Genomic DNA, 56,487 nt, shown 5'->3' on the forward strand with positions numbered 1-56,487 from the left:
TCGGGGCCCGGGGTGTGTTTGGTAGTGCATGGCCCGCATTGTTCGGAATTATTTTTCGGTTGGGGGGGCCGCCCTCGACGGGTGGGTGGAGGGCGGCCCGGCACCGTCGGCCGCTCACGCCGCTGGATGGTCGCCGCCCGCCGCGGAGGGGGTCGCGGTCGCGGTCGGCGCCGTCGCCGCGGTCAGCCCAGCAGCCGCGACCAGAACCGCGCCCACCGGCCCTGCGGGCGGACGGTGTCGGTGGCCGCCGGGGCCCCGGCCGGCTCGGCGTGCGCGGGGTAGCCGGGGGCGTGCTGCCAGTGCCGTTCGGCGCTGGCCACCCGGCCCTCGCGCATGATCCGGACGGTGTGGCCACCACAGCCCGGGCAGGTCGGCTTGAGCAGCGGGGACGGCACCCGGACACCGTTGGCGTGGTACTCGAACACGACGTGCCCGTCCCGGGCGGGGTGGTGCTCGATGTCGTACGCCTGCTCCCAGCCGTACCCGCAGCTCAGGCACGCGAAGGAGTAGGCCTCCCGAACGGTCTCCACGGGAGTGTGCGGCCGGCCCGCCGGGCCGGGGTCGCTCAGCGCGTTACCACCGAGGGGGCTACCGATCGTCTCGCTCATAGCCGTCTCCCAGCGCCCGCCGGGCGCTCGCCCGGCTGGGTCTTTCCTTCCCAGGAAATGCCCGGACCGCCCCGGCCGATACCCGTCTTGTGAAGACTTGGACGCTGGTTGGGAATCCCTATACGAAAGGAGGGATCCTGTACGAAAAGCGCGCCCAAAGCTTCAGCTCAACGAGTGTTTACCGGGGCCTTCTCTCCAAGGTACGCGCCCTCCCGGCCCCGGGCACTCCCGGTTTCCACCCGTTTTCCGGGGCCCGCTCCGGGCCCCGTTCCCGGCGTTCCCGGCGCGGGTTCCGGCCCGGCTACCCGGCCTTCCCGGCCGGCTTCCCCGCCTCGTTCTTGGCGGCGACCACCGCGTCGAACACCTCCCGCTTGGGCAGCGCGAGCTCCGCCGCGACCGCCGCGATGGCCTCCTTGCGGCGCTCCCCCGCCTCCTCCCGGACGGCCACCCGGCGGGCCAGTTCGGCCGGGCCCAGCTCCTGCGGCGCGGCCGGCGGGGCGCCCGAGACCACCACGGTGATCTCGCCCCTGACGCCCTCGGCGGCCCAGGCCGCCAGCTCGCCGAGCGGTCCTCGCCTGACCTCCTCGTAGGTCTTGGTCAGCTCGCGGCAGACCGCGGCCGGCCGCTCGGCCCCGAACGCCTCGGCCATCGCGGCCAGCGCCTCGGCGATCCGGTGCGGGGCCTCGAAGAAGACCATGGTGCGCGGCTCGGCGGCGACCGAGGCGAGCTGGCGGGCCCGGTCCCCGGTCTTGCGCGGCAGGAAGCCCTCGAAGGTGAAGCGGTCCACCGGGAGGCCGGACAGCGCCAGTGCGGTGAGCACCGCGGACGGCCCGGGCACCGCGGTCACCTTCACGTCGGCGGCCACGGCGGCGGCCACCAGCCGGTAGCCGGGGTCGGAGACGGACGGCATCCCGGCGTCGGTCACCAGCAGCACCCGGGCGCCGCCGAGCAGCGCCTCGACCAGTTCGGGGGTCCGCCCGACCTCGTTGCCCTCGAAGTAGGAGACCACCCGCCCGGCCGGGGTCACCCCGAGCGCCTGGGTGAGCCGGCGCAGCCGCCGGGTGTCCTCGGCCGCGATCACATCCGCGGCGGCCAGCTCGGTGAGCAGCCGGGGCGGGGCGTCCGAGACGTCGCCGATGGGGGTGCCTGCGAGAACGAGTACTCCTGTCACGCCCCCATCCTTTCAGCTTCCGGCCGCCGGGCGCTTTTGGTGACGATTCGGGCAGCTTCGGAGGGAGCCGTTCCCCGGCCGGCGACCGCCCCTACGATGTGGCGGATGAACGGCGACACGGCGGCGCAGACGCCTACTGGTACAGACCACACCGCGCAGGGTGGCGTTGGCGTGCCGGTCCTGACGGACCAGCCGTCCCCCGCCGTCCCCGGCCCCCGCGAGCCCGGACCGGAGCAGCCCGGACCGGACCGGCCCGGTCCACCGCGCCCGGCCTGGCTGCGCGGCCTGGTCCGGCACGGCTACACGCCCGCGCCCGCGGTCCCGCTGGCCGAGCGGCTGGTGCCGCCGATGCCGGACGGCCCGGGGGTGACGCCCGACCGGGTCGCGCCCTCCCCGCTGCTGCTGCGGCTCGGGATAGCCCTGCCGGACCGGCTCTGGTCCTGGCTCTGCCGCTGGGCGGGCTGGCTGGGCCCGCTGGCGGTGGCGCTGTTCGGCGGGCTGCTGCGGTTCACCGGCCTCGGCCAGCCGCACGCGATCATCTTCGACGAGACGTACTACGCCAAGGACGCCTACGCGCTCTGGCACGGCGGCTACGAGATCAGCTGGCCGGAGGGCGCCAACGAACAGATCATGACGCCGGGGGCGGCGGTGCCGTACCAGGCCGTCGCCAGCTATGTGGTCCATCCGCCGGTCGGCAAGTGGATCATCGGCGCGGGCGAGCAGCTCTTCGGGATGAACCCGTTCGGCTGGCGGTTCTCGGTGGCGTTGCTGGGCACGCTCTCCATCCTGATGGTGGCCCGGATCGCCCGCCGGCTGTTCCGTTCGACCCTGCTGGGCTGCGTGGCCGGGCTGCTGCTGGCGGTGGACGGTCTGCACTTCGTGCTCAGCCGGGCGGCGCTGCTGGACCTGATCGTGATGTTCTGGATCCTCGCCGCGTTCGGCTTCCTGCTGCTGGACCGCGACCGCACCCGGGCCCGGATCGCCGAGCGCCTCGGCGGCGTGGCGGACCCGGCGCTGGCCGGGCGGCTGAACCTGGGCTGGCGGCCGTACCGGATCGCGGCCGGCGTCTGTGTGGGGCTGACCTGCGCCACCAAGTGGAGCGGCCTCTACGTGGCGGCCGCGTTCGGCGTGCTGACGGTGCTCTGGGACGTGGGCGCGCGCCGGCTGGCCGGGGCGGGCCGGCCGCACCTGGCGACGCTGGTCCGGGACGTGGTGCCGGCCTTCGTCTCGGTGGTCGTGGTCTCGGTGGTCGTCTACATCACCTCCTGGTGGGGCTGGTTCGCCAGCAGCAACGCACCCGGCAAGGGCGGCTGGGGCCGGGACTGGGCGGTCGGCCGGGACGGTGCGACCTGGATCCCGGAGGGCCTGCGCGCGCTGTGGCACTACCACTCCACGGTGTACGAGTTCCACACCCACCTGAGCGACCCGCACACCTACCAGTCCAACCCGTGGAGCTGGCTGGTGCTGGGCCGGCCGGTCTCCTTCTTCTACGAGTCCCCGAAGCAGGGCCAGAGCGGCTGCACCGCGAGCGAGTGCGCCCGCGAGGTGCTGGGCATCGGCACCCCGCTGCTCTGGTGGGCGGGCGTGGTGGCCCTGGTCTACTGTCTGTGGCGCTGGGCGGCCCGCCGGGACTGGCGGGCCGGCGCGGTGCTCTGCGGCCTGGCCGCGGGCTATCTGCCCTGGTTCGCCTACCAGCAGCGGACGATCTTCCTGTTCTACGCGGTGGCCTTCGTGCCGTTCCTGGTGCTCGCGGTGACCATGATGGTCGGCGCGCTGATCGGGCCCCCCGGCGCCTCCCGGGACCGCCGGGTCATCGGCTCCGCGGCGGCCGGCCTGCTGGTCCTGCTGATCATGTGGAACTTCCTCTTCTTCTACCCCCTCTACACGGGGCAGGCGATCCCGATGGAGGACTGGCGCCGGCGGATGTGGTTCACCAGCTGGATCTGAGCGCGGGACCGGTACCGGCGTGGTACGCGACACGTACCAGATCCGTCACAAGACCCGGTCATTTCGTCGGCGTACGGAGTCCGTCTGCCTACGCTGAACCCGGAACCCGTATCCGGCCACCGTCGGCTGCGACCTGTCGCCAGACCCCAGGGGGATCAGCACCATGCGCAGAGGCGCGAAGATCGGCATCATCACCGGCGTGTCCGTCGCCATGCTGGCGGGCGGCGGCTACGGGGCGTACAGCCTCATCGGCGGCTCCGACGACGCCGACGCGCCGAAGGCCAAGAAGGCCCGCACCGTGGTCGCCGAGCCGCCCACGGCGGAGCAGGCCTCGGCCGGTGCCAAGGACTTCCTGGACGCCTGGGCCGCCGGTGACATCTCCAAGGCGGCCGGGCTGACCGACGACCCGGCGGCCGCGACCACCGCGCTGAACTCCTTCAAGGACCAGGTCAAGCCGAGCGGGCTGACCCTGACCCCGGCCGGTCCGGCCACCCCGGCCGCCTTCGCGTCCGCCACCGGCACCCCCGCGCCGACCGCCGCCAAGCCCTCCGCCTCCGGCACGCCCTCGGCGACCGGCACCGCGGCGGGCACCGAGTCGCCGTCCGCCGCCGCGGGCCCCGCCGGTGTGCTGATGGGCTTCAAGGCCCGGGCCGAGTTCGAGGGCACCAGCCGGGCCTGGGACTACAACGGCTTCCTCAGTGTCGTGAAAATGAGCGACAACACCCCGGCCGTGCACTGGGCGCCGACGGTGATCCACCCGCACCTGGGCCCGGGCGAGGTGATCGCCACCCAGCCGGTCTTCGCCCCGCCGTCCACCGTGGTGGACCGCAACGGCAAGGCGCTCCAGGGCGCCTCGATCACCCCGGCGCTGCTGAGCGCCCTGCAGGACAGCGCCCGCAAGATCCTCCAGGCCGACCCGACCAAGGACCAGAGCGACGCGGGCAGCGGCGTGGTGATCACCGACGCGGCCGGCAAGGGCGCCTCGGACAAGCTGTTCACCATCGTCGAGCCCAAGCCCGCCAAGCCGTTCAAGGTGACCATCGACAACGCGGCGCAGGCCGCGGCCGAGAAGGCGATGAGCGACCTCGCCGGCAAGTCGGGCTCGATCGTCGCGATCGAGCCGAGCACCGGTCAGGTGCTGGCCTTCGCCAACGCGCCCGCCAGCGGCCAGAACCGGGCCTTCACCGGCCTGCTGGCCCCCGGCTCCACGATGAAGATCCTCACCTCGGCCGCCCTGCTGGAGGCCGGCGTCAACCCCGACACCGTGGTGCCCTGCCCGGCGAAGAGCAGCAACCCGCAGGCGATCCCGAACTCCTTCGAGGACGTCTACCCGAACAACACCCTCAAGCAGGACTTCATGATCTCCTGCAACACCGCCTTCATCAATCAGGGCCTGACCAGCCTCAAGCCGGGCGCCCTCACCTCCACCGCCAAGGACGTCTTCGGCATCGGCCTGGAGTGGAAGACCGGCCTGCCCAACACCGACGGCCGGGTGCCGGACGCGGGCGGCAACAAGGACGAGCAGGCCATGCAGTACATCGGCCAGGGCAAGGTCCAGATGAACCCGCTGGCCATCGCCTCGGTCACGGCCACCGTGCAGAGCGGCGAGTTCAGGCAGCCGATCCTGGTCGCCGACCTGCCCCAGCAGAAGGCCGCCCGCAACCTCTCCCCCGACGCCGCCGGCAAGCTGCGCGACATGATGGCCGCCACCGCCAAGGACGGCACCGCCAAGGCCGCCATGGCCGGGATCTCGGACAACGCGGGCGCCAAGACCGGCTCCGCCGAGGTGGCCGGCATGGCCACCACCAACAGCTGGTTCACCGCCTACCGGGGCAACATCGCCGTCGCCGCCGAGGTCCAGGGCGGCGGCCACGGTGTCGACGCGGCCGGGCCGGCCGTGGCCGCCGTGATCAAGGCGGCCGGCAACCGCTGACGCGGCCCACGGGCCCGTCCGGTCCCCGTCCCGGTCCCGGTGTGCTCAGCTCCGGGGCAGGACGGGATCCGGGCGGGCCAGCAGACAGTTCACCGGGACGGGTCTGCGCCCGCTCAGCCGCCGGGCCGCCAGCCGGGGCCAGATCAGCAGCACCACCGGCAGCGCCAGGTACCCGAAGCGCCCGGCCGGCGCCAGCATGAAGGCGATCGCCAGCCCGCCCGCCAGCAGGTCGGCGGCGGCGATCGCGGAGACCGGCGGCCGGGCCAGCAGCCAGATCGTCACCCCGGCCCCGCCCACCGTCATCAGCGCCAGCGAGACGGTGTGCCCGGTCGGCCCCAGCCCGGCGAGCACCTTGCCGGGCAGCGGGCTGCCCGCCGGGGTGTGGATCGCGGTCAGCCCCAGCGGGAACCGCACCACCTGCTCGCGCAGCGCGTCCGCCCTGGCCAGGACGGACGGGAGGATCACCACCAGGCCCGCGCCGAGCGCGGTGAGCCCGGCCCGGGCGGCCGGCCGCCGCCCGTACAGCCGCCAGAGCAGCAGGACGGCCACCGGCAGCGCCGGCCACGCCGTCCACTTCAGGGTGCAGGCCAGGGCGAGCACCAGCCCGGCGGCGATGGTGCGGTCCCGCTCGGCCAGCGCCATGGCGAGGCAGCAGACCCCGATCAGCGGCAGGTCCACCCCGCCGACCACCAGCGCCAGCGCGATCAGCGGTGAGGCGGTGAGCGCGGCCAGCGGCAGCAGTGGGGCGCGGTCCCGGGACGGCCGCAGCAGCCGCCAGCTGGCCAGCAGGCAGCCCAGGAAGGCCAGCGCGAACCAGATCCGGGCGTCCCCGGCCAGCCGCGCCGCCGGACTGCCGTTGCCGAACAGGGCGCGGGGCATCCCGAACAGCGTCATCGCGGGCAGGTACGGGTCGTAGTCGGTGACCACCGCCGGGTGCGGCAGGTACGGGCTGCCGGTGGTGAGCAGCAGGTGCGCGGAGCGTTCGACCACCATCACCTCGGACTGGTGGCGGCCCTGGAGGGCCAGCAGCACCAGCGGCACCAGGACCGCCCCCAGCAGGGCGGCCACGGCGGCGGCACGGGCGGCGAACCGCCGGGGCAGGACCAGGCAGAACAGCCCGGCGACCGCGTACGCGGGGGCCGCGACGGTGCCCCAGAGCCGCTGGTTGGGCAGGTTCGAGACGAGGGGGAAGGCGGCGGCCCACCCCGCGGCGATCGCGCAGCCGAGCACCTGGACGCGGCGCAGGGAGGCGAGCCGGGCCGGGTTCAGCCGATCGGGCGGCGGGGCGGGGGCGCTCCCGCCGCGCTGGCGGGGGAACGGTCCGGGGGCCAGGCCGCGGCGCAGGCGTCCGTACCTGACCGACGGTCCGGCCGGTGCGGGCGGGGCCGGCGTGCCGCTACGGCCGGTGAAGCGGCCGCGCGGGCGGGAGGTGCCGGGCGTGCGGGTGCTCACCATGGTGGAAGGTTATGGGTGGGGGTGGCACCCTGTCGCCATGTCGGCGCGGGGTGTGTCCACCGGGACGAAAGGGACCGCCGGGGTGTCATGGCGTCCGGCGGTCCCCTCCTCGTGCCCCTACTCGTGGTTCTGCGGCCTCAGCCGGTCGCGCGGTCGGCGAGGGCGGTCTGCTCCGGCCGGTTCAGCCTGGAGTGCTTGACGCTGTACCCGAAGTACACGACCAGGGCGACGGCCAGGGCGATCGCACCGGCCCGGTAGGTGTCGGCGTGCAGGCCGGTGATCAGGTAGACGCAGAAGCCGACGCTGAGCAGCGGGACAACCGGGTAGCCGGGGACCTTGAAGCCACGCGGCAGGTCCGGCTGGGTACGGCGCAGGATGATCACGCCGATCGAGACGACCGAGAAGGCGATCAGCGTGCCCAGGCTGGTGATGTCGGCCAGGACGCGCAGCGGCACGAAGGCGGCGAGCGCGCCGACGCCGAGGCCGACCACGAGGGTGTTCCAGACCGGGGTGCCGGTGCGCGGGGAGAGCTGGGCGAAGCGCTTCGGCAGCATGCCGTCGCGGCCCATCGAGTACAGGATGCGGGTCTGGCCGTAGATCACCACCAGGGTGATGCTGAAGATCGAGACGATCGCGCCGATCGCGAAGACCACCGCGGGCCAGCTCTGGCCGGTGATGTCCTGCAGGATCTGGGCGAGGCCGGCCTCCTGGCCCTCGAACTTCTGCCAGGGCTGGGCGCCGATGCCGGCCAGGGCGACCAGGATGTACAGCAGGGTGACCACGACCAGCGAGATGATGATCGCCAACGGCAGGGTGCGGCGCGGGTTCTTGACCTCCTCACCGGCGGTGGACACGGCGTCCAGGCCGATGAACGAGAAGAAGATGCTGGAGGCCGCGACCTGGACGCCGCCGATGCCCAGCGGCATGAACGGGGTCAGGTTGCCGGAGTGGAAGCCGGTCAGGCCGATCCCGACGAAGAGCAGCAGGATGAGGATCTTGATGCCCACCATGGCCGCGTTGACCTTCACCGACTCGCTGACGCCGCGCACCAGCAGGAGGCAGACCATCGCGACCAGGATGAGCGCCGGCAGGTTGAACCAGTGGCCGCCGCCGGGCGCGCCGGACAACTGGGCGGGGATCTGCCAGCCGACGGTCAGGTCGAGGAACTTGTTCAGGTACTCGGCCCAGCTCACCGCGATGGCGGAGGCGGAGACGCCGTACTCCATCAGCAGGCAGATGCCGACGCCGAACGCGACGCCCTCGCCGAGAGTGGCGTAGGCGTACGAGTACGAGGAGCCGGAGACCGGGATCGCGGAGGCCATCTCGGCGTAGCAGAGCGCGGTCAGGCCCGCGGTGACCGCGGCGATCACGAAGGACAGGATGACGGCCGGGCCGGCCGACGGAACGGCCGTGCTGAGCACGAAGAAGATGCCGGTGCCGATGGTGGCGCCGATGCCGATCGAGGACAGCTGCCAGAGGCCGATGGAACGCCGCAGGTGGATGCCGGAGCGTCCGCCCTCCTCGGGCGCACCGGCGGGGAGGGCGTCCCGGCCCTCGCTCTCGGCGATCAGGGTGGCGACGGGCTTGCGTCGCAGAAGACGCGCGCCAAGGGTGTTGCTGGTCAAAACGCGGATCCTTCTAGGCGGGGGAGGGTGTCCTAGGAGCCGGTCACTCGATCTGCCGTGGGGTGACATCAGGGACCAACCGAACAAAGATGGGACAGTACCCCCCGAAAGCACCAGTGTCGCAAACGAACAGTCTCGTCGCGCGCATTGGACGAATCGTCGTGCCAGACTGTACAAACCGGACACTTCGCAGACGGCGGATCTGCCACCGAGCAGCTAAGCGGCAGGTCGGCCGGGGTGCGAAGGCCCTCAGCCGGCCAGGACGGCCTGCATCACCGAGCGGGCGATCGGCGCCGCGAGTCCGCCGCCGGTGACATCGGTGGCGTCACTGTCCGCGATCACCACGGCGACCGCCACCGGCGCCACCTGGTCCGAGCCGGCCGGCCTGGCCCAGGAGATGAACCAGGCGTACGGCGTCCCGCTGTTGTCCACCCCGTGCTGGGCGGTACCGGTCTTGCCGCCGACCACCGCCCCGGCGATCCGGGCGTTGCGCCCGGTGCCGTTCTCCACCACGTCGGTCATCAGCCGCTGCACCTGCGCGGCCACCGCCGGGCTCATCGCCTGCTTGTACCGGGTGGGCCGGCTCAGCCGCACCGTGGTGCCGTCGCTCCTGGTCAGTTTCTCCACAAGCTGTGGACGCATCACCGTGCCGTTGTCGGCGACCCCGGCCGCGACCATCGCCATCACCAGCGGGGTGGCCGCGGTGTCGAACTGGCCGATGGCGGAGAGCGCGACCTGGGACTGGTCCATCTCGGTGTCGAAGTTGGAGCGGGCCGACCGGACCGGGATGTCCAGCCTGGGGTCGTTGAAGCCGAAGTTCTCGGCCATCGCCGTCATCCGGTCCAGGCCGGTCGACACCCCGAGGTGGCCCAGCACGCTGTTGCAGCTGTAGACCATCGCGGCGTCCAGCGACAGCCCGGCCCGGTCGCACGCCGAGGTGTCGTTGACCAGCGGGGTGGTGGTGCCCGGCAGGACGTACGGGTAGGGCGTGTCGGTCGGCGCGTCGATGTCGGTGACCACCCCGTTCGCCAGCGCGGCCGCCGCCGTGACCACCTTGAAGGTCGACCCGGGCGGGTAGGTCTGGCGCAGCGCCCGGTTGAGCATCGGCTGGTCGGTGTCGGCCTGGAGCCGGTTCCAGGCCACCTGGTCGGCGGCGGTGGAGCCGGCGAAGCTCCCCGGGTCGTACGAGGGGGTGCTGGCCAGGGCCAGGATCCGGCCGGTGGCGGGCTCGATCGCGGCGACCGCGCCCTTCTGGCTGCCGAGGCCGCGCATCGCGGCCTCCTGGGCGGCCCGGTTGATGGTCGTGTAGACGTCCCCGCCCGGGTTCTGCCGGCGCGCGACGGCGTCCCAGACCGCCCAGCTCGCCAGCCGGCCGTCGGTGCCGGAGAGCAGGTCGTCCTCGGTCCCCTCGAGCTGGGTGTTGCCGTACGCCTGCGAGGAGTACCCGGTGACGGCCGCGTACAGCGGGCCGTCGGTGTAGGTGCGCTTGTAGTCGTAGCGGCCGCCGGTGGGCGTGGAGCCGGTGACGGTGTCGGAGCCGACCAGGATGTTGCCGCGCGGCTGGGAGTAGCGCTCGATGGTGAGCCGCTGGTTGGCGGCGTTGTGGTCGAGTTCGTCGGCCCGGAACACCTGGATCCGGGTGGCCTGGGCGCAGAGCGCCACGATCAGCAGCAGGCAGAAGGTGCCCGCCCGGCGGCCGGTGACGGAGATCCCCGGCAGGCCCTGGGGCCCGTTCCCGGCGCTCTTCGGACGGGTGCGACCGGACATCAGACCTCCTCCGGGGCCGGGCGGCGGGCGATGTCGCTCATCCGCACCAGCAGGGCGACGATGATCCAGTTGGTGACCACCGAGGAACCGCCCTGGGCGACGAACGGCAGGGTCATCCCGGTCAGCGGGATGAGGTCGAGCACCCCGCCGGCCACCACGAACACCTGGAGGCCGACGATCGCGGCCAGCCCGATCGCCAGCAGCCGCCCGAACGGGTCGCGCAGCGCGATGCCGGTGCGGAAGCCCCGGGAGACCAGCAGCGCGTACAGCAGGAACACCGCGATCAGACCGGTCAGCCCCAGTTCCTCGCCGATGGTGGCGAGGATGAAGTCGGACTTGGCGGCGAAGCCGATCAGGACGGAGTGCCCGTTGCCGAGGCCGGTGCCCAGTTCGCCGCCCCAGGCGAACGCGAACAGCGACTGGGCGATCTGGTTGGCGCCCCGCCCCGCGGTGATCGAGCCGAGCGGGTCCAGCCAGTCGGCGACCCGGCTGTGCACGTGTGGCGAGAGCCAGCCGACCCCGACCGCCGCCACCGCGGCCAGGAACAGCCCGATGGCGATCCACCCGCTGCGCGCGGTGGCCACGTACAGCATCACCACGAAGAGGCCGAAGAAGAGCAGCGAGGTGCCGAGGTCGGTCTCCAGCACGAGGATGCCGACGAAGGCCGCCCAGATCAGCAGGACCGGTCCGAGCACCCGTCCGGGCGGCAGCCGGAACCTCCACACCCGGCGGCCGGTGAGCGCCAGCGCGTCCCGGTGCACCGCCAGGTAGGCGGCGAAGAAGACCGCCAGCAGGATCTTGGCGAACTCCCCCGGCTGGAAGGAGAGCGGTCCGACGGTGATCCAGATCCGCGAGCCGTACACCGGTGGGAAGAAGATCGGCAGTACCAGCAGCACCAGGGCCACCAGCGCCCCGATGTACGCGTAGCGCTGCAGCCGTCTGTGGTCGCGCAGCAGCAGCACCACCGCGATGAACAGCGCCACCCCGAGCGTCGACCAGAGCAGTTGGGTGGGCGCCGCGCCGGCGCCGGGGGTGGCCCGGTCGAGGCGGTAGATGACGACCAGTCCGATCCCGTTGAGCAGGACGGCGATCGGCAGCAGCAGCGGATCCGCGTACGGCGCCCGTCGGCGGACCACGACGTGCGCCAGCAGGGCGAGCACGCCGAGCGCGGCGCCGTACTCGCCCGCGTCGGCGGGCACCGTGCCGTCGATGTTGACCCCGACCTCGGCGTAGCCGAAGACGGCGATCAGTACGGCGGCCAGGACCAGCGCGAGTTCGGTGGTGCGCCGGGTCCGCGCCGTCCGGCGCGGCCGGCCGGCGGTTCTCGTCGCGGCGGAGGGTGTCACCACGGACCGTCCTGCGTAGGGGTGTCCTGCGGGGGTGTTTCTGCCGGGATGGCGATCGGGGCGGACGGGCGGCGGGCCCGTCCGCCCCGACGTGAGCGGCTGGTCAGGTCAGGCCGGTACGGCTCAGGCGGACGCCGGCGCGGGCGGGGCGGGCGGCGCGGCGGGTGCGGGCGGCGCGGCCGGGGCGGCGGGGGCGGCGGCCGCCCGGGACGCCTCGACGGTCGCCTTCAGCTCGGCCTCCGCGGCGGCCGAGAGCGAGGTCTGGATGATCTGGCCGCCGTACCGGGCCAGCGCCGGAACGACCTTGTCCGCGGTGGCCTTGCGGACCAGCAGGAACACCGCGGCGGTGCCCGGCTGGAGGTGCCGTCCGACCTCGCGCATGAAGTCGTCGTCGACCCCGATGTCGGTGGAGGCGCCGACCGCCGCTCCGGCGGCGCCGCCGACCGCCGCGCCGAGGAACGGCATGAAGAACAGCAGGCCGATGACGCCGCCCCAGAGCGCGCCCGAGGCCGCGCCCGCTCCGGTGGTACTGACCTGCTGGTGCAGCTTGATCCTGCCGTCGTCGCGGCGCTCCACCACGACCGCGTCCTCCAGGTCGATCAGCTTCTGCGTCTGCAGCCCGACCGCTTCGTCGCGCACCGCCCGGGCGGTGGCCAGATCCGGGTAGGCGATCGCGAAGAGGTTGCTCACGTGCTGATCCTTCCAATCAGTCGGACATGCCGGCCGGGTCCGGACGCCGGTGCGGCGGCGCCCATGCCCTGTTCTGCACCCTAACGAGTGCTATCCCCATGTATCGGCTCTTCCGTCCGGTGTGTCCTGTTATTGGCGGCGCCCCGCCATGCTCACTCCGGGCGGCGCCCCGCCAGGGCCAGCAGCCCGGCGGCCAGCAGCAGTTCGGCCCACGGGTAGCCGAGCCGCCCGGTCCGGACCGCGGCGACCAGCCCGCGCACCGCCGAGTTCGCGGGCGAGGCGGCCACCACAGAAGGTCGGCCAGCCCCGGCAGGACCGGCGTGAAGCTCCGCGCCGGGCGCTCGATCTCCCATCGGCGAGCGGGAGTTCACGCCGGATCCGCACCGCACGCACACCTCCCCTCGTTGGCCATGGCGAACTGATGATCCCTAGGATCGGCGGGTGACTACCGGACGACGACCGAAGGCCAGGCTCGGCAGCCTGCTGGCCGCCCTGGCGATAACAGGCGGCGCGCTGCTCAGCGGCCTGCCCGCCCATGCCGACGAACCATCAGCCGGCTCCGCCGGCAAGGAAGCCCCCCGGGTCGACCTAGTGCTGGACGTCAGCGGCTCCATGCGGACCGCCGACATCCAGGGCAAGAGCCGCATCGCGGTGGCCCAGCAGTCCCTGAACGAGGTGATCGACGCGCTGCCCGCGGAGACCGAGTTCGGCATCCGCACCCTCGGCGCCAACTACCCCGGCGACGACAAGAACCAGGGCTGCCAGGACAGCAAGCAGCTCTTCCCGGTCGGCAAGACCAACAAGGTCGAGGCCAAGACCGCCGTCGCCACCCTGCGCCCGACCGGCTGGACCCCGATCGGCCTGGCCCTGCGCGGCGCCGCCCAGGACCTCGGCAAGGGCGAGACCACCCGCCGGGTGGTGCTGATCACCGACGGCGAGGACACCTGCACCCCGCCCGACCCCTGCGACGTCGCCCGCGAACTCGCCGCCCAGGGCATCCACCTGGTGGTGGACACCCTCGGTCTGGCCCACGACGACAAGACCCGCCAGCAGCTGCTCTGCATCGCCAACGCCACCGGCGGCACCTACACCGACGTCCGCACCCAGGAGCAGCTCACCGACAAGGTGAAGCAACTGGTCGACCGCTCCAACGACACCTACACCGTGACGCCCACCAAGACGGCGGGCACCGACAAGTGCGAGAACGCCCCGGTGCTCTCCCCCGGCGTCTACAGCGACCGGGAGAAGTTCTCCGAGCACCGCGTCTACCGCGTCCCGGTGAAGGCCGGCCAGGAGCTGCGCGCCTCGGTCAGCGTCTCGCTCGACCGCGCGGTCGCCCGTGACTACGGCGTCCTCCTCCAGGCCACCAGCACGGCCGGGCAGGAACTGGTCCGCGGCACCGACGCCGGCAGCGGCCGGACGGACGTCATCTCCACCGGCCTGCGCTGGTCCACCAACGACTCCAAGGGCTACGTCACCGCGTCGCCGTCCAGCTCCGCGAGCGCCAAGCCGGAGACCACCGTCTGCCTGGTCGTCAGCAACTCGCTCGCGGCCCAGCCCGGCGTCCAGGCCGACCCCGGCATGCCGCTGGAGCTGACGGTCGACCTGGCCAGCGCCTCGTCCGCCCCGGACGGCCCGGCGATGGGTCTCGGCCGCGGCTGGATCCTGCTGCTGGTGCTCACCCTCGCCGGTCTGCTGGCCGGCCTGGTGTTCGGCTGGATCGCACGCTGGCGGATCGCTGTCTGGCGGGAGAACTGACCATGCCCATCTCGACACTTCGCGGCGCCTTCCGCGGCGCGCTCGCCGCGCTCGCCCTGTTCCCGGCCCTCGCGGTCGCGGCCCCGGCCGCCTCCGCCGCCTCGCCGTCCCCCTCGGCGAGCGAGAGCGGGACGCCGGCCCCGGCCACCAAGGCGGGGACGTCCTTCCTGACCGCCATCAACCTCGCCCCCGGCCAGGACGCCAACGTGGCCGCCTCCACCGGCGACTACCTGTACTGGGCGTTCGGCGCCTCCGAGGGCCAGACCGCGACGGTCGGCCTGACCGTCAACCTGGCCCCCACGCCCGACCGGCACGGGCCGCAGACCTGGAGCGTCGAGGTGTTCGACGGGCTGCGCCGCCGCCAGTCCTGCACCGCCGGCACCCAGAACGCCACCGGTGAGACGACCACCACCTCGCTCGCCCTGAGCTGCACCCTGCGCGAGGTCCGCTCCTGGGCCGAGCCGTGGTCCGGCGACCCGCTGCCGGGCACCTACTACGTCCGGCTCTCGCTCTCCGACGCCCCGCAGCCGGACCTCGGCCTCGCCGCCTCGGTCCAGCTGCACGTCAGCGCCAAGGGCGACGCGGACAACGCCCAGCCCGAGGGCGGCGAGCTGAAGGCCCCGCTGGTGCCCCCGGTCGGTGGCGGCGCCGCCACCGCCAAGGCCGCCGCACCGGAGGAGCCCGAGGAGCACTGGTACACCGGCTGGTTCTCCGGCTGGAACAGCCGCTGGTTCTGGACCGTCGGCGGCGGCATCCTGGCCGCCCTGGCGGGCGTCGCGGGCTACACCCTCACCCGCCACCCGCGCGGGTACCGCCCCGCCCGCTACGGGGCCGTCCCGCCCCAGTCCGGCGCCCCGCGGCCGGACCCGTACGCCGGCTCCGGCCGCCCCTGACAGCCCCGCCCCGAGGGCCGGCCGGACCACCTCCGGCCGGCCCTCGGCCGTCCCGCCCCAGCTGACCCCGGGTCACCCACCGCCGCACCCCAGACAACGCAGAAGTCCCGCCCGATCTGATGATCGGACGGGACTTCTTGTTGGGTGGAGCTGAGGGGATTCGAACCCCTGACCCCCTCGATGCGAACGAGGTGCGCTACCGGACTGCGCCACAGCCCCAACGAGAAGAAACTCTAGCACCTTTCGGAGGGGGTCCGTGACCACCCCCCTGGACGCGCTCCTGGTCGGGGGCGGGGCGGCTCACTCGTTGGCGGCGCGGGGGCGGGTCTCGGGGGCGGGGGCCTCGGCGTACTGGTCGAACAGCGGGGTGTTGTTGCGGGACTCCGCCGGGCGGCCGGCGGTCCAGGTTCCGGGGGCCGACAGGTCGAGGCCACGGCTGACCCGGGGAGCCACCGGGGCGGTGACATAGGTCGGCAGCGGGACGGGCACCGGCTCCCACGAGTCCGGACCGGCCGCACCGCGTTCGCGCATGCCGTCCACCCACTCCTCGTGCTCGGTCGCCTCCGCCAGGGCCGAGGCCGAGCCGGACGGACGCGCCTCCGCCGGGACCTGGTCGGCCTCGGTGGCGAGCCGCAGGTGCGAACGGCCGCGCCCGGCCCGGCCCTCGGGGGCGGGTACAGGCGCCGGGGCGGGCGCCTCGGCGCCCTCGGCCTGCCGGGCCTCGGCGCGCTGCCGCTCGCGCTTGCGCAGCCGCTCGGCGGCCTGGGCGGCCCGGGCCCGGTCGAGCTTCACCTCGTACCGCTGGCGCTCCAGCTTGCGCAGGTGGCCGATGTAGAGGGTGAGGAGGATCGCCGGCACGGCCGGGACCCAGAGGAAGGCGAGACCGGCCACCGCCGCGACGACCGCGCCGAGGGCGAAGGCCATGAAGAGGACGGTGACCATCCGGCGCCGGCGGGCCAGCAGCCGCGCCCGGCGCTCGGCGGCCTGGGCGGGCGGGCGCTCGGACGCCGGCTCCGCCGCGGGTTTCTCCTCGGCCCTCTCCTCGGTCCTTCCGTCGGCCCCGCTTCCGGGATCGCTGGAGGCGGCCTCGTCCCGTACGGGAGGACCGTCGTCATTGCTCTGCTCGTCGTCACGCGGTTCGTCGCCCAGGGTCCGGGACGCCCGCCGCTCCAGCGCCGAACGCCCGGCCAGCAGGCGGATGGCGGTACTGAAACGCTCCGTGGGGCGCGCCTCGTTGAGCTCGTCCTGCCTGCGGAGCCACATTGGCACCAGATAGGCGGCCCAGGCCCCTACGATGACGGCGTAGATAAGGCCGCTACTGCTCACGTTTCACACCGTACGGGCGCCGGGGAAGGCCCGGCAGCAATTTGACACGGCGTGTCGTGCGATCAAGCTGATTCTCCGACTATTTTGCCGCTATTTGTGCCTGTCCGTCGCTGCGGCGATGCCATATTGATATTTTTTTCGAACATATATTCAATTACCTGACTCGCGGCCCGAACTGATCGCCCGCCACCGCTCCAGCATCCCCTCGGGGACCTCCTCGGCGGTGAGCGCGTACACCAGGTGGTCCCGCCAGTCACCGTCGATGTGCAGATAGCGGGGCCGCATTCCCTCCGAACGGAACCCGAGCTTTTCCACCACCCGGCGGCTCGGGCCGTTCTCCGGCCGGATGCAGACCTCGATCCGGTGCAGCCCCAGGGTGCCGAGGCAGTGGTCCACCGAGAGCGCCACGGCGGTCGGCATGATGCCCCGGCCGGCCACCGCCTCGTCGATCCAGTAGCCGACGTTGGCCGAGCACATCGAGCCCCAGGTGATCCCGCCGACGGTCAGCTGGCCGACCAGCTGCCCCTTGTAGAGGACCACGAAGGGCAGCATCCGGCCCGCCGAGGCCTCGCCGCGCAGGAAGCGGACCATCTGCCGGTACGTCGGGCGCGGACCGGCGCTCCGGCCGGCCGCGCCGGGCGGCACGGTGGCCTCCCAGCGCCGCAGCCAGTCCCGGTTGCGGAGGCTGACCTCCTGCCAGTCGCGCTGGTCGCGGGCCCGGATCGGGCGCAGCGTGACCTCCCCCTCGTGGAGCTCCACCGGCCAGCCGGCGTTCAGTGCGCCCTCCCGGCGGCAGGTGTGTCGGGCCGGGGGTGGTCCCCGCCGCCGAGCTGGTCGACGGCGTGCGCGAGCAGCGGCTCCAGGACCGCCAGGCCGTCCTTCACACCGCCGGTGGAACCCGGCAGGTTGACGATCAGGGTGCGTCCGGAGAGGCCGGCCAGCCCGCGGGAGAGCGCCGAGGCCGGGACCTTCTCCCGCCCGTACGCCCGGATGGCCTCGGCGATGCCGGGGACCGGCCGGTCGACGACCCGGGCGGTCATCTCGGGGGTGAGGTCGGTGGGCGAGATGCCGGTGCCGCCGGTGGTCAGCACCACGTCGTAGCCGGCCGCGACGGCCTCGCGCAGCACCGCCTCGACCGGTTCGCCGTCCGGGACGACCCGGGGGCCGTCGGCGGTGAAGCCCATCGCGCGCAGGCCGGCCACCAGCAGCGGGCCGCCCCTGTCCTCGTAGACGCCGGCCGAGGCGCGGTTGGAGACGGTGACGGCGAGGGCCCTCATTCCGCGGTCTCCGGGGCGAACCAGTCGCCGCTCTTGCCGCCGGTCTTGCCGAGCACCCGGATGTTCTCGATGGCGGCGGCCTTGTCCACGGCCTTGACCATGTCGATCACGGTCAGGCCGGCCACCGCGACGGCGGTCAGCGCCTCCATCTCGACGCCGGTGCGGTCGGCGGTCCGCACGGTGGCGGTGATCTCGACCGCCTCGTCGGTGACCGTGAGGTCCACCTGGACGCCGGAGACCGCGATCGGGTGGCAGAGCGGGATCAGTTCCGGGGTCTTCTTGGCGCCCATGATCCCGGCGATCCGGGCCACCGCGAGCGCGTCGCCCTTGGGGACGCCCTCGCCGCGCAGCAGCTCGACCACCCGGGGGGCGACCCGGACCCGGCCGGCGGCGACGGCGGTGCGCACGGTGGCCGTCTTCTCGGAGACGTCGACCATCCGGGCCGCGCCCTGGTCGTCGACGTGGGTGAGGCGGTCGCCGGGGGGTGAGGTGGTCACGGGTGGCTCCAGGGGGACGCGCAGGTCGAATACCGCGCTACGGTACCCCTCCCCCAGGCCGGTGCGTGGGACGGGCCATGCCGGTGCGCGGGACGGCCCGGGGCAGGTGGGAGGCTCAGCCGCCCAGCAGCACGACGTCGACCTCGCTGCCGGCCGGCAGCTCGACGGCGTCCTCCTCCACGGTGATCAGGCAGTCCGCCCTGGCCAGCGCGCCGACCAGGTGCGATCCCGCCCCGCCGACCGGCTCGACCATGCCGTCGGCGGCCGAGTAGCGGCCGCGCAGGAACTGCCGCCGCCCGGCGGGTGAGCGCAGTGCCACCGGGCAGACGGCCCGGACCACCGGGCGGTGCACGTCGGCGGCGCCGAGCATGGTGCGGATCACCGGGCGGACGAACAGCTCGAAGGAGATGTACGCGCTGACCGGGTTGCCGGGCAGGGCGAGCAGCGGCACGCCGGCCCCGGCGCCGATCCGGCCGAAGCCCTGCGGCTTGCCGGGCTGCATCCGCAGCCGACGGAAGTCGACCCCGCCGTAGGACTCGAAGACCTCCTTGACCACGTCGTACGCGCCGACGCTGACGCCGCCGCTGGTGACGATGAGGTCGGCCCGGCCGAGCTGGTCCTCCAGGACGGCGCGCAGCAGGGCCGCGTCGTCCGGCACGCCGCCGACCCGGTAGGCGATGGCTCCGGCGTCCCGGGCGGCGGCGGTGAGGGTGAAGCTGTTGGAGTCGGGGATCTGGCCGGGTCCGACCGGCTCGCCGGGCTGGACCAGCTCGCTGCCGGTGGAGAGCACCACGACCCGGGGCCGGGGGCGGACCTTCACGGTGGCCCGGCCGATCGCGGCGAGCAGGCCGAGCTGGGCGGGACCGAGCCGGGTGCCCGCGTCCAGGACGCGCGCACCGGTGGCGACGTCGCTGCCGCGGCGGCGGATGTGGGCGCCCTCGGCGACCGGGCGCAGCACCCGGACCTCCTCGTCGGCGACGGGCGCGGTCATCGCGTCGGCGGCGCGGCCGGTGCCGGTGCCGCCGTCGGTCCACTCGACCGGGGCGACGGCCTCGGCGCCGGGCGGCACCGGGGCGCCGGTCATGATCCGGGCGGCCTGTCCGGGGCCGACCCTGGGCAGGGCGCCGGCGCCGGCGGCGATGTCGCCGACCACGGTGAGCGCCGAGGGGTACTCGGCGGTGGCGCCCGCGGTGTCGGCGGTGCGGACGGCGTAGCCGTCCATCGAGCTGTTGTCGAAGGGCGGCAGGTCGCCGTCGGCGATCACGTCCTCGTCGAGCCGGCAGCCCTGGGCGTCGAGCAGCTGGAGCTCGATCGCGGGCAGCGGGGCGACGGCCGCCAGGACGTCGGCGAGGTGCTCGTCGACCGTCCAGAGCCGGTCCGGGCGGGCGTCCGGTGCCGGGTCCGCGGATTCGTCGCAGCAGGCTGCGGCGGGGCTGGTGCTCTCCGTGGACCCGGTCATCGGCTCACTCACTCTCTGTCGGTGTGTCAGTCCTGCATCTCGGAGGCGACGAACTCACGGAGCCAGGAGCGGAACTCCGGGCCCAGGTCGTCACGCTCGGACGCCAGCCGGACGATGGCGCGCAGGTAGTCCGCGCGGTCGCCGGTGTCGTAGCGACGGCCCTTGAAGAGCACGCCGTGGACCTGGCCGCCGGTCTCCGGGTCACGGGTGGTCAGCTCGCGCAGGGCGTCGGTGAGCTGGATCTCGCCGCCGCGGCCGGGCTCGGTCTCCCGCAGCACGTCGAAGACCGAGGGGTCGAGGACGTAGCGGCCGATGACCGCGTAGTTCGACGGGGCGTCGGCGGTGTCGGGCTTCTCGACCAGGTCGGTCACCTGGAAGACGTCCTCGCCGAAGCCGTTCGCCTTGACGGCCGCGCAGCCGTACAGGTGGATCTGGGCGGGGTCGACCTCCATCAGGGCGACGACCGAGCCGCCGAGCTCCTGCTGGACCTCGATCATGCGGGCGAGCAGCGGGTCGCGCGGGTCGATGAGGTCGTCACCGAGCAGGACGGCGAAGGGCTGGCCGGCGACGTGCTGCTCGGCGACCGAGACGGCGTGGCCGAGGCCCTTGGGGTCGCCCTGGCGGACGTAGTGCATGTTCGCCAGGTCGACGGACTCGCGCACGCGGCGCAGCCGGTCCTGGTCGCCCTTGCGGGCGAGCAGCTCCTCCAGCTCGTAGGCGCGGTCGAAGTGGTCCTCGAGGGCGCGCTTGTTCCGGCCGGTGACCATCAGTATGTCGGACAGCCCGGCGGAGGCCGCCTCCTCGACGACGTACTGGATCGCCGGCTTGTCGACGACGGGCAGCATCTCCTTCGGCGTGGCCTTGGTGGCCGGGAGGAAGCGGGTGCCCAGTCCGGCCGCGGGTACCACGGCCTTGGTTACCGGAATTCGGGTGTTGGTCGTCGTCATGCGTTTACCTTACTAAGGCACGTTTTCGCCTGGCCGAGCGCGGTCGAACGGCTATGGCAGCACGTCGCGGGGCCCGGCCACAGTGGCATGCGTATGGGAAGTGACGGGGGAGGCGAGGGGGTCCCCTCCGACACAGGGCGACAGACTACCGGGCTTTCCCGAACGATCAGGTTCGGTCACGGAGCCGTTGTCCGACCGTGGGGAGACCACTGCGCGCCAGCAGTCGCCGCCCGCCGCGCGGGCCTCGGCGAGGGCCCCGTCGGCGGCTCTGAGCAGGACGGCGGTGTGGGTGCCGTGCTCGGGCAGGACGGCCACCCCGACGGCGGCGGTGAGCCCGTTGCCGTGCGGGGGGCGGCCCTCGCGCGGGCCGGAGGACCAGTCCAGCAGCAGGTGGCGGCGGACCGACCAGACCAGGCGTTCGGCGACCTGTGCGGCGCCCTCGGCCCCGGTGTCCGGCAGGACGATCAGGAACTCCTCCCCGCTGTACCGGCCGAGGGTGTCCGAGCGGCGGATCTCCATGCCGAGGCGCTGGGCGAGGTCCCGCAGTATCGCGTTGGCCCGGCCCCGGCCGTGCTCGGCGATGACCGCGTCGAAGCCCGCGATCTCCAGCAGCAGGACGGCCAGCGGGCGCGGCCCGCCCTGCTGGTCGGTCTGCTCGCCGCGGCGGGCCCGGCCGATCTCCCGGTCCAGGGTGAGCTGGAGGTGCCGGTAGTTCCACACCCCGGTGAGCGGGTCGCAGGAGGCGGTGCGTTCCAGCTCGGCGCAGCGGGCCTCCAGTTCGCCGACCCGTTCGCGCAGCCCGGCCTCGCGGACGGCGGCGGCGCCGTCCCCCCGGCGCAGCCGCAGCCCGAGCACGGTGGTGCCGGCCAGCGCGGGGACGCTGAGCGCGGCCAGGGCCTGGACCAGCAGCGGGGTGGACATCGGGGCGCCTTCCGCGTGTCAGGCTCTGAGCGTCACGGACCCAGAGCTGTGGAGGATCGCATGCACAACGAGAAGAGCGCGCTGAGGACACGGCTGCTGTCCGAGCGGCGTGCCCTGTCACCGCGGGCCCGGGAGGCGGCCGCGGACGCCCTGGCCGGGCACGCCGGGGAGCTGGCCGGGCCGGGTGCCACGGTGGCCGCGTACGTGTCGGTCGGGGCCGAGCCGGGCACCCGGCCGCTGCTGGACGCGCTGCGGGCGCGCGGGGTGCGGGTGCTGCTGCCGGTGCTGCTGGCCGACAACGACCTGGACTGGGCGGAGTACGAGGGGGCGGAGGCGCTCGCGCCGGCCGGGCGCGGGCTGGTGGAGCCGGTCGGCGCCCGGCTCGGCCCGGAGGCCGTCACCGGGGCGTCGCTGGTGCTGCTGCCCGGCCTGGCGGTGGACCGCCGGGGGCTGCGGCTGGGCCGGGGCGGCGGCTCGTACGACCGGGTGCTGGCCCGGCTGGGCCGTGCGGGGGCCCGGCCGCTGCTGGCCGTGCTGCTGTACGAGCACGAGCTGCTGGAGCGGGTGCCGGCCGAACCGCACGATCTGCCGGTGGACGTCGCGCTCACTCCGGCCGGGCCGCACCGGCTGGCGCGGTAGCGGGCGGGTGCCGGGCGAACGGGCGGCCGGGTGCCCGGCGGGCCGGAAACGACGGCGGCCCCGCCCGGGGTGGGCGGGGCCGCCGTGGCGGGGCGGGGTCAGCCGGTGGTGAGCACCAGCTTGTTCTTGGTCGCCTTCTCGACCGCGTCCGGCGAGTAGGCCCAGGTCAGCAGCTTGCCCTTGAGCCAGAGGTCGGTCTGGTCGTTGTAGTTGGGGTGGAAGGCGTGCCCGGAGGCGCCGCCGACGTTGACCCACCGCGAGGCGTCGAGGTCGCTCAGGTCGACGACCATCCGCATCGAGGGGATCCAGTCCACCTCGTACCCGGCGGCCGCGTTCCAGCCGGCCGCGTCGACCGCCGCCGAGCCGCCGGAGAGGCGGTACGGGCCGCGGTTGAGCAGCCGGTGGACCGCCCCGGAGGCGAGCGAGGAGTCGTCGGTGCCCAGGGTCTGCTCGCGCAGCGTCAGCTTGTGCAGGCGGCCCCAGCTCCAGGTGGAGACGTCCTTGCTGAGCAGCGCGGTGAGGTCCTGGCGGGCGTTCTTCATCGCCTCGGCGAGCAGGTGGTCAAGGCCCTTCTGCTCGTGGTGCTGCGAGTCGATGTACGTCCACCAGCTGCTGTCGGGCTTCTCCAGCTGCTGGCGCACCACCTCGGTCCAGCGGTCGCCGCCGTCCGGCTGGGCCTTGCCCGGGTCGCGGGTGCCGCACTCGGTGACGATGGGGGCGCTGGTGCCGGTGTCGGGCTTGGTCGGATCCGCCTGCTGACGCACCAGCAGACAGTTGCCCTTGGCCCGCAGGTCGGCCGGGAACTTCTGGCCGAAGGAGAGGCTGAGCAGCTGGCGCCAGACGCCGTTGTAGTAGGCGGCGGCCGCCGAGTCGGCGTCCTGGTGGTAGTTCCAGTCCTTCAGCAGGTCCTGCGCCTCACGCACGTACGGGTCGTCGATCGGCACCTTGAGCAGCAGCGGGACCAGCGTCTTGGCCAGGATGCTGGTGTTGTCGAGCTGCATCTCCTGCATGTCGTCCGGGGAGATCTTGCCGTTGTTCTTGAGCTTGGACTCGATCTGGTCGGTGATCTCCTTGGCCCGGGTGCCGTACTCCCAGTCCTTGGTCAGCAGGTACTTGTACGACGGATCGACCACGGCCTGGTTGGCGGTGACGATGTAGCCGGACGACGGGTTGATGCTGTACGGCAGGGCGCTGAAGGGGACCGAGCCCTTCCACTGGTAGGCCGAGTCCCAGCCGGGCGCCGGGTTGCTGCCGTCGCCCTTGCCGCGGATCGGGATGTTGCCCGGGGCCTGGTAGCCGATGTCCTTGGAGTCGGCGAAGATCAGGTTCTGGGCGGGGACGGCGAAGTCCTTGGCCGCGGCCCGGAACTCCTCCCAGTTCTTGGCGCGGTCCAGCTCGAAGACGGCGTCCATGGTCTTGCCGGGGCTGAGCGCCGTCCACTGCAGGGCGACGCCGTAGCCGCTGGTGGAGCGGTCCGGGGCGGCGCTGCCGTTCGGGGCGTACTTGCCGACGTTCTGCTGCTCGGTGCTCTGGTCGGAGATCAGCGGGGCACCGGTCTGGGTGGTGCGGACGGTGATGGTGCGGTCCTCGCCGCCGGCCACCTTGATGGTCTCCTTGCGCAGCTCGAACTTCACGTCCTTGCCGTCGACCTGGTAGGTGTCCGGGCCGGTGACCTTCTCCAGGAAGAGGTCGGTGACGTCGGCGCCGAGGTTGGTGAAGCCCCAGGCGATGTCCTTGTTGTGGCCGATCACCACGCCCGGCATGCCGGCGAAGGTGAAGCCCGAGACGTCGTACTGGCAGGTCGGCGAGACGGTGCGGCAGTGCAGGCCCATCTGGTACCAGACCGAGGGCAGGCCGGGGCCGAGGTGCGGGTCGTTGGCCAGCAGCGGCTTTCCGGTGGTGGTGTGGGTACCGGCGACCACCCAGGAGTTGGAGCCGATGCCCTGGCCCTGACGGCCGAGCATCTGCGGCATCGCGTCTATCCGGTCGGTGACGTCCTTGAGCATCGCCTTGGTGGCGGCCGCGCCCTGGGCGGTGGTCCCGGCACCGGCCTGGCTGGAGCCGTCGGCCGGGCGGTAGCTGTCGCCGACGACGGTGCCGGTCTTCACGATCGTGCCGTTGCGGGCGTACGGGTACTCCGGGTACAGCTCGGCGATCTTCTCCGGACTGAAGTCCTGGGCGAGCAGCGAGCGGTCGATCTCCTCCTGGAGGTTCCCGGAGAGGTTCCAGGCCATCGCCTTGAGCCAGGCGACCGAGTCGACGGGCGTCCACTGCTCGGGCTTGTAGCCGCTGTTGACGACGCCGAGCAGGGTGTACTCCAGCGAGGCGCTCTGGCCGCCGGGATGTTCGGCGAGCCAGGCGTTGACGCCGTCCGCGTACGCCTGGAGGTTCTTCTTGGTGTCCGCCGAGAGCTGGGTGTCGTACTCCTTCTGCGCCACCTGGCGCCAGCCCATGGTGCGGATGAAGGAGTCGGTCTCGACCTGGCCGTCGCCGAACATCTCGGAGAGCCGGCCGGCGGTGATGTGCCGTCGGACGTCCATCTCCCAGAACCGGTCCTGGGCCTGCACATAGCCCTGGGCGCGGAAGAGGTCCGCGGAGGTGTCGGCGTAGAGCTGCGGGATGCCGTTGGCGTCCCGCTTGACGTCGACCGGCGCGCTCAGGCCCGCCACCTTGACGCTGCCGTCGACCTCCGGGAAGGACGCGCGGACCGCGGCCACCCCCCGGTAGCCGCCGTAGCCGGCGCCGGCCACCAGCAGCATTACCAGCACGATCACGATCAGACGGGCGCGCCGGAACTTCTTCGAGCGGGGCATCTGGGTCCTTGCGGTCCTCGACTGGGGGGCGGGCGGGCGTGTCCAGGGCACTCGGCCATGGCAGGGCACCACATTAGGCCGAGTCGGCTGGCGGGCGTGCACGGGGGACGCTCACCGTGGGATCGGAGGAGGTCAACTGGGAAGCCCCGGACGCCCGATGAAGGCCTGTGTGAGAAGCGAAACTAAAGATATGGCAAAATGTTAGACTGAGTAACGATCCGCAAGGGGAGCATTGACCCTTGCCGGTCGGCTCCCCCTTCGGCCTCACCGCCGTCAGACACCCCGCCCGCCCCCAGCCCGCTCGAGGTGCCCCTGCGTGAATGTCGACCACCTGAACCAGCTGCTCCTCGAGTTCTCCGTGATCCTGCTGGTCGCGGTGGTTGCCGTGCGCATCTCGACCCGATCAGGGCTACCAAGCCTGCTGATCTATCTCGGGATCGGCGTCGCCCTCGGCCAGAACGGCCTCGGCGTCTCCTTCAACAACGCCGCGCTGACCCAGGTGCTCGGCTACGCCGCCCTGGTGGTGATCCTGGCCGAGGGCGGTCTCAAGACGAGCTGGCGCGAGGTCAAACCGGTGATGCCGGCGGCCACCGTGCTCGCCACCGTCGGCGTCGGGGTGAGCGTCTTCGTCACCGCCGCGGGCGCGCACTGGCTGGTCGGCCTGGACTGGCGCACCTCCATGCTGCTCGGCGCGATCGTCTCCTCCACCGACGCCGCCGCCGTCTTCTCGGTCCTGCGGATGGTGCCGCTGCCCCACCGGCTGACCGGCCTGCTGGAGGCCGAGTCGGGCTTCAACGACGCGCCCGTGGTCATCCTGGTCGTCGCCTTCGCCACCACCGGCGAGCTGGACTCCTGGTACGTCCTGATCGGCACGATCGCCGCCGAGCTGGCGATCGGCGCGGCGGTCGGCCTCGCGATCGGCAAGCTCGGCGCGTACGGCATCAAGCACGTCGCCCTGCCCTCCTCCGGCCTCTACCCCATCGCCGTCATGGCACTGACCGTGCTCGCCTACGCCGGCGGTGCCCTGCTGCACGGCTCCGGCTTCCTCGCCGTCTACATAAGCGCCGTGATCCTCGGCAACGCCAAACTGCCGCACGGCCCGGCCGTCCGCGGCTTCGCCGACGGCCTGGCGTGGATCGGCCAGATCGGCATGTTCGTGCTGCTCGGCCTGCTCTGCACCCCCGGGACGATGGGCTCCGCCGTGGTGCCCGCGCTGGTGATAGGCACCGTGCTGGTCTTCCTGGCCCGGCCGCTGTCGGTGATGCTCACGCTGACCCCGTTCCGGCTGCCCGGCCGCGAGCAGGCGCTGCTGAGCTGGGCCGGACTGCGCGGGGCGGTGCCCATCGTGCTGGCCACCATCCCGATGGTGGCGGGCACGCCCAGGGCCCAGGACGTGTTCAACATCGTCTTCATCCTGGTCGTGGTCTTCACCCTGCTCCAGGGCCCGACCCTGCCCTGGGTCGCCAAGCGGCTGCGGATCTCCGAGGGCTCGATGGGCCAGGACCTGGGCATCGAGTCCGCGCCGCTGGAGAAGCTGCACGGCCACCTGCTGTCGGTGGCGCTCTCCCCCGCCTCCCGGATGTCCGGCGTGGAGATCGGCGAGCTGCGGCTGCCGGCCGGCGCGGCGGTGACCCTGGTGGTGCGCGAGGGGAACAGCTTCGTGCCCGACAAGGCGACCGTGCTGCGCGGCGGCGACGAGCTGCTGGTGGTCACCACGGACGAGGTCGGCGAGGCGGCGGAGCGGCGGCTGCGGGCCGTGGACAAGGGCGGCAAGCTCGCGGGGTGGCTGAACGGGCGGGGTGACTGAACGGGCGGGTGGCCGGCCGGGCGGTCCCGGGCGGTGGGCGCGGGGGCTTCTCCCCGCGTTCACCGCTGTTCACCGGCCCGGCACCTTCATCCGGCGGGACAGTTTTGGATCTGCCCTGTAAAGTGGGGGTCAGCGCGCTATCTACGCGCGTATACGTATGATGGTTGATACACACCCAGCATCTGCCTGATGCAGAGTTGGCGCGACCGCTCGGCGGCCGCGGCCCGGCCCTCGGCGCACCGCGCCGGCCCGGCCCGGTAACTACCCCGGTCGACGCGCGAGAGGACGACTCTCGGCGCCGTCGGGGCCGTCCCATGTCCCTTCCGCGCTACCAGGCAGCAGGAAGGACCGACCGTGACGGCCCGCCGAACGGTCGACAACACCGCGGACACCCGCGCCGCCCTGGACACCGCGGACGCCCGTACCGCCCCGGACACCGGTGCCGGCGCGCCCGCCCGGATCGGGTACGGCGCGCTGCTGCGCACGCCCGGCGTCTGGACGTTCCTGGCGCCCGCGTTCGCCGCGCGGCTCCCCTACGCGATGCTCAGCCTGGGCATCGTGCTGCTGGTCCTCGACACCCACGGCTCGTACGGCACGGCCGGCAGCGTCGCGGCGGTCTCGGCCGTCGCCCAGGCCCTCATCGGCCCGCAGACCGGCCGGCTGGCCGACCGCTACGGCCAGGCGGCCGTACTGGTCCCGACCGTGCTGGTGCACGCGCTCTCGGTCGGCGCGCTGATCGCGCTGGCGCTCGGCCACGCCCCGGTCTGGAGCCTGTTCCTCGCCGCCGCCCCGGCCGGCGCCAGCGTGCCGCAGGTCGGCGCGATGGTCCGGGCCCGCTGGGTCGCCAAGCTCTCCGCGGACGGCGCGCCCGCTGCCAAGCTGAACACCGCCTTCGCCTTCGAGTCGGTGACGGACGAGTTCACCTTCGTGATCGGTCCGGTGCTGGCCGGCGCCATCGCCACCTCGGTCAGCCCGTCCGCCGGGCTGATCGGCGAGGCCGCGCTGACCGTGGCCGGCGGGCTGGCCTTCGCCGCCCAGCGCCGCACCGCCCCGGCCCGGCACCCGCACCAGCCCGGCGTCCGTCGTGCCTCCGCGCTCGCCTCCCCGGGCGTCCGGCTGCTGGCCGGCGTGTTCCTGGGGGTCGGCTCCGTCTTCGGCGCCATGCAGGTCTCGGTGACCGCCTTCGCCGACTCGGTGGGGCGGCACGGGGCCGGCGGCATCGTGTACGGGGTCTTCGCCGGCGGTTCGATGCTGGCCGGTGTGCTGTACGGTCTGGTCGCCTGGCGCAGGGCCGCGAGGCACCGGCTGCTCGCCAGTTACGCGCTGCTGGTGCTCGGCTGCTCGACGCTCTGGGCGATGCCCGACCTGGTCGCGCTGACGGCCGCCGGGCTGGTCTGCGGCCTCGCCATCGCCCCGACGCTGATCACCGGGTACACCCTGGTCGAGACGCTGGTCGCGGACGGCGCCAAGACCGAGGCCTTCACCTGGCTGACCGGTGCCATCGGCCTCGGTCTGGCGACCGGGTCCACGGTGGCCGGGCAGCTGATCGACGGGTGGGGCCCGTCGGCCGGGTTCCTGGTGACGGTGGCCGGTGCCGGGCTGGGCCTGGTGACGCTGATCGCGTTGCGGCACCTGCTGGTCGCGCCGGGCGTGGCCGGTTCGGCGAACTCGGCGGGCACGCCGGACTCGGCGGGCGCGGTCGGTTCGGTGGACTCGCCGGGCGTGGAGGCGTCCGGGCGGACCGCGACGGCGCAGCTGGTGGGCGCGGTCAAGGGCTGAGCCGACCGGTCCGGGCGGTGGTCCGCGGTCGCGCCCCGGCTCATCTCACACCGGAGTCGCTGGACTGATCCAGCGGAATGCCGCATCATTGACCATCGTTAGCACTCATCAGGCGAGAGTGCCAGGAGGAAGACAAGTGCCCACGTACCAGTACCAGTGCACCGAGTGCGGCAACGGCCTGGAGGCGGTGCAGAAGTTCACCGACGAGGCACTGACCACGTGCCCCGACTGCCAGGGGCGGCTCCGCAAGGTCTTCTCGGCCGTGGGCGTGGTCTTCAAGGGCTCGGGCTTCTACCGGACCGACAGCCGTTCGTCCTCCAGCAGTTCGGTGGGCGCCGCTTCGTCGTCCCCGGCGGGGGGCCCGTCCTCGGTGTCGTCCGGCGCGTCGTCCCCGTCGACCGCCGCTTCGAACGGCTCGGCCCCCGCGGCGAGCCCGGCTCCCGCGGCGAAGTCGGCCGGCTGAGGCCGGAGCGGCTCAGGCCGGGTACCGCCGAACCTCTGGCACCCCGGCCGATCCAGGCATTCGAAAGGTCCGTTGACCCGTTTTTTGGCGGAGTCGGCGGGCCTTTCGCATTCCCGTCGCATTCCCGGAAACGGGCAGGCTCACCCGTGTGGGTGTACGAAGTTATCCACAACCCCGGGTTTTCCACAGGATCCGAAAGAGGGGTTCCGTCCGCCGTGGGCGCGGCGCAGAGTGTGGGTCACAAGAGACCGGCCCGGTTGGGGCCGGCGCCCTGCGACCACCGGTGGTGCCCGATGACGACCCCGAGCTTCACGCTCCCCCTCCCCCTCACTCTCCCGCTCTCGTCCCCGCTGCCCCGCGCCCCGCAGTCGGCTCCGGCCCGGAGATACACCGCTCCGCCGCCCGCGCCGGCCGTCCCGCCGCAGCGGGAGGTGCCCCGGTTTCCGCCGATCCGGCGCGGTGCCGGCGGGTGGCACCGGCTGTGGCACCCCGTACGGCGGCGGGGCGGGGTGCCGGTTCTGGTCCTGCTCGCCGTGGTCACCGCGCTCGCCAGTGGACCGGCGCGAGCGGCGCTCTGGCCACCGGGAGCCGCGGCCCTGCACCAAACGGGTTGCCAATTGGGAAAGGAGGAAGATCACCCGTAACCGGACAACGACTTCGTCGTTCACGCGACATGAAAGGCTTCAAGGAATTCCTGCTGCGTGGAAATGTCGTCGACCTCGCCGTCGCCGTTGTCATCGGTGCGGCTTTCACCAACATCGTCAACGCCTTCGTCAAGGGCGTAATCAATCCGATCGTCGGAGTTTTCGGAGCCAAGGATCTGGCGTCCTACAGTTCCTGCCTCAAGGGTCCCTGTACGGTCAGCGCGACCGGCGAGGTCACCTCCGGCGTCTTCATCCTGTGGGGCTCCGTGCTCAGCGCGGCCCTGCAGTTCCTGATCACCGCGGCCGTCGTCTACTTCTGCCTGATCCTGCCCATGACCAGGTTCGCCGCCAAGCGCAAGAGCCTCGCCGAGACGCAGATCGAAGCCGAGGCCAAGGAGGTCGTCCTGCTCACCGAGATCCGCGACGCGCTGGTCACGCGGGAGCGCTGACCGCCCCCGCCGACGGCGGACCCGTCGACCCCTTCAGTCCCCGTGGTGCGGCGGGCGCTGGCTCAGGTACCAGTCCAGCCCCCGTCCGCCACCGCCCCCGGAGCCTGCTCCCGGGCGGTCGCCCCAGCCGGCGTCGGTGTCGTCCCGGGACTGCTGGTCCAGCGGGTCCCGGAAGACCAGCCGGGCCTTCGGCGCCTTCTTGTCCTCGTTCCCGCCCTTGGCGCTCTCGGCACTCTCGGCGCTCTCGGCACCCCGTACCGAATCCTGCTCGCTCACCGACCCGCCTCCGTTGTTCACTGTCGTCCCGATCCCCTGCCGCTTCTACCCGTACCCCCACCTGCCCCTACAGCCTAGAAGCTCGCCGAGCCGCCGCCGTCGGGAGAGAACGGGCCTTGGTGCGGAGCGCTCCGCAGCACGGCCCGCCACGACGGTCACGGCACGCACAGCACACCCGCACGCGGCCTGCCGGCCGCTCCCCTCGGGCTGGGAGATCAGGCAGCTCAGGCAGCCTCGAAGCCCGAGTGGTCGGCGATCCGCTTCAGCTCGGCCAGCGCGTGCTTCTCGATCTGGCGGATCCGCTCACGGGTCAGCCCGTGCTGCTTGCCCACCTCGGTCAGGGTGCGCTCGCGGCCGTCCTCCATCCCGTACCGCGACCGGATGATCGATGCCGTACGGTCGTCCAGCCGCCCGATCAGACCGTCCAGCTCCTCACGGCGGAGCATGACCATCACGGCGTCCTCGGGGGAGGTCGCTCCGGTGTCCTCGACGAGGTCGCCGAACTGGGTCTCACCCTCGTCGTCGACCGACATATTGAGGCTGACCGGGTCCCGGGCCCAGTCCAGCACGTCCTTGATCCGCGCCTCGGTGGTGTCCAGCTCGGCCGCGATCTCGGCCGGCTCGGCCTCGCGGCCCAGCTCCTTGGACTTCTCCCGCTGCACCCGCCGGATCCGGCCCAGCTCCTCGACCAGGTGGACGGGCAGCCGGATGGTGCGCGACTGGTCGGCGATCGACCGGGTGATCGCCTGCCGGATCCACCAGGTGGCATAGGTGGAGAACTTGAACCCCTTGGCGTAGTCGAACTTCTCCACCGCCCGCACCAGGCCCGCGTTGCCCTCCTGGATGAGGTCCAGCAGGGGAAGGCCACTGCGCGGGTAACGGCGCGCCACAGCGACCACGAGACGGAGATTGGACCGGATGAAGACGTCCTTGGCGCGCTCGGCGTCCTCGGCTATCGCCTCCAGCTCCTTGCGCTTCACGCCTTTCGGCAGTTCGCCCGCTTCCAGCAGGTGCTGGGCGTACACACCGGCCTCGATCCGCAGCGAGAGCTCGACCTCCTCGGCGGCATCGAGCAGGGGCGTCCTGGCGATCTCGTCGAGGTACATACCGACCAGGTCGCGGTCGGCCTCAAGGTTGGTCGGGCGGGCCGCGCGAGTCCGGTCGGCCCTGTCGCGAACGACGGCACGGGTGGCCATGCTTGCTCCCTTTGCTGGTATTGCCGGGGTCTGCCTGCCTGCCCCGAGAGGGCAAGAAATGCGGGCCCCGCAGGGCTCACACGTAACGATCCAACGAACAGATTCCGGACAACATTCCCAAGTCGCTCAGATTCTTCCAGCGATGCAGTATCCTGCCGATTTTCACCCCGGTTTTGGACGGAGGGTGACCACCCCGACACATCGGGTGCCAATCGGGCGACCGATTCGGAACGGACACCCCGTTGCGGCACACCGCTTCGCAACTCCTCCACATCGTGAACCCATGGGCCGCCGCCCACGTTCCCGCACCGTCCGGCCAACATTGCCGCCGGACCCGACGGCGAGCGCCTTCGCTTTCACCGGCGCACACACCCCGGCGTGCGCAAGTTCTCCGCACAAAAGATGCAAAATCGCTATCACCCCGCTGCCCGATCGGCCCGGCGCACTGGGAAGGTGTCAGCCATGCACCTGACCAACAGCGCATCCACCATCACCCCGCGTGACCGTCGCCTGCTCCGGTATTCGGCACTCGCGGTCGGCTGTGCCGCGTTGTTCGGCGTCCTGGCGGCCCTGGTGCAGACCGGCTGGCACCCGCTCAGCGCCCTCGACCACGGCTGGATCGACCGGATGCACCGCTACGCCCGGGAGCACACCGCCGGAACGGCCGCGGTGCAGACGCTCTCCGACATCGGCGGCACGATCACCATGCGTACGCTGCTGGGCATCGCCGCCCTCTGGCTCTGGCTGATCGGCGCGCGTGTGCTGGCCGGCTGGGTGGTCGCGCAGACCCTGGTCGGCTGGGGTGGCCAGTGGCTGCTGAAGCTCTCCTTCGACCGTCAGCGGCCGCACTTCAGCGACCCCGTCTCACACGCCGGCGGCCCGGCCTTCCCGTCCGGTCACGCGATGGCCTCCGCGATCACCTGCGCCGTCCTGGTCGGGCTGCTCTGGCCCCGGGTCGGGCGCGGCGGGCGCATCGCCGCCTGCGCCGTCGCCGCGGTGACCGTGCTGACGATCGGCTGGACGAGGACCGCCCTCGGGGTGCACTGGCCGAGCGACGTCCTCGGTGGCTGGCTGGCCGCCGGAATCGTGCTGGGTACGGTCACCACCGTCATCGAGCTCTGGCGCCCCGGCGCCCTGGCCCGGGACGTCCGACGGGTCAACTGGCGGACCAGACCCCGGGTCCAGCGCGTCCTCGTCTCCCCGGCCGGCCCCGCCCCGGGTGGCCCGGCCCTCGACGGCACCCTCGGCAGCACTCTCGGCAATGCCTACGACAACGCCCTCGACGAGGGCACCGGCCACCCGGACAGCGCGGTCCGCTGACGCGCCTGCCGCGTGGCCGCTCCGGACGGCGGCCACGCGCTTGGCTGTCCTCGTCGGCCGGCCGTCAGACCGCCCGCATCGCGGCCACGACGGTCATCCGGCCGACCCGCCGGGCCGGCAGGACGGCGGCGGCGAGCCCGGTCAGCACCGTCAGCACCAGCGCCGCCAGCACCAGCAGGACCGGCGGGCCACCGGTCGTCCCCAGCGTGGAGGTGACCGACCGCGCGGCCGCCCAGCCGTAGGCCAGCCCGAGGCCGGTACCGACCAGCGCGCCCGCCGTCGAGAGCAGCACCGCCTCCAGGGTCAGCATCCGGCGCAGCTGCTGCCGGGACATCCCGATCGCCCGCAGCATGCCGATCTCCCGGGCACGCTCGCTGATGCTGAGCATCAGGGTGGCCGCGACACCGAGCCCGGCGATCAGGACCGAGAAGCCGAGCAGCGCCATGGTGATCAGCATCATTCGGTCGAGCAGCGAACGCATGGTCTCGGCCTGGGCAGCCGTGTCGACGACGTCGACGTGCGGATATCCGCCCAGCGCCCGGTCCATCGCCCGGCGGGCGGTGAGCCGGTCGGCGCCTTCGGCGGGACTGATCCACACCGTGGTGACGGCCGCACCGGGGGCGAGCCGCTCCATGGTCGCCGGGGTCATGAACAGCGCGGCCCCGGTCTGGAGCGTGAACGGCAGGGCGCTGCGCCCGGGTTCGACCCGCAGGGTGGTGCCGGGCTGTCCCACCGCCCCCGCGACCTGGTGCGCACCGGCCGCACCGGTGCCCGCCGGACCGTCCCCGAAGCCGGTCAGCGCGGCGCCGTCGGCCAGCGCGCGGGCCCGGTCGACGCCGTCGGCGGTCGCGTTGAGCCGGGCCGGGTCGGCGCCGGCCACGAGCAGACTGCGGCCGTCGACCTCCAGGGTGGCCGAGCGGACGGGTGTGACGATCAGTCCGGGCTCCGCACCGAGCGCGGTGACCGCCCCGGCGGGCAGCGGAGTACCACCGGTGGCGGTGGCCGAGAAGACACCGGGCTGGCGGGCGGAGAACGCCGGCACCAGGGAGTTGGAGGTGATCTCCAGCGCGGTGACGGCGCTGACCATCACCGTCACACCGAGCAGCAACGCCGACCCGGTGGCCCCGGTCCGGGCCGGGTTGAGCCGCAACTGCTGCGTGGCGAGCCGCCCCGCCGTGCCGCAGAGCCGTCGGGCCGGTGCCCCCAGCGCGGCGACGACCGCGGGCAGCAGTCGGTGGCAGAGCCGCAGCACGCCGAAGAAGCTGCTGATCGCACCGAGGGTGACGGCGAGCAGCGACAACGGCGGTCCGGCCACCACCCCGGCCGCCAGCAGACCGACGCCCGCCACCAGCAGCAGCACGGACAGCGCGGCGGCGCGCAGCCGGGCCGTACCGCTGCCGGCGCTGTGCGCGCCGCCGAGCGCGGCGATCGGCGGCACCGCCGCGGCGGCCTTCGCCGGGCCGCGTACGGCGAGAACGGTGAGTGCGACGCCGAACAGCCCGGCCAGCACACAGGTGAGCGGGGACGGCATGAGCGAGAGGTGCACCGGTCCGAGGTCGACGGTGCCGGCCAGCGCCGTCCCGACCGCGCACAACCCGGTGCCGAGCAGCACTCCGGCGGCCGACGCGCCCGCGCCGAGCAACAGGCCCTGACGGCGGATCAGTCGCCGGATCTGGGCACGGTCGGCGCCGACACACCGCAACAGGGCGAGCTGGCGGGTCCGCTGCGCCAGCACGACGGCGAAGGTGTTGCTGACCACCATGCGCGCGACGGCGAGGGCGATCAGCACGAACGACAGCGCGGCTATCAGCACCACCCCGTAGAGCGTGCGGCTCTGCTTGGTCGCCTCGGCGACGGAGGCCTCCCGGGTGCGGACCTCCGTCTGGCCGTCGAGGACGCCGCGCAGCGCCTCGGCGGTCTGCGAGCGGGAGGTGCCGGGAGCGAGGCGGAGGTCGAGCCGGGTGCCGCTGACGCCGGTCGCGTACCGCTCCACCTGCCCGTCCGGGACGGCGACCACGGGCCGGCCGGCGAAGCTGGGCGCGCCGCGCCCGTCCAGGGTCCCGACCAGCCGGACGGTGGCGGTGCCGCCGTCGGCCAGGGCCAGCCGGACGTCCGCACCTGGCGCGGCGTCGATCCGCCGCGCGGTCTCGGCGTCGAGCAGCACCTCGCCGGGGCCGCCCGGCCACCGGCCGTCCTTGAGCAGTTGCCACCGCAGGGCCGGGTCGGACGCCACGGAGCTCACCACGGCGGTCTCGTCCAGCGGCAGACCGGCCGGGGTCAGTACGCCACCCCTGCCGGTCTGCCGCAGCGAGACCTCCGTCACCCCGGCCACCTGCCGCACCCGGGCGGCCGTCCCCTCGTCCAGCACACTCTGCGCCGTGGCCCCGGTCACCTGGAGATCGCCCGGCCCCACCTCGGCGGCCGCCGTCTGGCTGAAGGAGTCCACCAGCGCCCCGCTCCCGCTGACCGAGGCGATCAGAAAGGCCACGCCCATCGCGATCGCCGCCCCGGTGAGGAGCAGTTGCCGAAGCTGTCCGCGCAGCTCGGCCATGGTGTACCTGTACGTCGTCATCGTTCCTCGGTTTCACGCCTCTGATCAGCCATGATGCGCCGTCAGGATCATGAAGAGCCTACGGAGCGACAGCGTCCGCTTCCGTCGCCACAACGTCGGTTCCTTGATCATCCCCGAGGCGGACCCCGTCCCGTCCGGCCTCCTCCCCCGGGCGTAGGCCGACCCTCACCTCCCCCGAAACCCGGCCCGGGCCCATGGCCGGCGAACCGGCGGCGGGGGCGGCGGCGCTTCCCGGGCGGCCCCGCCCCGGCCACGTGTACCGCATGTGCGCCGGAACGCCACAGGCCCTCCAGCCCGGGTGGGCGGAGGGCCTGTGACCTGTGCGTTCTCTGTGCCCCAGGCAGGATTCGAACCTGCGACACCGGCTTTAGGAGAGCCGTGCTCTATCCCCTGAGCTACTGAGGCGGGGCTTGTCGAGGACCTTGCCGAAACCCGGAAGGGGCTTCGGGCTGGTTGGACAAACGCCCTGGTCAGGCAGTGGGCACGCGCTCCCGGCGACACCCGGGGAAGGGTGGCGCCCGTGTCCGCAGCGGGACAGCCGACTGACCGATGACAGACTAGCGGATCGGACTGCTGGAGATCTCCCCCTGCTGCGCCCCGGCCCCTGTTCTGTTTGTCGACACCTCGTTGATCTGCGTGTTTGCCGGCCGGGTGGCGCTGCCCGGGCGGTGACCCCGGCCGCCCAGGCGGAGCGGCTCCCCCGAGATCGCGGCCGCGTGCGGCCACGAGGTGGCGGCACCGCCCGGGTGGTCGGCGGTTCAACCGGGGGAGCGCCGCGGCGCCGGCCGGTCGAAGGCCCGGCTCCCGGGCGGTACCGCCCAGATCCCCCGAGCTCAGTCAGCCGGCACGATCTCGATGGTGAACAGGACCGGTTCCCCGTCCGGCTGGCCCTGCTGCTCATGCTCGAACCTCAGCTCCCCGGTTCCGGGCCGCACGGCACGGAACAGGAAGGAGTGGGCTCCCGACGAACCCGGGATCTTGCCGGACAGTTCGGCGTCGCTGAGCAGCTCGAACGACTCCGGGCCCCCGATCAGCGGCGTGTAGCGCCAGTCGGATCCGATGCTGGCGTTGGTCTCCAGGTCCACCACGACCAGCCCGTTGAGCTGGACCTGGAGCGGCCTGCCCAGGTCCGCCTGGGACAGGACGAGGAACTGCGTCGGCGCGGTGACAGACGTCATCGTCATTCGCTCCTTCCGAGAACGCGGGACCCGGACACGATCACGGGTTCACGAGAGCCGTGACCCTGCTCGTCCGATGTCTTCGGAGCGGCTTCCCCCGCGCGCCCCCGCATGCCGGTGACATGGTCCCGGGCGCAGCTCCGGCCCCGCGTTCCCCAGCGTAGGCACGCGGGCACCCGTCCTCATCCGTACCGGCCATTCGGGTGAACGGATGCCTGTGGGGCCTCGGCCGCGGGCGGATCGTCCTGGTGTCTCCGGTGCGGGGACCACCCACCCGGCGAGGCCGGAATCCACGACCGGCTCGACGTCGGTGCCGACGCGTTCGGCACGTCACCGGATCGACCGGCCGGCTTCGGGGATCCGGCCGATCCGGCCCCGCCCCATCGTCACTGTCGGCCCTCGATCGGCCGCCGCTCGGCGGTTGTGCCGAGCGGATCCGGCGGGGCCGGACGGGCCGGGCGGCTGGAGGGCCGGGTGGCGATGGGGCGTCAGGAGCAGTCCAGTAGCCTGCGAAGGACCCAACCGCTCCATCGCCACGACGAGGCCTGCCCGATGAGACCAGCTGCCGCTTCGAGCACGGTTGTCCGACTGCTGGGGCAGGTGTGGCTGTGGCCGGCGCTGGCCATGCTCGCGGTCGGGACGTACCGGCTCGGGACGCCCGAGCTGTGGCGGGACGAGGTGGCGACCTGGACGGTGGCCACCCGGTCGCTCGGTGATCTGCTCCGGCTGCTGCAGCACATCGATGCCAGCAACGGGGCCTACTACCTGCTGATGCATGGCTGGACGGCGCTGTTCGGCGACTCGGCGATCGCGCTGCGGCTGCCCTCGGTGCTGGCGATGGCCGGCGCGGCGGCGTTCGTGGCGCTCACCGCGGAGCGGCTGTTCGGCGGGCGGGTCGCGGCGATCGGCGGGGGGCTGCTGTTCACGGTGGTGCCGCTGGTCTCGCGGTACGCGCAGGAGGCCCGCTCGTACGCGCTGGTCACCTGCGCGGTCGCGGCGGCCACCTGGTTCCTGCTGCGTGCGCTGGAGCGGCCGGGGCTGCGGCGCTGGGCGCCGTACGGCGTGGCGATGGCGGCGGCGGGCGCGGGGCATCTGATCTCGCTCAGCACCCTCGCCGGGCAGCTGATGGTGGTGGCGCTGCACCTGTGGCGCACCCGGGGCGCGGTGGAGCGGCGGCTGTTCTGGCAGTACCCGCTGGCGGTGGGTGCGGCGGCGCTGCCGGTGGTGCCGGTGGTGGTGCTGGGCAGCCGGCAGTCGGGCCAGCAGCTGGGCTGGATAGGGACGCCCTCGCTGAGCGAGCTGTGGCACTTCGGTGAGCCGCTGTTCGGCTCGGCCTCGGTGTTCCACAGCTTCGTCCTGCTCGCGCTGCTGGTGCTGGTGCTGCCCGCGCGGCGGCTGCCCGCCCTCCAGCTGCTGCTGCTCGCGGTGGTGCCGGTGGTGGGCGTCTGGCTGGTGTCACGCGGCAGCACCTCGTACTTCGTCGACCGGTATCTGCTGTTCACGCTGCCCGCCTGGGCGGCGCTGGGCGGTGGCGGGGTCCGCGCGGTGTACACGACGGTGGCGGCCGCGGCCCGGCGCAGCCGGACGCCGGGGCAGCTCCGGGCCGCCGGGGCGCTGCTGGCGGTCGGGTTGCTCGCGGTGCCCGCGCTGGTGGCGCTGCCCAAGCAGTCCTCGGTGCGGTACGCGGGTTCGCACTCGCGCTCGAAGGAGCCCTACCGGGCGGCCGCCGGGCTGATAGCGGCCGGGTACCGGCCCGGGGACGGGCTGGCGGCCCCGCTCGGCGACCAGAGCTGGGCGATGATCTGGGCGGGTGTCTCCTACTATCTGCCGGACGGTGTGCGACCGTCCCCGGTCTTCGTCGAGCGCAGCGCCCTCCAGGCGGAGGGCCTCTTCCCGGTCGGCTGTCCGCGGCCCGCCGAGTGCGTGGGGCAGGGGCAGCGCATATGGCTGCTGGTGCTCGGGGACACCGCCGATCCGCTGGCCGCGATGCCGGAGGACCAGGCGCGGGTGCTCCGGTCCCGGTACGGCGCGCCGGGCCGGGTGACGCCGCTCGGTGGGGTGACGCTCGCGCTGCTGGACCGTACCGGCTGAGCCTGCGGTCCGTTCGCGGGCGCGCGGCCCGGATGCGGGTGGCCGGGGGCCGGGTGACCATGGAGCCCGGTGATCAGGGCGCCCCGGACGCCCGTCCGGCGGCGGCCGAGGAGGACGAGCCCGTGAGCGAGCAGCCGACCGGTCCGCCCCCGGGCGACGACGGCAGCGGCGGGCGCGGGACCGGCGGCAGCGGCAGCGCAGGCGGGGACGGGAAGCCCCCGGACGGCGGGAAGTGGCGGCGGACGGCCCGGCTGCGGGAGCGGTCGGCGGAGCTGACGCGGTTCGCGCGCGGGCTGCCCGACCAGGTGCCGCTGGTGGGCCGGGCGGTCGGCCAGCTGCTGCGGGTGAACCTGCTGGACTGCGCCACCCGGCTGGCCGCCCAGGCCTTTCTGAGCGCACTGCCCGCGCTGTTCGTGGTGTCGGTGTTCGCCCCGACGGCGATCCGCACCGGTGTGCTGGACTCGCTCCGTACCGAGCTGGGCGTGCAGGGGGCGGCGCAGCAGTCGCTGCAGCAGCTGCTGGCGACGAGCCACGAGGAGGACACCGGCTTCGGGGTGGTCGGCGCGCTGGTGACGCTGCTGTCGGCGACGGCGCTCAGCCGGGCGATGCAGCGGGTCTGCGAGCGCTGCTGGGAGCTGCCGAGGGCGGGCACGCGCCTGGCGGCCTGGCGCTGGCTGGTCTGGCTCGCGGTCTGGCTGATCTGGCTGGCCTTGCAGACGCCGGTACGGGACGGTTTCGGCGCGGGCGCCTGGCTGGGGCTTCCGCTGGCCTTCCTGAGCACCACCGCGCTCTGGTGGTGGACGCAGCACCTGCTGCTGGGTGGCCGGGCGCGCTGGCTGCCGCTGCTGCCGGGGGCGCTGCTCTGCGGGGTGACGGTGATGGCCCTCGGGGTGGCGGCGCGGATCTATCTGCCGCACGCGATGGCGAAGAGCGTGGCGGAGTTCGGCGCGTACGGGGTGATCTTCACCGGTCTGTCCTGGCTGATCGTGCTGTTCGCCGGGTTGACGCTGGCGCTGGCGCTGGGCCGGGTGGTGGCGGAGGAGGAACCGGTCGCGCACGTTCTGGGCACCCGCACCGAACCGGGCGTCTGGGGCGGCACCCGGTTCTGACCGCGCGTTCCGGCGGCGCCCGGGGCCGGAACGGCGGGAGGGGGAGCCGGCCGGGCCGGCTCCCCCTCCGTCAGGGCCTCAGGGGCCGGTGGCCGCTCAGAGCGTGCGGGTGAGCCGGGAGAGGATGGACGGCGGGGTCAGGTCGGACTGGAGGACCACCGGGACCTCGACCCGGTTGTCGCCCTCGCCCGAGCGCAGAACGCCGACCTCGGTCCCGGCCTGGGCCTTGTGGCCGATCTTCGCCGGGTCCAGGGTGAGGGTGGCGGTGATGCCGGGGAAGCCGGCCACCGTGAGGTCCTTGGCCGCGACGACCGGGACCTTGCCGCCGAGCCCGTCGTCGACCTGGCCGACCACGTCGCCCTGCTTGACGGGGGTCTGTCCGGTCAGCCCGTTCTGGGCGGCCTGGATCTGCTTGGCGCTGACGTTCTGGACCACCTTGAGGATGCCCTCGGTGGCGGTCGCGGGCTGGCCGAGGGTGACGCCGAGGATCAGCCGCCTGACGCCGCCGATCTCCTTGTACGCGGCCCACATCAGGCAGCCGCCGGCCGGGGTGCTGGAACCGGTCTTGACACCGATGATCCCGTTCTTCGGGGAGATCAGCTGGTTGGTGTTGTAGATCTTCTGGCCGTTGAAGGTGGTGTCGGGAGTGGAGACGATCTGCCGGAAGACCTCGTTCTGCATGACCCGCTCGGCGAGCTTCAGCTGGTCCTTGGCGGTGCTCTTGGTGTCGGCGATGAACCCGGCCGGGTCGGCGTAGACGGTGTTGGTCATGCCGAACGCGGCGGCGGTGTCGTTCATCTTCTTCACGAACGCCTCCTCCGAGCCGGAGTCCCAGCGGGCGAGCAGCCGGGCCACGTTGTTGGCGGAGGGGAGCATCAGCATCTCCAGCGCCTCGTACTGGGTGAGCTGCTGGTTCTCGACGAGGGTGACCTTGGACTCGTCGACGTTGCCGGACTCCTGGGCGGCCTGCTTGTCGACGGTGATCTTCGGGCCGCTCTCCCCCTTCTTCAGGGGGTGCGCCTGGAGGATCAGGTAGGCGTTCATGACCTTGGTGACGCTGGCGATCGAGGCCGGCGTCTCCGGGCCGGAGCTGCCGAGGCTGCCGACCCCGACCACCTCGGCGGCGGACTGCCCCTTGGCGGGCCAGGCGAGGTCGAGCGGGTCGCCGCCGAAGGCGAAGCTGCCCGGGGAGGTCGACTTCACCCTGGTGTTCGGCAGCGGCCGGAGCAGCTGGGCGGTCGCCACCGCGCCGAGGACGACGGCCAGGAAGACGGTCCAGATGGTGATCCGCTTGAGCGCGCGGCGAAGCGGCGAGACCGGGCGGGCGTTGAGCGCCGCCAGGACCTCCATGGCCTCGGCCGTCGTCTCCGGCCTCGGCATCGGCTCGGGGACGGGCAGCGGCTCGGGCCTCGGCAGCGGCGGTGCGGGCGGCACCGGCTGCCGGTCGGGCGTGGGGAGCGGCTCGGGGACCGGGACCGGTACGGGCTTCGGGGCCGGCTTGCGGGCGGGCTCGGGCTTCGGTGTCGGCTCCGGCTCGGGCGTCGGCTCCGGCTCAGGGACGGGCTCCGGCTCGGGGACGGGCTCCGGCTCGGGGACGGGCTCGGGAACGGGCTCGGGCTCCGGCCCGGGAACGGGGGCCGGACCGGGCAGCGGCTTCGGCGCCGGCGGTTCGGGGACGGTACCGGCGGCGGGGGTCCGGGACGCCCGGGGCTTCTCCGGCTTCCCGGCCGGCTCGGACTCGGCGGGCTCGGCGGGCTGCTCGGGCTGTTCGGCGGCCTCCGTCTCGGCCTGGTCCACGTTCCGAACGTCCTCGGCCTTCTCGGCCTTCTCCGTTTCCTCTTCCTCGGGCTTCTCGCCCTTCTCCGCCTTCTCGACGTCCGCGGCCTCGGCGGCGCCCTCGGCAGCTCCCCCGGCGCCCGCGGCACCCCCGGACCGGTCCGCCTCCGGTGCGTCGGCCGTCTTCTCCACCGCCTTCGCGACCCCTCCCGCCCCGGCCGCCACGGCCGTCCGGATCGCAAGACGCGGATCGACGGCGGCCGGGCGCTCGGCCGGCGCGGCGGCGGCACCCGTCGGCGTTCCGGCCGCCTCTTCACCGCTCTCACCGCCGTCACCTGCGGAACCGTCAGGGCCCACCGGCCTCAGCACCTCATCGGGCAGGCGCAGCGCGGTGGTCGCGTTGTCGACCGGCAGGCGCAGCATGGTGGTTCGGGTGTCCACATCCCGGACACGGAGCTGCACGGTCGAGCCGGCCTTCGCCACTCGCGGCGCACCGCCCGCCGCGGGTTCGGCGGCGCCGTCGGCCCCGGTTCCGTCGGCGGCCCCGGTTCCGTCGGCGGCCCCGGTTCCGTCGGCGGCCTCGGCTGCGTCGGCGTCGTCCGGCTCGGCCGGAGCCGCGGCCCTCGCCGCCGAAGCGGCGGCCGGAGCGCCGGCCGGAGCGGTACCGGTGCCGACACCGGCCCGCTCGCGGTCCCGCTCCTGCTCCCGCTCGCCGTCCCGCAGCACCCTGTCGGGGGACTCGCCCACGTAACCCAGCCTCCTCAACGCCCGGCGGGGCACCGGCAGACCCGATTTCGGGAAGCCGACGCCCCGCCCCATGTACCAGTACAGTCTCCGCCACCGGCGGCCGTTCCGACCGCCCACACCCCGCCCGACCGGCGCGTATTGTCGCCGCACGGCCGCACTCCGGGCTGTCCCCCGGTCAGACGCCCACCCTGCCGCCGCCGGTTCCCCGGCCCCGCCGCAAGGTCACGATTCGGAGGCGTACTCGACAAGCCCGTGTGAGAGGCGTCACGCTGTCATTCATCCACGCGGGGAGGCTTGGATGGGCAAGAGCCGCAGAACTGTTCCCGAGGAACTCTTGTTGCTCGCTTTGGACCCGACCACGGGCACCACGGCGCAGCCGCAGACCCTCGACCTCGGACTTGCCGGGGCACAGCTCGTCGAGCTGTCCCTGGCCGGACGGATCGTCCCGGAGGGAGACCGGATCGCCGTGGTGCTGCCACGGCCGACCGGCGACCCGACGCTGGACCACGCACTGGAGTTGCTGCGCCGACGCGGCAGCCCGGTTCGCGCTGCGCACTGGATCGGCGGGCCCCGGCTGGGGCTGCGGCAGACCTATCTGGCGCACCTGGAACGGTGCGGCATGGTGACCGCCGTGCCGGGCCAGGTGTGCGGGGTCCTGCCGACGACGCGCTATCAGGCGTCCGACGACTGCACCAACGCCGCGATAAAGCAGCGGCTGGACACCGCGATCCGCACCGGCGTGCCGCCGGACCCGCGGACGGCCGCGCTCGCGGCCCTGGCCCACTCGGTGGGTCTGGGCAAGCACCTGTACCCGGGCAACGAGGGGCGGTCGTCGCGGTCCCGGCTGCGCGATCTGATCCGCTACGACCCGCTGGGCGGGATGGTCGCGCACGCCGTGATGGACGTGCAGAACGGCCTGCCGGCCCAGCAGAACCGCTCGCCGCAGGGCGGCGCCCCGGCCGGCACCGGCCGTCCGGGTCAGCGCACGGCGGGTCGCGGCGCGGCCGGCGGGCGGGCCACACCGTCCCGCGTCGGCGTCCGCTGACGGAGGCTCCCGAGGGCTCCGGCCGCACCACCGACGCCGACCGCGTCACCGACCGCACCGACCGCACCGACGGCCGTGTCGACAGACGCACCGGCCGTCGGTCGTCGGGCCGGTCCCACGGCCCGACGAACCGGTCCCACGGCCCGCACGGCCCGTCCGGCGGCCCGTACGGCCGCGCAGGTTCCCGGCGGGAACGTCGTCCGGCGCGCGAGGCGGCGCGCGGCGCATCGCTCGCGCCGCCAGTCCGCGGCGGGCTCCCGAGTGAGTCACCCGGGTGAGCAACCCCGGTGACAGCGGCGGGACCGAGCAGTACCCAGCAGGGAAGAGGGGCGATCGCCCGCGACGGAAGTCGCCCGGCGACCGCCCCTCTGCCGTCCCCGCCCCCGGCCCGGATGCCACGGCGGAGACCGGTCCACAACACCCGGGCACGTGCCATCAGCATGTGCGTCAGCGGATACCGTCTCCGCAACACCCGTTCACCGCCACCGCGGCCCGGCCGCGGCACCACCACCGCACCACGCACCACGGCAGCACCACCGCCATCGCACCATCACCGCACTACCGGATCGAGCCGCACCACCGCCATACCATCCGGAGGCACCTGCCGTCTCGCCGAAGCGCTTTTCTGATGATCCGATCTACCGCGCTCATGCGATTCCCCGGCGCCGACCTGATCCAAGGTGACATGCTGCTCCAAGTCAGGGGGGTTGGTCCCAATTTCAACAGTGTTCCGAGGGCTGCCGGTCCAACGATCACCCGAGGTCCGGCCGGAGGTCGACGTGTCCGCGAACATCAATCCCACCGTGCGCCGCAGGCGCCTTGGTTCCGAACTCCGCAAGCTGCGCGAGGGCCTGGCGATGACGGCCGAGGAGGTGGCCGGCCGGCTGATGGTCTCCCAGTCGAAGATCAGCCGCCTGGAGAACGGCCGCCGCAGCATCAGCCAGCGCGATGTGCGCGACCTCTGCGACGTCTACAACGTGACCGACGAGCAGATGCGCGCCAGTCTGATGGAGATGGCCAAGGAGTCGCGCCAGCGCGGCTGGTGGCACGACTTCAACGACATGCCGACCCCGTACAGCGTCTACATCGGGCTGGAGGCCGAGGCCTCCTCGATCCGCGCGTACGAGTCCTCGTTCGTCCCCGGCCTGTTGCAGACCGAACAGTACGCGCAGGCCGTGGTGGAGGGCACCCAGCCGGACACCGACGCGCTCTCCGTGCAACGGCGGGTCCAGGTCAGGATGAAGCGCCAGGACCGCGTCCACGGGGAGAACCGGCTGGGCAGTCTCTGGACGGTGATAGACGAGGCGGTGCTGCGCCGGGAGGTCGGCAGCCGTGAGGTGATGGCCGGCCAGCTGAAGCACATGCTGGAGCTGAGTCAGCGCTCCAACATCACCATCCAGGTGATCCCGTTCTCGCACGGTGCCCACCCCGGTATGACCGGGACATTCTCCCTGTTGGAGTTCCCCGAGTCAGCCGATTCGACGGTTGTCTACTTCGAAGGGGTGACGAGTGATCTCTACCTCGAGAAGGACGCGGACGTGCGCCGCTATACCAGTCTCTACGACCACCTGCGCGCAGCGGCGCTCGGAGTGGCGGAGAGCCGGTCACTGATAGCCACGATTGAAGAGGGATACCACGAATGAGCACCACCTTCGAGAACAGGACGGCCTGGCGGAAGAGCAGTCACAGCGGCGGCAACGGCGCCTGTGTGGAGATCGCCACCCCGCTGGCGGACGCGGTGTCGGTCCGGGATTCCAAGGATCCGGAAGGCCCGCAACTGCACTTCTCGTCCGACGCCTGGAATGCCTTCGCCACCGCCGCCGGGACAGGGGCGTTCGGCGGATTCTGATCCTGGCCCGGTCCCGTCCGGGTCCGGGGGTCCGTTCTCGGCCCAGTTGCCCGTAGCGGTGCCCGTCGTCCTCCCCCGGCGACGGGCACCGCTACGGGCAACTGTGCGTCCTGGAAGCGGCGTTCAGCCCAGCACCGGATAGCGGGTGGCCCAGGCGGCGCCCTCCGGGGTCTCCTGGCCGTGCAGTTCGGGGCCGTGCATCAGTTCCAGGACGAAGTCGTCGGCCAGTTCCAGGATCGCCCCGCGCCCCTCCACACCGGCCACCAGGCCGGGCGGCAGCGCGGTGTCACCGTGCAGCACCCCGAGCAGGTTGCCGCAGATCGCGCCGGTGGAGTCGCTGTCCCCGGAGTGGTTCACCGCCAGCAGCAGGCCCGACCGCACGTCGTGGGCGACCAGCGCGCAGTACACCCCGATCGCCAGCGCCTCCTCGGCGACCCAGCCCTCCCCCAGCGCCTCGACCCGCTCGGCGGACGGCTCGCCCGCCCGGACGGCGTCCAGCGCGGCCCGCAGCGCGGCCGTGGTCTCCTCGTGCGCCGGCCGCTCGGAGAGCAGGGCCAGCGCGAGGTGGACGCCCTCCTCCAGGGTGCCGCCGCGGGCCACGGTCTGGACGATCACCGCCAGTGCCCCGGCCGAGAGGTAGCCGGTGGGGTGGCCGTGGGTGAGCACCGAGCACTCCACCGCCAGCTGGAACACCAGGCCCGGCTCCCAGGTGGTGAGCAGCCCGAACGGCGCGGCCCGCATCACCGTGCCGCAGCCCTTGGAGTGCGGGTTCTTGGGTGCGTCCAGGGTGCCCAGCCGGTCGGCGTCCGGCCCGGAGAGGCCGGAGAGGCAGGCCTGGCCGGGGGCCCGCTGGGCGTACAGCCACTCCTCACGGCCGAGCCAGCCGAGGTCGGCCCGGCGCTCGTCCGGGCCCCAGTCGCGCTGGGTGGCGGCCCAGCGCAGATAGGCGAGGTGGATGTCGGTGGGCGGGTGCCAACTGCCGGTGTCCCGGCGGACATGGGCGCGGATCAGGCCGTCGAGGGTGAACAGCACCATCTGGGTGTCGTCGGTGATCGCGCCGCTCCGCCCGTACGCGGGGACGTAGCCGGTCACCCCGTGCGGGCCGTGCACCGCCCGTATCCTGTCCAGCGACTCGAACTCGATTCCGGCGCCGAGCGCGTCGCCGATCGCCCCGCCGAGCAGACAGCCCCGCACCCGGCTGCGGAAGTCCTGCTGCTGTGCGCGTGACCACAGTGGCATCACGACGAGGTGCCTTTCGTCCGGGGAACAGGCGCGCGACGCACGGCCGGTCGCGCGCCTTCGCACTGTATTCGAATGCCCGAACAAGTCGAGGGGTTCCCTCGGGCACCAGCACTTCCACGAACCGCCGCACAGCTCTGGCAGGTGCCCTACTCCAGCACCGGCAGCAGCTCCGGCAGGTGCCCGTCCGAGGCCAGCGCCGCGGCCCGGCGCTCGGCGGGCACCTCGCCGTAGGTGGTGGTGCGCTGGCGGTGCGGCCGGCCGGCCGCCTCGGCGATCGCCTGGAGGTCCCGGACGGACTTGTAACTGCCGTACGCGGAACCGGCCATCCGCGAGATGGTCTCCTCCATCAGGGTGCCGCCCAGGTCGTTGGCGCCCGAGCGGAGCATCTCGGCCGCGCCCTCGGCGCCCAGCTTGACCCAGCTGGTCTGGATGTTGGGGATGTGCGGGTGGAGCAGCAGCCGCGCCATCGCCACCACGGCCCGGTTGTCCCGGGCGGTCGGGCCGGGCCGGGCGATGCCGGCCAGGTAGACCGGCGCGTTGGTGTGGATGAACGGCAGTGTCACGAACTCGGTGAAGCCGCCGGTGCGCTGCTGGATCCCGGCGAGCAGCCGCAGATGCCCCAGCCAGTGCTCCGGGGTGTCCACATGGCCGTACATCATCGTGGACGAGGAGCGGATGCCCAGCTCGTGCGCGGTGGTGACGACCTCCACCCAGGTCGCGGCGGGCAGTTTGCCCTTGGTGAGCACCCAGCGGACCTCGTCGTCCAGGATCTCCGCCGCCGTACCCGGGATGGTGTCCAGGCCCGCCTCCTTGGCCTGCTGGAGCCAGTCGCGGATCGAAAGCCCGGTGCGGGTGGCGCCGTTGACCACCTCCATCGGCGAGAAGGCGTGCACATGGATGCCGGGCACCCGCTTCTTCACCGCCCGCGCGATGTCGAAGTAGGCGGTGCCGGGCAGGTCCGGGTGGATGCCGCCCTGCATGCAGACCTCGGTGGCGCCGACCTCCCAGGCCTGCGCGGCCCGGTCGGCGACCTGCTCCAGCGAGAGGGTGTAGGCGTCCGCGTCGGTGCGGCGCTGGGCGAAGGCGCAGAACCGGCAGCCGGTGTAGCAGACGTTGGTGAAGTTGATGTTCCGGGTGACGCAGTAGGTGACGTCCTCGCCGACCGCCGACCGCCGGACGTCGTCGGCGATCCGGCAGAGCGCGTCCAGCGCCGGGCCGTCCGCGTGGAACAGTGCCAGCGCCTGCTCGTCCGTCAGCTTCACCGGGTCGTCGGCGGCCACCGCCAGGGCCTCGCGCAGATCGCCCGCCGGCCGCTCGGGCGCGCCGTTCGCGCCCACCTGCTCGCGCAGCACCTCCCAGTCGCCGTAGACGTCCTCGAAGTCGGCCCGGCGGTCGCCGGTGCGGCCCTCGGTGTCGATGGCGGTGTGCAGGTCGGTCCGCCCGTAGGAGGCGGGCAGGTCCTCCGGCTCCTGCCAGGGCCGGCCCTGGACCACCGCGTCCGGGCGGGCCAGCCCGGTCTCCGGGTCGGCCAGCGCCCGGACGTGCGGCAGCACCCGCGGGTCCAGCCAGGGCTCGCCGTGCCGGACGTACTCGGGGTAGACGGCGAGGCGTTCCCGCAGTTCGAAGCCGGCGGCGGCCAAGTGCCCGGCGAGGCGGTCGATCTGCGGCCAGGGGCGCTCGGGGTTCACATGGTCGGGTGTCAGCGGCGAGACGCCGCCCCAGTCGTCGATCCCGGCGCCGATCAGCCGCTCGTACTCGCCGTCGACCAGGTTCGGCGGGGCCTGGAGGCAGGCGGCCGGGCCCATGATGTGCCGGGCCACCGCGACCGTGGCCACCAGCTCGTCCAGTTCGGCGTCGGGCATGCCGCGCATCGCCGTGTCCGGCTTGGCGCGGAAGTTCTGCAGGATCAGCTCCTGGATGCCGTGGTAGGCCCGGGAGACCCGGCGCAGCGCGAACAGCGACTCGGCGCGCTCCTGGTACGTCTCGCCGATGCCGATCAGCAGGCCGCTGGTGAACGGGACGGAGCTGCGCCCGGCGTCCTCCAGCACCCGCAGCCGGACGGCCGGCTCCTTGTCGGGCGAGCCGTGGTGCGGGCCCCCGGGCTCGCTCCAGAGGCGGGTGGCGGTGGTCTCCAGCATCATGCCCATCGAGGCCGAGACCGGCTTGAGCCGCTGGAAGTCCGTCCAGCCGAGCACCCCGGGGTTGAGGTGCGGCAGCAGGCCGGTCTCCTCCAGGATGCGGATGGACATCGCCCGGACGTAGGCGATGGTGTCGTCGTAGCCGTGCGCGTCCAGCCACTCGCGCGCCTCGGGCCAGCGGTCCTCGGGCTTGTCGCCGAGCGTGATCAGGGCTTCCTTGCAGCCCAGTTCGGCGCCGCGCCGGGCGACGTCCAGCACCTCGTCCGGCGACATGAACATCCCGTGTCCGGCCCGTCGCAGCTTGCCGGGCACGGTGGCGAAGGTGCAGTAGTGGCACTTGTCGCGGCAGAGCCGGGTGAGGGGGATGAAGACGCTCTTGGAGTAGGTGATGACACCGGGCCGCCCGGCCGCCGCCAGCCCCGCGTCGCGTACCCGTGCGGCGCTCGCGCACAGGTCGCGCAGGTCGTCGTCTCTGGCCTGGAGCAGGACCGCCGCCTCGGTCGCGTCCAGCGCGACGCCGTCCCGGGCACGGCGCAGGGCGCGCCGCATCGCGTTCGCAGTCGGGGTGCTTGTTGCGTCCATGGCGCGACCCTACGCCAGTTCTCGTACGTCCGGAGGAGGCAGACCCTGAGGGCGTCTCAGGGTCGGCTGCGACACCGGGACTACCCCGATCTGGCCCTGCAGAGCGATGCCTCCACGGGCCGGTGGCCGTGTAATGGAGGGGCACAGGCAGTCGGTCACGGCTACGGAGGGGTTGCTCGTTATGACGGACGACACGACGACCGAGGACTACCGGGGCGGCGGCGCGCCGTACCGGTCCGGGCGGCGTACGGCGGTGCGGGTGGTGGTACCGGTGGCGGTGGCGGGGGTGATCGCCGCGGGGATCGGCCTGGTGCCCGCGCTGGCGGACGACTCCCCGCCGAACCTGCCCGCGCTGACGGCCGAGCAGGTGGTGGCGAAGGTGCTCGGTTCGCAGGCGCAGACGCTCTCCGGCACGGTCTCGGTCTCGGCCGACCTCGGGGTGCCCAGTCAGCTGCTGGGGGCGGCGGCCGGCGGCGCGATCGCGGGCGGCGGCGGTGCCGGGTCCTCCTCCTCGGCCGCGCCGGGGGCGAAGCTGGGCGGTCTGCTCGGCGGCGACCACACCCTGCGGGTGGCGGTGGCCGGGCCGGACCGCCAGCGGGTCGACCTGATCGAGAACCTGGCCGGGTACACGCTCGTCCACAACGGTGACCAGGCCTGGGCCTGGGACAGCTCCACCAACGAGGCGGTCCACCTGACGCTCCCGCAGGGCGCCCATCCCCAGGGCGCCCATCCCCAGGGCGCCCGGCCGGAGGGCGTCCCGCTGACCGGGGTGCCGACCACCCCGCAGGAGGCCGCCCGCCAGTTCCTCACGGCGGGCGCGGGCACCACCGCCGTCACCGTGGACGGCACGGCGAGCGTGGCCGGGCAGAAGGCGTACCAGCTCTCGGTGAAGCCCACCCGGTCCGGTTCGACGATCGGCGAGGTCCGGATCGCGGTGGCCGCCGACAACGGAGTGCCGCTCGCGGTGGTGGTCAAGGGCGCCGACGGCGGCACCGTGCTCGACGTCCACTTCACGGACGTCTCCTTCGCCGAGCCGGCCGCCAGGACCTTCGACTTCTCGGTACCCAAGGGCGCCAAGGTGACGGAGCAGAAGACGGACGGGCCGCAGGGCGGGCAGGCCGGCCAGGGCGGTCACGCCGCGCCGGACGCGCCGGACGCGCCGGACGCGCAGGGCGGGCCGGCGGGCCGGGGCGGCCACGCCGGGCCGGTCGGCCTGAACGTGGTCGGCGAGGGCTGGACGGCGGTGCTGAGCGCCCAGCTGCCGACCGGCGAGGTCACCGTGCCGAAGGAGGCCAAGCCCGGGCGGCACGACGGCAAGGGCCAGGGGCAGAACGGCCACGGCGGGGGCCAGAGCCTCCAGTCGCTGGTGAAGGCGCTGGGCAAGCCGGTCGGGGGCGGCACGCTGATCAGCACCAAGGTGCTGAACGTGCTGGTCACCGAGGACGGCCGGGTCTTCGCGGGCGCGGTGACGCTCCCGGTGCTGCAGAGCGCGGCCGGGGTGAAGTAGGAGTGACGAAGACTCCCGTAACGGGGGACGTTACGGAGTCGGCCGGGGGCCGGGGCGCCGAGACGCGCCCGGCCCCCGTGGCCGTTCCCGCCGCCGTCCCGTCCGCTGCCCCGTCCGGCGTCCCGTCCGACGACGTGATCAGGACCAGGGGCCTGACCAAGCGCTTCCGGGGCGGCCAGCTCGCCGTGGACGGGCTGGACCTGACGGTGCCCAGGGGCTCGGTCTTCGGCTTCCTCGGGCCCAACGGCTCCGGCAAGACCACCACCATCCGGATGCTGATGGGCCTGATCGCGCCCACCGCGGGTGTGGCGACGGTGCTCGGCGAGTCGATGCCGCAGTCCGTCTCCACGGTGCTGCCCCGGGTCGGCGCGCTGATCGAGGGCCCGGCGCTGTACGGCTTCCTCTCCGGCCGGGACAACCTGGCCCGGTTCGACGCGGCCGACCCGACGGCCGACCCGCGCACCCGGCAGCGGCGGGTCACCGAGGCGCTGGAGCGGGTCGGGCTGACGGCCGCCGCCGGCAAGCGGGCCCGGGCGTACTCGCTGGGCATGAAGCAGCGGCTCGGCCTGGCCGCGGCGCTGCTCCAGCCGCGCGAGCTGCTGGTGCTGGACGAGCCGACCAACGGCCTGGACCCGCAGGGCATGCGGGAGATCCGGGCGCTGGTCCGGGAGGTCGCGGCGGAGGGCACCACGGTGTTCCTCTCCTCCCACCTGCTGGACGAGATCGAACAGGTCTGCACGCACGCGGCGGTGATGTCGCGCGGCCGGCTGGTGGTGCAGGGCACCGTCGCCGAACTGGCCGCCCGGGCCCAGGGCCGGCTGGTGGTCCGCACGCCGGACGTGGCACGGGCCGCCGAGGTGCTGGCGGCGCACCGGGTCGCGGCGGTGACGGCCGGGGAGGGCCGGGTGGACGGCGAGCTGGGGGCGCTCTCCGACGAGGTGCTGCCCGGGCTGTGCGCCGCGCTGGTCGGGGCCGGGGTACGGGTCCACGGCTTCGGGGTCGAACGCGGGACGCTGGAGGACGCCTTCGTGGCACTGACCGGGGAGGGCTTCGATGTCGCGGGCTGAGCAGGCTGAGCAGGTCGGGCGGGCTGAGAAGGTCGGGCAGGTCGGGCCCGGCGAGCGGATCGGGGTGGCCGCGCCTCCGGTGGGCCGGCGGCCGCAGACGGCGGCCGGGTTCCTGGCGCTGTTCCGCAGCGAGCTGCGGCTGACCTTCCGCCGGGTCCGGACCATGGTGCTGCTGGCGATCCTCGCGGTGCTGCCGGTCCTGATCGGCACGGTCGTCAGGATCGAGACGGACGGGCCGCGCGGCGGCGAGGGCCCGGCCTTCATCGCCCAGGTGACCCAGAACGGCCTGTTCCTGGTGTTCACCGCGCTGGCGGTGGCGCTGCCGGTCTTCCTGCCGATGACGGTCGGCGTGGTCGCCGGGGACTCCGTCGCGGGCGAGGCGGCGGGCGGCACGCTGCGCTATCTGCTGGTCGCGCCGGCCGGCCGGACCAGGCTGCTCGCCGCCAAGTTCACCGCCGGGCTGGTGTTCTGCCTGGCGGCGACCGCGACGGTCGCCCTGGCGGCGCTCGCCACCGGCGCGGCGCTGTTCCCGCTCGGCGATGTCACGCTGATCTCCGGGGACACCATCGGCCTCGGCTCGGCCCTGCTGCGGGCGGTGCTGGTGGCCGGTGTGGTGGCCGCCTCGCTGGCCGGGCTGGTGGCGATCGGGCTGTTCATCTCGACGCTCACCGGCAGCGGCATCGCGGCGATGGCCGCCACCGTCGGCCTGGTGATCACCGTCCAGATCCTCGACAGCTTCCCGCAGCTGCACGCGATCCAGCCGTTCCTCTTCACCCACCACTGGCTGAGCTTCGGGGACCTGCTGCGGGAGCCGATGTACTGGGACGGTGTGCTGAAGAACCTCGGGCTCCAGGCCGCGTACGTCGCCGTCTTCGGCTCGGCCGCCTGGTCGCGCTTCTCCAGCCGGGACATCACGGCGTAGGACGGCGGGGGCTTCCCGGCGCCGGGAAGCCCCCGCCGGGCGGTTCAGCGGGTGGCCGCCGGAGCGGTGGCGGCCTCGGTGCCGGCCCCCGCGGCGAGCCCCGCGGCGAGCGCGGCCCGCTCCGCGCGGTCCGCCCGCACCCGGCGCAGCGCGTCCCAGGTGAGCAGCGCCAGCGCGGCCCAGACCAGGGCGAAGCCGGCCCAGCGGGCGGGCGGCATGGACTCGTGGAAGACCGCGATGCCGATCAGGAACTGGAACACCGGCGCCAGGTACTGCAGCAGCCCGAGCACGGTGAGCGGCACCCGGACCGCCGCCGCGCCGAAGCAGAGCAGCGGGATCGCGGTGATCACCCCGCTGAGCATCAGCAGCCCCGAGTGGCCCCAGCCGAACGAGCCGGCCACGGTGTGCCCGAAGGTGCCGCGTCCGCTGATCTCCAGGTAGACCAGGTAGCCGACCGCGAACGGGAACATGAAGGCGCTCTCGGCCGCCAGGCTCTCCAGCCCGCTCAGCCCGACCTTCTTCTTCAGCAGCCCGTAGGTGGCGAAGGAGAGCGCCAGGGTCAGCGCGATCCAGGGCAGCCGCCCGTACCCGACGGTCAGCACGGCCACCGCGAGGGCGCCGACCCCGACGGCCGTCCACTGCGCCACCCGCAGGCGCTCCTTGAGCACCAGTACGCCGAAGGCGATGGTCACCAGGGGGTTGATGAAGTAGCCGAGGCTGGTCTCGACGACGTGCCCGGCGTTGACGGCCCAGATGTAGACGCCCCAGTTGACCGAGATCACGGCGGCGGCCGCGCCCAGCATGGCGAGTCGGCGGGGCTGGCGCAGCAGCGGGCGTATCCAGCCCCAGTGCCGCTGGGCGATCAGCAGCAGCACCACGGCGACCAGTGACCAGACCATCCGGTTGGCCAGGATGTCGTCGGCGGCACCGGGCTCCAGCAGCGGCCAGAACAGGGGGAAGAGCCCCCACATCCCGTAGGCGGCGACGCCGTACCAGAGGCCCCGGCCGGCCTCCCGCTGATCTGTCTCCGGCATGACGGCCTGCCCTCCGAAACGCGCGCGTGTGTCGAGCCGACGGTAGCGGGCGGGAAGGCAGACTGTCATCTCCGTATTCGGTTTTTGGTCATGACATTGCCGGGCGGGGCCTGTCGGGCGGGGCCGGTCGGGGCGGCCGGGCCCCGCAGGCGGCGTCAGCCCCGGAGCGCGGCGCTCACGCTCTCCGCCAGCGGGACGGTCGGCCGGCCGGTCAGCCGGGCCAGGTCACCCGGGGTGCCCGCCAGCTCGCCGCGCGCGATGCCCGCGTCCACGTCCACCAGGATCTCCGCGAAGCCCTGCGGCAGACCGGCGCCGACCAGCACCTCCAGGTGCTCGGCCGGGGCCACCTCGCGGTACTCGACCGGCTTGCCCGAGGCCTGCGCGAACGCGGCGGCCAGCTCGGCGAGGCTCCACGCGGCGTCGCCGCTCAGCTCGTACACCGCGTTCTCGTGGCCCTCGCCGACCAGCACCGCGACGGCGGCGTCCGCGTAGTCCCGGCGGGTGGCGCCGGCGACCCGGCCCTGACCGGCGCTGCCGATCACCACACCGCGGTCCACCGTGCCGGCCGCGTCACCGAGGTAGTTCTCGGTGTACCAGCCGTTGCGCAGGAGGGTGAAGGGCAGCCCGGACTCGCGGATCAGCGCCTCGGTCTCCTTGTGCTCGTCCGCCAGCCTGAAGGTGGCCGCGCCCGGCGCGCTGGTGTAGGCGAGGAGCGCGACACCGGCGGCCCGCGCCGCGTCCACCACGGCGCGGTGCTGCGGGATGCGGCGGCCGACCTCGCTGCCCGAGATCAGCAGCACCCGGTCTCCGGCGGCGAAGGCGCCCGCCAGGCTCTCGGGCCGGTCGTAGTCGACCACCCGGACGGTCACGCCGCGCTCGGCCAGGTCGGCGGCCTTCCCGGCGGAGCGGACGGCGACGGCCACCTCGCTCGCGGGGACCTTGGCCAGCAGGCCCTCGACGACCAGCCGGCCGAGCTGTCCGGTGGCTCCGGTGACGACGTACATAGCGCTGCTCCCTGCACATGGTTGCGTGTTGAACTTCCTGCTCGACACTCACCTTAGGGATGGCACTAACTTATGGAAAGTACGCACTTTGAAGTAGGGTACTGACATGCAGGTAATGACCAAGGCCGTGCCGCTCGACGAACTGCCCCCGCCGAACGTCTACGACCGCATGTGCCCGTCCCGGGGCGTCCTGGAGCACGTCACCAGCCGCTGGGGCGTGCTGGTGCTGGCCGCGCTGGCCGAGCGCGGCTACCGCTTCAGCGAGCTGCGCCGCCGGGTCTCCGGCGTCAGCGAGAAGATGCTCGCGCAGACCCTCCAGACCCTGGAACGGGACGGTTTCGTGCTGCGCGAGGCCCACCCCGTCATCCCGCCCCGGGTCGACTACAGCCTCACCCCGCTGGGCCGGGAGGCCGCCGGGCTGGTCGCCGCCCTCGCCCGCTGGTCCGAGGAGCGCGTCCCGGCCGTCGAGCAGGCCCGCGCGGAGTACGACGCCCGGCCGCGCTGAGGCGGGCCGCGCCGCCCATGAGGCGGCTGTCGATCAGTGTCCCGTCGGCCCGTTCTCCGCGATCCGGCCGTTCTCCGCGATCAGTGCCGCCAGCCCGTCCAGCACCCGGGCCAGGCCGAAGACGTACGCGTGGTCCGGGCTGTACGCACCGCCGTGGGCCTCGCCGGCGGCGGCGCCGACCCGGGCGGCGACCGGGTAGCGCTCGGCGTCGAAGACCCGGGCGAGCAGGTCGGCGTTGGCGGCCCACCACTGCCCGTCGGTCATCGCGCTGTCCTGCCGGGCGGCCCGCTCGTCGGCCGCCATCCGGGCGCAGGTCTGGACGAAGCCCAGCAGGTGGGTGAGGGCCGCGTCCAGCTCCACGTCGGGCAGGCCGGAACCGGCCAGGGCGCGCAGCTCGTACTCGTACTTGGCCATCAGGCCCGGGCCCAGCGGCGGCCGGCTGGTGGAGACGGCCGCCGCCCAGGGGTGGGCCCGGTAGAGAGCGCGGTTGTCGTCCGCGACGGCGGCGGCCCGGGCCCGCCAGCCGTCACCGGCCGGGGCGGTCCGCGGCATCGCCGCGTAGACGGTGTCCAGCATCAGGTCGAGCAGCTCGGCCTTGCCGGGGACGTAGGTGTAGAGCGCCATCGGCGAGAGCCCCAGCTCCTGGGCGACCCTGCGCATGGTGACGGCGTCCACGCCCTCGGCGTCGGCGAGTGCGATGGCCGCCGCGGCGATCTCCGTCGTCGAGCGCGCCTGCCTCGGGCCGCGCCGGCCCGGCTTCTCCTCCGTCGCCAGCCCCCAGAGCAGGGCGAGGGTGCGCGCCGGGTCTCCTGCGCTGCTGCGGTCGGTGGCCATGGGGGAAATCCTTGCACGGTCGCCGCCCCGCTACCGTCTACCCCATGACCAGCCCCGGAGCCGAACCCCTGCCCGGCACACCCGCGCCGGAGCCGCTGCGCGTCCGCGTCACCTGCCGGCGCTGCCACCGGCCCCTGCACGACCCCGAGTCCCGCATGCTCCGCCTCGGCCCGGAGTGCCGCGACCCGGCCGAACGGGTCCCGCGCCACGAGGTGGAGCAGGACCCGCTGCCGGGGATCGAATAGGGGCCCGCGTCATCCGGACCGGCTCAGCGGGCTG

General features: G+C 73.3%; 47 protein-coding genes and 2 tRNA genes (1 of these 49 cut by a window edge). 20 read left to right on the forward strand and 29 right to left on the reverse strand.

Annotated elements, in window-relative coordinates; all coding sequences use genetic code 11:
* Positions 1–182: 182 nt before the first annotated feature.
* Together ACIO5D_RS07270 and rsmI are read right to left on the reverse strand one after the other, a co-directional pair.
* Positions 183–608 carry a hypothetical protein gene (locus ACIO5D_RS07270; RefSeq protein WP_363606945.1) on the reverse strand — a complete coding sequence of 142 codons (426 nt, stop codon included), beginning with the start codon at positions 606–608 and terminating at the stop codon, positions 183–185.
* 301 nt (positions 609–909) lie between these two features.
* Entirely contained in the window at positions 910–1,779 is an 870-nt protein-coding gene (gene rsmI / locus ACIO5D_RS07275; RefSeq protein WP_363606943.1) for a 16S rRNA (cytidine(1402)-2'-O)-methyltransferase, read from the reverse strand.
* Positions 1,780–1,884: 105 nt separating this feature from the next.
* Here rsmI and ACIO5D_RS07280 point away from each other — a divergent pair, with 105 nt between their 5' ends.
* On the forward strand, positions 1,885–3,726 hold the full coding sequence (locus ACIO5D_RS07280) for a dolichyl-phosphate-mannose--protein mannosyltransferase (protein ID WP_400794210.1): 1,842 nt from the start codon (positions 1,885–1,887) through the stop codon (positions 3,724–3,726).
* Between the two features lie 163 nt (positions 3,727–3,889).
* The gene (locus tag ACIO5D_RS07285; RefSeq protein WP_363606939.1) at positions 3,890–5,659 is read left to right on the forward strand and encodes a penicillin-binding transpeptidase domain-containing protein; all 1,770 of its coding nucleotides are present in this window, start codon (positions 3,890–3,892) and stop codon (positions 5,657–5,659) included.
* A gap of 45 nt (positions 5,660–5,704) precedes the next feature.
* On the opposite strand, the gene ACIO5D_RS07290 is transcribed toward ACIO5D_RS07285, so the two are convergent.
* The 6 genes from ACIO5D_RS07290 to ACIO5D_RS07315 all read right to left on the reverse strand — a co-directional run bounded on the left by ACIO5D_RS07290 (position 5,705) and on the right by ACIO5D_RS07315 (position 12,829).
* Positions 5,705–7,114, reverse strand: a complete 1,410-nt coding sequence (locus tag ACIO5D_RS07290) for a glycosyltransferase 87 family protein (RefSeq protein ID WP_363606937.1) — start codon at positions 7,112–7,114, stop codon at positions 5,705–5,707.
* A 137-nt stretch (positions 7,115–7,251) separates the two neighbouring features.
* A complete protein-coding gene (locus tag ACIO5D_RS07295; protein WP_400657121.1) occupies positions 7,252–8,808 on the reverse strand; it encodes an amino acid permease in 1,557 nt (518 codons plus the stop codon).
* 180 nt (positions 8,809–8,988) lie between these two features.
* Complete coding sequence (locus ACIO5D_RS07300) at positions 8,989–10,506, reverse strand: penicillin-binding transpeptidase domain-containing protein (protein WP_400794213.1); 1,518 nt, start codon at positions 10,504–10,506, stop codon at positions 8,989–8,991.
* Positions 10,506–11,855, reverse strand: a complete 1,350-nt coding sequence (locus tag ACIO5D_RS07305) for an FtsW/RodA/SpoVE family cell cycle protein (RefSeq protein WP_400657037.1) — start codon at positions 11,853–11,855, stop codon at positions 10,506–10,508. The genes ACIO5D_RS07300 and ACIO5D_RS07305 overlap by 1 nt, the downstream gene beginning before the upstream one ends.
* A gap of 120 nt (positions 11,856–11,975) precedes the next feature.
* Positions 11,976–12,542: a DUF1269 domain-containing protein gene (locus tag ACIO5D_RS07310; protein WP_400794215.1), complete on the reverse strand. Its 567-nt coding sequence runs from the start codon at positions 12,540–12,542 to the stop codon at positions 11,976–11,978.
* 152 nt (positions 12,543–12,694) lie between these two features.
* Positions 12,695–12,829: a hypothetical protein gene (locus ACIO5D_RS07315; protein WP_363606931.1), complete on the reverse strand. Its 135-nt coding sequence runs from the start codon at positions 12,827–12,829 to the stop codon at positions 12,695–12,697.
* A 154-nt stretch (positions 12,830–12,983) separates the two neighbouring features.
* On the opposite strand from ACIO5D_RS07315, the gene ACIO5D_RS07320 reads away from it, so the two are divergent.
* Both ACIO5D_RS07320 and ACIO5D_RS07325 read left to right on the forward strand, forming a co-directional pair.
* Positions 12,984–14,300, forward strand: coding sequence for a VWA domain-containing protein (locus ACIO5D_RS07320; protein WP_400794217.1), 1,317 nt, complete (start codon positions 12,984–12,986; stop codon positions 14,298–14,300).
* Positions 14,301–14,302: 2 nt separating this feature from the next.
* Positions 14,303–15,193 carry a peptidase gene (locus ACIO5D_RS07325; RefSeq protein ID WP_400794219.1) on the forward strand — a complete coding sequence of 297 codons (891 nt, stop codon included), beginning with the start codon at positions 14,303–14,305 and terminating at the stop codon, positions 15,191–15,193.
* 145 nt (positions 15,194–15,338) lie between these two features.
* Here ACIO5D_RS07325 and ACIO5D_RS07330 read toward each other — a convergent pair.
* The 8 genes from ACIO5D_RS07330 to ACIO5D_RS07365 form a co-directional block, all read right to left on the reverse strand.
* Positions 15,339–15,412 (reverse strand) — tRNA-Ala (locus tag ACIO5D_RS07330).
* Positions 15,413–15,493: 81 nt separating this feature from the next.
* The gene (locus ACIO5D_RS07335) at positions 15,494–16,519 is read right to left on the reverse strand and encodes a hypothetical protein (RefSeq protein ID WP_400794221.1); all 1,026 of its coding nucleotides are present in this window, start codon (positions 16,517–16,519) and stop codon (positions 15,494–15,496) included.
* A 150-nt stretch (positions 16,520–16,669) separates the two neighbouring features.
* On the reverse strand, positions 16,670–17,278 hold the full coding sequence (locus tag ACIO5D_RS07340; protein WP_363606927.1) for a GNAT family protein: 609 nt from the start codon (positions 17,276–17,278) through the stop codon (positions 16,670–16,672).
* Positions 17,279–17,292: 14 nt separating this feature from the next.
* Positions 17,293–17,796, reverse strand: a complete 504-nt coding sequence (locus tag ACIO5D_RS07345; RefSeq protein ID WP_400794223.1) for a molybdenum cofactor biosynthesis protein B — start codon at positions 17,794–17,796, stop codon at positions 17,293–17,295.
* Positions 17,793–18,233 (reverse strand): cyclic pyranopterin monophosphate synthase MoaC, encoded by a 441-nt coding sequence (gene moaC / locus ACIO5D_RS07350; RefSeq protein WP_400657123.1) that lies wholly within the window; start codon positions 18,231–18,233, stop codon positions 17,793–17,795. Before moaC ends, ACIO5D_RS07345 begins: the two co-directional genes overlap by 4 nt.
* A gap of 175 nt (positions 18,234–18,408) precedes the next feature.
* The gene (glp, locus tag ACIO5D_RS07355) at positions 18,409–19,752 is read right to left on the reverse strand and encodes a gephyrin-like molybdotransferase Glp (protein ID WP_400794225.1); all 1,344 of its coding nucleotides are present in this window, start codon (positions 19,750–19,752) and stop codon (positions 18,409–18,411) included.
* Positions 19,753–19,778: 26 nt separating this feature from the next.
* Positions 19,779–20,699, reverse strand: coding sequence for a UTP--glucose-1-phosphate uridylyltransferase GalU (gene galU / locus ACIO5D_RS07360; protein ID WP_363606922.1), 921 nt, complete (start codon positions 20,697–20,699; stop codon positions 19,779–19,781).
* 51 nt (positions 20,700–20,750) lie between these two features.
* The gene (locus ACIO5D_RS07365) at positions 20,751–21,620 is read right to left on the reverse strand and encodes a GGDEF domain-containing protein (protein ID WP_363606920.1); all 870 of its coding nucleotides are present in this window, start codon (positions 21,618–21,620) and stop codon (positions 20,751–20,753) included.
* 60 nt (positions 21,621–21,680) lie between these two features.
* Between ACIO5D_RS07365 and ACIO5D_RS07370 the strand changes: the two genes are divergently transcribed.
* The gene (locus ACIO5D_RS07370) at positions 21,681–22,259 is read left to right on the forward strand and encodes a 5-formyltetrahydrofolate cyclo-ligase (RefSeq protein ID WP_363606918.1); all 579 of its coding nucleotides are present in this window, start codon (positions 21,681–21,683) and stop codon (positions 22,257–22,259) included.
* A 98-nt stretch (positions 22,260–22,357) separates the two neighbouring features.
* On the opposite strand, the gene ACIO5D_RS07375 is transcribed toward ACIO5D_RS07370, so the two are convergent.
* Positions 22,358–25,072: a penicillin acylase family protein gene (locus ACIO5D_RS07375; RefSeq protein ID WP_363606916.1), complete on the reverse strand. Its 2,715-nt coding sequence runs from the start codon at positions 25,070–25,072 to the stop codon at positions 22,358–22,360.
* A 316-nt stretch (positions 25,073–25,388) separates the two neighbouring features.
* Between ACIO5D_RS07375 and ACIO5D_RS07380 the strand changes: the two genes are divergently transcribed.
* The 4 genes from ACIO5D_RS07380 (at position 25,389) to mscL (ending at position 30,214) form a co-directional block, all read left to right on the forward strand.
* A complete protein-coding gene (locus ACIO5D_RS07380) occupies positions 25,389–26,879 on the forward strand; it encodes a potassium/proton antiporter (RefSeq protein ID WP_363606914.1) in 1,491 nt (496 codons plus the stop codon).
* Between the two features lie 402 nt (positions 26,880–27,281).
* The gene (locus ACIO5D_RS07385; RefSeq protein WP_400657125.1) at positions 27,282–28,658 is read left to right on the forward strand and encodes an MFS transporter; all 1,377 of its coding nucleotides are present in this window, start codon (positions 27,282–27,284) and stop codon (positions 28,656–28,658) included.
* Between the two features lie 136 nt (positions 28,659–28,794).
* Positions 28,795–29,121, forward strand: a complete 327-nt coding sequence (locus tag ACIO5D_RS07390) for an FmdB family zinc ribbon protein (protein WP_363606913.1) — start codon at positions 28,795–28,797, stop codon at positions 29,119–29,121.
* A 673-nt stretch (positions 29,122–29,794) separates the two neighbouring features.
* Positions 29,795–30,214: a large conductance mechanosensitive channel protein MscL gene (mscL, locus tag ACIO5D_RS07395; protein WP_400794228.1), complete on the forward strand. Its 420-nt coding sequence runs from the start codon at positions 29,795–29,797 to the stop codon at positions 30,212–30,214.
* Between the two features lie 33 nt (positions 30,215–30,247).
* Here the strand turns inward: mscL and ACIO5D_RS07400 are convergent, their stop codons facing one another.
* The gene (locus ACIO5D_RS07400) at positions 30,248–30,490 is read right to left on the reverse strand and encodes a hypothetical protein (protein ID WP_400794230.1); all 243 of its coding nucleotides are present in this window, start codon (positions 30,488–30,490) and stop codon (positions 30,248–30,250) included.
* Positions 30,491–30,714: 224 nt separating this feature from the next.
* Positions 30,715–31,686 (reverse strand): sigma-70 family RNA polymerase sigma factor, encoded by a 972-nt coding sequence (locus tag ACIO5D_RS07405; RefSeq protein WP_363606909.1) that lies wholly within the window; start codon positions 31,684–31,686, stop codon positions 30,715–30,717.
* A gap of 462 nt (positions 31,687–32,148) precedes the next feature.
* On the opposite strand from ACIO5D_RS07405, the gene ACIO5D_RS07410 reads away from it, so the two are divergent.
* Entirely contained in the window at positions 32,149–33,006 is an 858-nt protein-coding gene (locus ACIO5D_RS07410) for a phosphatase PAP2 family protein (RefSeq protein WP_363606908.1), read from the forward strand.
* Positions 33,007–33,070: 64 nt separating this feature from the next.
* Here ACIO5D_RS07410 and ACIO5D_RS07415 read toward each other — a convergent pair whose 3' ends face one another.
* From ACIO5D_RS07415 to ACIO5D_RS07425, 3 genes are all read right to left on the reverse strand, one after another.
* Complete coding sequence (locus ACIO5D_RS07415; protein WP_400794232.1) at positions 33,071–35,578, reverse strand: FtsX-like permease family protein; 2,508 nt, start codon at positions 35,576–35,578, stop codon at positions 33,071–33,073.
* 332 nt (positions 35,579–35,910) lie between these two features.
* Positions 35,911–35,983, reverse strand: a tRNA-Arg gene (locus ACIO5D_RS07420).
* A gap of 428 nt (positions 35,984–36,411) precedes the next feature.
* Positions 36,412–36,756 carry a protease inhibitor I42 family protein gene (locus tag ACIO5D_RS07425; RefSeq protein ID WP_363606906.1) on the reverse strand — a complete coding sequence of 115 codons (345 nt, stop codon included), beginning with the start codon at positions 36,754–36,756 and terminating at the stop codon, positions 36,412–36,414.
* Between the two features lie 600 nt (positions 36,757–37,356).
* Between ACIO5D_RS07425 and ACIO5D_RS07430 the strand changes: the two genes are divergently transcribed.
* Positions 37,357–38,847 (forward strand): glycosyltransferase family 39 protein, encoded by a 1,491-nt coding sequence (locus ACIO5D_RS07430; RefSeq protein ID WP_363606904.1) that lies wholly within the window; start codon positions 37,357–37,359, stop codon positions 38,845–38,847.
* A 122-nt stretch (positions 38,848–38,969) separates the two neighbouring features.
* Positions 38,970–39,956 carry a YhjD/YihY/BrkB family envelope integrity protein gene (locus ACIO5D_RS07435; RefSeq protein ID WP_363606903.1) on the forward strand — a complete coding sequence of 329 codons (987 nt, stop codon included), beginning with the start codon at positions 38,970–38,972 and terminating at the stop codon, positions 39,954–39,956.
* A 96-nt stretch (positions 39,957–40,052) separates the two neighbouring features.
* On the opposite strand, the gene ACIO5D_RS07440 is transcribed toward ACIO5D_RS07435, so the two are convergent.
* Positions 40,053–42,479, reverse strand: coding sequence for a hypothetical protein (locus ACIO5D_RS07440; protein ID WP_400794234.1), 2,427 nt, complete (start codon positions 42,477–42,479; stop codon positions 40,053–40,055).
* Between the two features lie 298 nt (positions 42,480–42,777).
* On the opposite strand from ACIO5D_RS07440, the gene ACIO5D_RS07445 reads away from it, so the two are divergent.
* The 3 genes from ACIO5D_RS07445 to ACIO5D_RS07455 all read left to right on the forward strand — a co-directional run bounded on the left by ACIO5D_RS07445 (position 42,778) and on the right by ACIO5D_RS07455 (position 45,373).
* Entirely contained in the window at positions 42,778–43,524 is a 747-nt protein-coding gene (locus ACIO5D_RS07445; RefSeq protein ID WP_363606901.1) for a GPP34 family phosphoprotein, read from the forward strand.
* Positions 43,525–44,303: 779 nt separating this feature from the next.
* Complete coding sequence (locus ACIO5D_RS07450) at positions 44,304–45,167, forward strand: helix-turn-helix transcriptional regulator (protein WP_363606899.1); 864 nt, start codon at positions 44,304–44,306, stop codon at positions 45,165–45,167.
* Complete coding sequence (locus tag ACIO5D_RS07455; RefSeq protein ID WP_363606898.1) at positions 45,164–45,373, forward strand: DUF397 domain-containing protein; 210 nt, start codon at positions 45,164–45,166, stop codon at positions 45,371–45,373. Before ACIO5D_RS07450 ends, ACIO5D_RS07455 begins: the two co-directional genes overlap by 4 nt.
* Before the next feature lie 123 nt (positions 45,374–45,496).
* Here ACIO5D_RS07455 and ACIO5D_RS07460 read toward each other — a convergent pair whose 3' ends face one another.
* Positions 45,497–46,612, reverse strand: coding sequence for an ADP-ribosylglycohydrolase family protein (locus tag ACIO5D_RS07460; RefSeq protein WP_363606897.1), 1,116 nt, complete (start codon positions 46,610–46,612; stop codon positions 45,497–45,499).
* 149 nt (positions 46,613–46,761) lie between these two features.
* The gene (locus ACIO5D_RS07465) at positions 46,762–49,335 is read right to left on the reverse strand and encodes a bifunctional FO biosynthesis protein CofGH (protein WP_400794236.1); all 2,574 of its coding nucleotides are present in this window, start codon (positions 49,333–49,335) and stop codon (positions 46,762–46,764) included.
* Positions 49,336–49,516: 181 nt separating this feature from the next.
* Between ACIO5D_RS07465 and ACIO5D_RS07470 the strand changes: the two genes are divergently transcribed.
* From ACIO5D_RS07470 to ACIO5D_RS07480, 3 genes are all read left to right on the forward strand, one after another.
* A complete protein-coding gene (locus tag ACIO5D_RS07470) occupies positions 49,517–50,842 on the forward strand; it encodes an outer membrane lipoprotein carrier protein LolA (protein WP_400794238.1) in 1,326 nt (441 codons plus the stop codon).
* A gap of 77 nt (positions 50,843–50,919) precedes the next feature.
* Positions 50,920–51,909 (forward strand): ABC transporter ATP-binding protein, encoded by a 990-nt coding sequence (locus tag ACIO5D_RS07475; RefSeq protein ID WP_400657064.1) that lies wholly within the window; start codon positions 50,920–50,922, stop codon positions 51,907–51,909.
* Positions 51,896–52,831, forward strand: a complete 936-nt coding sequence (locus tag ACIO5D_RS07480; RefSeq protein WP_400657066.1) for an ABC transporter permease — start codon at positions 51,896–51,898, stop codon at positions 52,829–52,831. Before ACIO5D_RS07475 ends, ACIO5D_RS07480 begins: the two co-directional genes overlap by 14 nt.
* A 44-nt stretch (positions 52,832–52,875) precedes the next feature.
* Here the strand turns inward: ACIO5D_RS07480 and rarD are convergent, their stop codons facing one another.
* Both rarD and ACIO5D_RS07490 read right to left on the reverse strand, forming a co-directional pair.
* On the reverse strand, positions 52,876–53,865 hold the full coding sequence (gene rarD, locus ACIO5D_RS07485; RefSeq protein WP_363606891.1) for an EamA family transporter RarD: 990 nt from the start codon (positions 53,863–53,865) through the stop codon (positions 52,876–52,878).
* A gap of 155 nt (positions 53,866–54,020) precedes the next feature.
* Positions 54,021–54,869, reverse strand: a complete 849-nt coding sequence (locus tag ACIO5D_RS07490; RefSeq protein WP_400657069.1) for an SDR family oxidoreductase — start codon at positions 54,867–54,869, stop codon at positions 54,021–54,023.
* 115 nt (positions 54,870–54,984) lie between these two features.
* On the opposite strand from ACIO5D_RS07490, the gene ACIO5D_RS07495 reads away from it, so the two are divergent.
* Positions 54,985–55,374 carry a winged helix-turn-helix transcriptional regulator gene (locus ACIO5D_RS07495; RefSeq protein ID WP_400657127.1) on the forward strand — a complete coding sequence of 130 codons (390 nt, stop codon included), beginning with the start codon at positions 54,985–54,987 and terminating at the stop codon, positions 55,372–55,374.
* Between the two features lie 33 nt (positions 55,375–55,407).
* Here the strand turns inward: ACIO5D_RS07495 and ACIO5D_RS07500 are convergent, their stop codons facing one another.
* Positions 55,408–56,208: a TetR/AcrR family transcriptional regulator gene (locus ACIO5D_RS07500; protein WP_400794240.1), complete on the reverse strand. Its 801-nt coding sequence runs from the start codon at positions 56,206–56,208 to the stop codon at positions 55,408–55,410.
* 44 nt (positions 56,209–56,252) lie between these two features.
* On the opposite strand from ACIO5D_RS07500, the gene ACIO5D_RS07505 reads away from it, so the two are divergent.
* The gene (locus tag ACIO5D_RS07505; protein WP_400794242.1) at positions 56,253–56,453 is read left to right on the forward strand and encodes a DUF6011 domain-containing protein; all 201 of its coding nucleotides are present in this window, start codon (positions 56,253–56,255) and stop codon (positions 56,451–56,453) included.
* Between the two features lie 9 nt (positions 56,454–56,462).
* On the opposite strand, the gene ACIO5D_RS07510 is transcribed toward ACIO5D_RS07505, so the two are convergent.
* Positions 56,463–56,487: the 3' portion of an ABC transporter ATP-binding protein gene (locus tag ACIO5D_RS07510; protein ID WP_400657074.1), read on the reverse strand. The gene runs 1,670 nt beyond the window's last position; only the last 25 of its 1,695 coding nucleotides appear in the window; its start codon lies beyond the right edge, outside the window; it ends in the stop codon at positions 56,463–56,465.

This window comes from Kitasatospora sp. NPDC087315, assembly GCF_044744345.1.
Taxonomy (GTDB): domain Bacteria; phylum Actinomycetota; class Actinomycetes; order Streptomycetales; family Streptomycetaceae; genus Kitasatospora.

Coding starts and splice junctions, on each gene's coding strand:
- ACIO5D_RS07270 (WP_363606945.1), bottom strand. CDS start 608: ATGAGCGAGACGATCGGTAGCCCCCTCGGTGGTAACGCGCTGAGCGAC.
- ACIO5D_RS07280 (WP_400794210.1), top strand. CDS start 1,885: ATGAACGGCGACACGGCGGCGCAGACGCCTACTGGTACAGACCACACC.
- ACIO5D_RS07285 (WP_363606939.1), top strand. CDS start 3,890: ATGCGCAGAGGCGCGAAGATCGGCATCATCACCGGCGTGTCCGTCGCC.
- ACIO5D_RS07290 (WP_363606937.1), bottom strand. CDS start 7,114: ATGGTGAGCACCCGCACGCCCGGCACCTCCCGCCCGCGCGGCCGCTTC.
- ACIO5D_RS07295 (WP_400657121.1), bottom strand. CDS start 8,808: ATGTCACCCCACGGCAGATCGAGTGACCGGCTCCTAGGACACCCTCCC.
- ACIO5D_RS07300 (WP_400794213.1), bottom strand. CDS start 10,506: ATGTCCGGTCGCACCCGTCCGAAGAGCGCCGGGAACGGGCCCCAGGGC.
- ACIO5D_RS07325 (WP_400794219.1), top strand. CDS start 14,303: ATGCCCATCTCGACACTTCGCGGCGCCTTCCGCGGCGCGCTCGCCGCG.
- ACIO5D_RS07345 (WP_400794223.1), bottom strand. CDS start 17,796: ATGAGGGCCCTCGCCGTCACCGTCTCCAACCGCGCCTCGGCCGGCGTC.
- moaC (WP_400657123.1), bottom strand. CDS start 18,233: ATGGTCGACGTCTCCGAGAAGACGGCCACCGTGCGCACCGCCGTCGCC.
- glp (WP_400794225.1), bottom strand. CDS start 19,752: ATGACCGGGTCCACGGAGAGCACCAGCCCCGCCGCAGCCTGCTGCGAC.
- galU (WP_363606922.1), bottom strand. CDS start 20,699: ATGACGACGACCAACACCCGAATTCCGGTAACCAAGGCCGTGGTACCC.
- ACIO5D_RS07365 (WP_363606920.1), bottom strand. CDS start 21,620: ATGTCCACCCCGCTGCTGGTCCAGGCCCTGGCCGCGCTCAGCGTCCCC.
- ACIO5D_RS07370 (WP_363606918.1), top strand. CDS start 21,681: ATGCACAACGAGAAGAGCGCGCTGAGGACACGGCTGCTGTCCGAGCGG.
- ACIO5D_RS07375 (WP_363606916.1), bottom strand. CDS start 25,072: ATGCCCCGCTCGAAGAAGTTCCGGCGCGCCCGTCTGATCGTGATCGTG.
- mscL (WP_400794228.1), top strand. CDS start 29,795: ATGAAAGGCTTCAAGGAATTCCTGCTGCGTGGAAATGTCGTCGACCTC.
- ACIO5D_RS07405 (WP_363606909.1), bottom strand. CDS start 31,686: ATGGCCACCCGTGCCGTCGTTCGCGACAGGGCCGACCGGACTCGCGCG.
- ACIO5D_RS07410 (WP_363606908.1), top strand. CDS start 32,149: ATGCACCTGACCAACAGCGCATCCACCATCACCCCGCGTGACCGTCGC.
- ACIO5D_RS07415 (WP_400794232.1), bottom strand. CDS start 35,578: ATGACGACGTACAGGTACACCATGGCCGAGCTGCGCGGACAGCTTCGG.
- ACIO5D_RS07425 (WP_363606906.1), bottom strand. CDS start 36,756: ATGACGTCTGTCACCGCGCCGACGCAGTTCCTCGTCCTGTCCCAGGCG.
- ACIO5D_RS07445 (WP_363606901.1), top strand. CDS start 42,778: ATGGGCAAGAGCCGCAGAACTGTTCCCGAGGAACTCTTGTTGCTCGCT.
- ACIO5D_RS07455 (WP_363606898.1), top strand. CDS start 45,164: ATGAGCACCACCTTCGAGAACAGGACGGCCTGGCGGAAGAGCAGTCAC.
- ACIO5D_RS07460 (WP_363606897.1), bottom strand. CDS start 46,612: ATGCCACTGTGGTCACGCGCACAGCAGCAGGACTTCCGCAGCCGGGTG.
- ACIO5D_RS07465 (WP_400794236.1), bottom strand. CDS start 49,335: ATGGACGCAACAAGCACCCCGACTGCGAACGCGATGCGGCGCGCCCTG.
- ACIO5D_RS07470 (WP_400794238.1), top strand. CDS start 49,517: ATGACGGACGACACGACGACCGAGGACTACCGGGGCGGCGGCGCGCCG.
- ACIO5D_RS07480 (WP_400657066.1), top strand. CDS start 51,896: ATGTCGCGGGCTGAGCAGGCTGAGCAGGTCGGGCGGGCTGAGAAGGTC.
- rarD (WP_363606891.1), bottom strand. CDS start 53,865: ATGCCGGAGACAGATCAGCGGGAGGCCGGCCGGGGCCTCTGGTACGGC.
- ACIO5D_RS07490 (WP_400657069.1), bottom strand. CDS start 54,869: ATGTACGTCGTCACCGGAGCCACCGGACAGCTCGGCCGGCTGGTCGTC.
- ACIO5D_RS07495 (WP_400657127.1), top strand. CDS start 54,985: ATGACCAAGGCCGTGCCGCTCGACGAACTGCCCCCGCCGAACGTCTAC.
- ACIO5D_RS07500 (WP_400794240.1), bottom strand. CDS start 56,208: ATGGCCACCGACCGCAGCAGCGCAGGAGACCCGGCGCGCACCCTCGCC.
- ACIO5D_RS07505 (WP_400794242.1), top strand. CDS start 56,253: ATGACCAGCCCCGGAGCCGAACCCCTGCCCGGCACACCCGCGCCGGAG.